Below are 56,113 nucleotides of genomic sequence, written 5' to 3'. Positions count from 1 at the left end.
CCTGGCTGGCGCTCAAGGTGCTGCCGCTCGTGATTCCGCTCTCGGGTCTGTTGAAGAACCGGATGTACACGTACCGCTGGGTCAGCCTGATGATCTGGCTTTATTTCACCGAAGGCGTGGTGCGCGCCTGGAGCGACACGAATCACGTCAGCCAGATGCTGGCGCTGTTGCAGGTCGTGTTGTGCCTCGCGCTCTTCACTGCCTGCGCATGGCACGTCCGGCTGCGCCTGCGACATGCCGCAGTGGCCAGAGGCCTTGAAGGAGCGACGCAATGAGCGTCCTGATCGACAAACTCCGCGCCATCGTGGGCGCATCGAACGTCCTGACCGAAGGCGATCTCACCGCCTGGGAACAGGACTGGCGCAAGCGCTCGCGCGGCAAGGCGCTGGCGGTCGTCCGGCCAGCCGATGCACGGCAGGTCGCCGAAGTAGTCAAGGCCTGCGCCGCCGAAGGAACATCCATCGTGCCGCAGGGCGGCAACACGGGCCTTGCGGTCGGATCGATTCCGGACGACAGCGGCAAGCAGGTGCTGCTCAGCCTGCAGCGCATGAATGCGATTCGCAGCATCGATGCCGCGAATCTCACCATGACCGTCGAATCCGGCTGCGTGCTTCAGACCTTGCAGGAAGCGGCCCGAAACGCCGGTTTTCTATTTCCGCTGAGCCTTGCGGCGGAAGGCAGCTGCACCATCGGCGGCAATCTCGCGACCAACGCGGGCGGCACGCAGGTCGTGCGCTACGGCAACACCCGCGATCTGTGCCTCGGCCTCGAAGTCGTGACGCCCCAGGGCGAAATCTGGGAAGGCACCAGCGGGCTGCGCAAGGACAACACCGGCTACGACCTGCGCGACCTGATCATCGGCAGCGAAGGCACGCTCGGCATCATCACAGCCGCCACGATGAAGCTCTACCCGCTGCCGGCCGCGCAACTCACGGCTTGGGCGGCAGTGCCGTCGCTCGAGCACGCGGTGACGCTTCTGGGCCTCGCGCACAAGCGCCTCGGCCCCGGTCTGACGGGCTTCGAGGTCATGGGCAACTTCGCGCTGAGCCTCGTGGCCAAGCACTTCCCCGCGATGCGCGTGCCTTTCATCGACGATGCGGCCGTGCCCTATTGCGTGCTACTCGAAAACTCCGACAGCGAATCCGAAGATCACGCCCGCGCCCGCTTCGAGGCGTTGCTCGAAACGGCATTCGAGAGCGGCTGCGTGACGGATGCCGTCGTCGCCGAGAACCTCACGCAGGCGCACCAGCTGTGGCACGTGCGCGAAAGCATTCCGCTCGCGCAGGCCGAGGAAGGGCTCAACATCAAGCACGACATCTCGATCGCCGTGTCGCGCATTCCAGCCTTCGTTGCCGACACGGATGCGCTCCTGCAACGGGAGGTTCCCGGCGTGCGCCTCGTGAACTTCGGCCATCTCGGCGACGGCAACCTGCACTACAACGTGCAGGCGCCGGCGGGCGGAGACAACGGCGCCTTCTTGCGCGAGCACGAAGACCGGATCAACACGCTCGTCTACGACGCGGTGGAAAAGTTCGACGGCTCGTTTTCGGCCGAGCACGGCGTCGGCTCGCTCAAGGTCGACAAGCTCGAAAAACACAAATCGCCCGTGGCGCTTGGCATGATGCGTGCCATCAAGCGCGGGCTCGATCCGCAGAACATCCTGAATCCGGGTCGTGTGATCCGGACGGAGACCCTTCAATGAACCGCCCCATCCGCTCGCAATACGAAGACTTCATGCGCCACGTCGACACGACGGGCGTGCAGAAAGGCGACCGCACCGGCACCGGCACCAAGAGCGTGTTCGGCTACCAGATGCGCTTCGATCTCAATGAAGGCTTTCCGCTGGTCACCACGAAGAAGGTGCACCTGCGGTCCATCATCCAGGAACTGCTCTGGTTCCTGACCGGCTCGAGCAACAACAACTGGCTCAAGGAACGAGGCGTCACCATCTGGGACGAATGGGCGCGCGAAGACGGCGACCTGGGCCCCGTCTACGGCGTGCAATGGCGCAGTTGGCCCACGCCGGACGGTGGCCATATCGACCAGATCCAACAGGTGATCGACACGCTTCGCAGCAATCCCGATTCGCGCCGCATCATCGTCAGCGCGTGGAACGTCGCCGAGTTGTCGAAGATGGCGCTGATGCCTTGCCACGCGTTCTTCCAGTTCTATGTGGCGCCGCCGCAAGCGCCGGGCGAGCGCGGCAGGTTGAGCTGCCAGCTCTATCAGCGCAGCGCCGACATCTTCCTCGGGGTGCCGTTCAACATCGCTAGCTATGCGCTGCTCACGCACATGGTGGCGCAGCAGTGCGATCTGGACGTCGGCGATTTCATCTGGACCGGCGGCGACTGCCATATCTACAGCAATCATGCCGAGCAAGTTGCGCTGCAATTGAGCCGCGAGCCCCGGCCTTATCCAACCCTCGTCATCAAGCGCAAGCCACCGTCCATCTTCGACTACGAGTACGAGGATTTCGAGGTGGTCGGCTACGATCCTCACCCGGCCATCAAGGCGCCAGTCGCCGTCTGAATCGTGGGCACTCGCATCAATCTGATCCTCGCTCGCGCCGCCAATGGCGTGATTGGTCTGAACGGCCATATGCCCTGGCACCTGCCGGAGGATCTGGCGCACTTCAAGAAGCAGACGGCGGGAGCGCCCGTGATCATGGGGCGCAAGACCTGGGACTCGCTGCCCGTGCGCTTTCGGCCGCTGCCCGGGCGCCGCAACATCGTCATCACGCGCCAGGCGGACTGGCAAAGCGCGGGCGCTGAAAAGGTGTCGAGCCTGCCGCAGGCGTTGTCGCTCTGCGAGCAAGATCGAGCGCCCGAAGCGTGGGTGATCGGCGGCGCGCAGATTTACGCTGAAGCCGAACCGCTGGCACGTCGTGCAGTCATTACGGAGATCGCCCGCGACTTTGAAGGCGATGCCTGGGCGCCGACGTTCGGTGCCGGTTGGCACGAGACTGCGCGCGAATCGCACGTGGCGGCCAGCGGGCTTGCATTCAGCTTCGTCATGCTGGAACGATGCTGAGTGCCCCTGACAGCAAAAAAGCCGCTCACCGAATCAATCGCCCTCGTTCTCACCGACCATTTCTGCGGATGGTGCCCGCAGAGCGCGGAACGGAAACCGAAATCTTGCTGCAATCACTTGAGAGATCGAGTTCGAATGGCTGCCCGGGCGACTGGGCGAGGCCGCAGTCCGGGTTAGAGCGCACACAGCCGTGCATTGAGCGCAATTCCTGTTCTTCGGATGCAGACCGAAGCGAAGCAACTGCCGCCTACACGCTCATCGACGACGACGGCAACACGGAGCAGAGGTCACGTGCCTGTCGCATCGTTGCGCGATGACAAAGCCGGCGCAGGCGGCAGACTTCAGAGTCTTCGAAACCGCGGCCGCGCAGGAGTTGGCCGCGGAGTGAGCAAGGCGCCATGGCATCGGCCAGCGTGAGACAAAAATCCGGAGCGTCGAGCGCGAGCATGTCCTGGACGCACAGGATCTGCGCCTCGGAGAACTGTGCTGGCGAGATCCGCAGCAGCCAGGTGGCGTCGTCACGTTCCACCTCGAGGTCCTTCAGGGCCAGGATGAATCGGGCCTGCATCTCCAAGAAAGTCGCCGGAATGTCCGTGACCGGCCGGGCCTGCGTACCTTTTTGCCGCAAGGCGAGCAGGCACGACTTCAATGAACTCAGAATGCGAGCGGGAGCATCGGTGTACATAGGGGATGGTGCGTCCGTCAAGTTGATCTGGATAGGGACGGCGACTGCGTGAGTCGCCCTCTTTTTGAATACTTTCATCGTATTCCCGCATGTGAGGCGGGCCTATCAGAGTCGTCTCAAAGAGCACCGCTCCCTCGCGCTTTCCGGCACAAGGGATGGTGTCGGGCACAGCCCTGGCCATCAACGCGGTCGTCAGTCTGCTACGCGTGATATGGCCTGGCTGGCAGACCGGGCGGCGCCCATGACAGGGATGCCGTCCGGCAAGCTCGCCTTCCCGATCAGCTCATGCCCGCGTACTTCAACGTCCAACTGAAGGAGCGGTTGGTGCTCGGAGTCATGACAAAGGCATTTGTCGTGCAGGCGAACTTCGAATGCAGCTGGCCGATCGGCGTGGTCGACAGCGGATTCGTGACACCCGCTGCCAAATCGAAGTTCGACAAAGCGCAGGTGTCGAAGCCCGTCGTGCCGAAGCCGGTTGCATCGCTGTTCGCGTAAGTCACCGAAATACCGTCGGGGCCGGCCGCTGTGTTCTGGAAGTCGGCAAACGATGTGAAGTCGGTCTCGACCGACATGTTTCCGGCCAAGGTCGCTGAACTCAGCGTATCGGTGCGCGTGATGGTTCCCTGCGCGAAGGTCAGGACCGTGTGCGCTTGCAGATCGATGTCGGTCGTGTAGAGCGCGTTCTTGGCCGCTTGCCTGAACTTGGTCGTGTCGAACGAGACGACGACCTGTCCGTTCGTCTCCTGCACATTCAGGTTCTTGTAGTAAGTGACCGGGATGTACGTCTTGCCGCCATAAGTGACTTGAGGAACCAGCAGTGCATAGCCCAGGTCGGTCGTGCCGTAGATCAGCTTGTCCGCAAACGGGACAGGGTAGTAAGGCGTGAACGAGTTGTAGTCGGGCGCCTGGCTCAGGTTCAGGTTGATCACGCGCTTGCCGTCACGCACACTGATCAGCGCCGCGCTGTATGGATGCGCGGTGTCGGACGGCTGGTTGTACCAGGTGAGCGTGTAGTGCGGCTGGGTTGTGTCGAGCCACGCCTGGAAAGCTGAATCATCGAGCGATGGCTTGCCGCCGTAGCCCAGCTTGTTCCACCAGTTGTTTACGTACATGAACTGGTGCAGCAGGCTGAAGTTCTCGCCCATGACGCGCGGCTTCCCGCGATATGCGTCTGTCCCGCGGCCCTTGACCCACATGTTCACCGACGGCGTGGGCAAGGTCGGGTCATACCAGAAGGTCTCGTAGCGGTAGGCCGCCTTGTAGATGAACGAATAGGCAATCTTCATTTCCTGCTCGGTCAGAACGCCCGCGTTGGCGGCCGCTGTCAGGATTTCCATGAAAGCCGTATCGCCGTATGGGCCGATCGACCGTCCATAGTTGAAGCCTTCGCCGCTGGTGTTGAGTTGTGGAAGGATCAGGTCGACGGATTTGCGCAGGTAGCCCTTGAGTTCGTCCGTCAGGTTGGCCTCGTTCCCCATCTCGAAGGTGCGCTCGGTCACTTCGGCGATCAGCAAAGTGCTGTAGCGATCGAAGCGCGCCTGATCGTAGTAGGTGGCGTGGGTGTTCGAGGCTTCGTCGGAGAACCCGCCCGATGAGTCGTTGCGGATGTGAGTCGTGAGCGTATGCAGCAGCGCATCGCGCGCACCCAGTGTGGCGACGGTCGGATCAGTTGGTGACGCAAAGCTGGGGTTGCCCCAGCCGAGCTTCTGCCGCAATCCCGCAATGCCGTAGGAGACTGCGTAGTAGTTCTGCGCGGTGTTGAGCGTCGTGACGTCGATCGGCGTTCCGGCAGTTGGGCAAGTGTCGGCCTTGCCGCTTGAGTCCGGACCGAACATATCGCAGAAGGTGAGGCGCTTTTCCAGTGTCGCGAGCACCGCATCGCTGAACACCTCGTTGAGCATGCCGCGCGCCTTCAGGTTGGTGAGCGCCACAAGATAGTAGTACTCGCCCCACGAGGTGTTGGCATAGAGATAGTTGGCGCCACTCATCTGCGTGATCATTGCCGTCGTGACGCGCTGATAGGTCGCCAGGTAGTCCGCGTACTGCGGATCGTTCTTGGCCTTCATGTCGATCAGGATGTACGACAGGCCGAGCGCTAGCTTGCCGGGCAGGAATTTGTCGCCCGTGTTCGTGTCGAGCACGTGGACGGGGGTGCCGTCGCCCAGGTCCATCACCACCTGCGTGAAATCCGGTGCCTTCTTGATGAGGTCGAAGAGCGCACGCATCTGGCCCATCATCGTGATCGGGATGCCGGCGCCTTCGGGAACGCCGGTGTCCGCTGACCCGTAGACGATCGCTTGCAGCGATTTCGCATTGGTGGACTGCGATGGTGGAGGGGTAGTGGTTCCGCCCCCGCCCCCGCCGACGCCGCCGCCGCCGCCGCTCGCCGGTGGAATCCACCCCCCGGAGTTGCCGCCGCCACCGCAGGCAGCGAGAAAAAGGGTGAGCGTGCCGAGCGCGATGGCAATGGGCTGTTTGCGTGGCGAAAACATTGATGTCTCCTTGGCCTTTGTGATAAATCGGAGCCGACGCACACTTACGTTATCAGTCATCGTATGAGTGGGGCGGCCTGCGATTATGTTGAGGCGCTGCAGAACGGGTCAACGGAGGGAAGCTCCCTAAATAGAAAGCATGCGTCGACCTCTGGTGTAGGAGTTGTCGTACATCATGCGTGCAATGCGTGCTTCTGCCCCGCCTTCCGACCGCCGGGCGAAGCTAGACTTCACTGCAAAGCTTTGGAGAAAACCTTGCGCATAGCCACCTGGAACGTCAATTCCCTCACCGCGCGCCTTCAGCACGTCCTTGACTGGCTCATCGCCAATCCGGTCGACGTGCTTTGCCTGCAAGAGCTCAAGATGAGCGACGACAAGTTTCCTTTGGACGTCCTGAAATCGGCCGGCTACCACGCTGCGGTGTTCGGACAAAAAACCTATAACGGCGTCGCCGTGCTGAGCCTCGCGCCGGTTCGGGACGTGGTGAAGAACATCGATGGCTTCACGGACGAACACTCGCGGGTGATCAGCACGACCATCGATACGCCATCGGGCGAACTGCGCATCGTCAACGGCTACTTCGTCAACGGGCAAGCGCCTGGGACCGACAAGTTCGCCTACAAGATGAAGTGGCTGGAAGCTTTGCGCGACTGGCTGCGCGCTGAACTTGTCGCGCATCCGAATCTCGTGCTGCTGGGCGACTTCAACATCGCGCCGGAAGATCGCGACAGCTTCGACCCGGTCGGGCTCGCCGAAACGATCCATCACACGACGGACGAACGCAATCACTTCAATGACTTGCTGAAGCTTGGCATGACCGACAGCTTTCGCCTCTTTGAACAACCCGAGAAGAGCTATACGTGGTGGGACTACCGCATGCTGGGCTACCAGAAGAACCGCGGGCTCCGGATCGATCACATCCTGGTCAGCAATGCGCTGGTTCCGCGCGTCAAGGGTTGCGTGATCGACCGGGCGCCGCGCAAATGGGAAAAGCCCAGTGACCACGCGCCGGTGACTCTCGAACTCGACGCATGAGACTCGCCCTTGCCCTGACTGCGTGTGCCGGCGTGATCGGCCTCGCCGGCTGTTCGGCGTTGAACGCCGACAAGAAGAGCGAAGGGACGACGACGCCGGCTCAAGCTACTCAGGCAGGGCCGTCGGACCAAGTGGCCAATGTGCGCTTGATCACCGCGCAAACGCCAGCGGTGCGGGCCTACCGCAGGATCGGTGCATCCCACATCTACAAGGCCTATCCGAAGCGCATCTACAAGGGCAAGATTCCGCCGTTGGTCTATGCGGTGGTCGTGACGGAAACGGACATCGACGCGACGGGCCGCGTCACTGGGGTGTACTTCAGCCGAACGCCCAGCCATGCGCCAGAGGTCGCGCCGATGATCGCCGAGCTGATCAAGGGAGCGTCGCCTCTGCCGAGCCCCGGAAAGCTCGGCGCTCACACCTACGTCGAGACTTGGCTCTGGGACCGGAGCGGGCAATTCCAGCTCGACACGCTGACGCTGGGCCAGCGCAGCCGCTGAACGCGCCCTTCCCTGTCTGTCCGGCGAATTACTCCAGGCCCAGTTCCTGGATCTTGCGCGTGATGGTGTTGCGGCCGATGCCGAGCTTTTGCGCGGCTTCGATACGGCGCCCCCTGGTGCTGGCGAGCGCAGTCAGGATCAGGCGGGATTCGAAGCGACGTGTCAGCGCATCCCACACATCCGTGCGACCGGCAGCCAACATGCTCTGCGCTTCCGCTTCCAGCCCGCTTTCCCATGAAGCAGCGGCCGCACTCGCATAAGGCGCGGGCGCTGCTGCCGTCGGCACTCCCGGCGAAATCGTTGGCATCTCGTGCTCGGCAGTCGAGAGCGGCAGCGATGCATGCGCAGGCAGCGACAGAGCGGGCGCTGCAACACCGCCAGGCGCTTCATTGCCAGTAACGGCCATCACTTCAGGCGGCAAATCCTTGGCCTCGATCAATTGCGCCGGCGCCATCACCGTCAACCAATGGCAGATGTTTTCGAGTTGCCGAACATTGCCCGGAAAATTGAAAGCCGCCAAACGGGCAAGCGCCGCATCGGAAATGCGCTTGGGCTCCACGCCCAGTTGCTTCGCGCTCTGTTGCAGGAAGTGACGCGTGAGCGCCGGCACGTCCTCGCCGCGTTCGCGCAATGCGGGCAGCCGCAGACGGATCACGTTGAGTCGATGAAACAAGTCTTCGCGGAAGCCGCCCTGCTTCACGCGCTGCTCAAGGTCCTGGTGCGTCGCCGCGATCACGCGCACGTTGGCTTTGACCGAGTTGTGCCCACCGACGCGATAGAAGTGCCCATCGCTCAACACGCGCAGCAAGCGCGTCTGCAGATCGAAGGGCATGTCGCCGATCTCGTCGAGGAACAGCGTTCCGCCTTCGGCCTGTTCGAAGCGGCCGCGCCGCATCGTCTGCGCGCCGGTGAAGGCGCCGCGCTCGTGGCCGAAGAGCTCGCTCTCCAGAAGGTCCTTCGGGATCGCCGCCGTGTTGATCGCAACGAACGGCCCGTTGGCACGCGGCGAATGCTTGTGCAGGGCCCGCGCGACGAGTTCCTTGCCGGAGCCCGACTCGCCGGTGATCAGCACTGTCACGTTGCTCTGGGACAGCCTTCCGATCGCACGGAAGACGTCCTGCATGGCAGGCGCCTGCCCGAGCATTTCCGGCGCGGCCGCCATGCGCTCTTCGGCCACTTCCTCGCGCTGGCTTTCGTCCACGGCGCGGCGAATCAATTCGACGGCGCGCGGAAGGTCGAAAGGCTTCGGCAAGTATTCGAACGCGCCGCCCTGAAAGGCCGACACCGCACTGTCGAGATCGGAGAACGCGGTCATGATGATGACCGGAAGGCCGGGGTGCTTGGCCTTGATCTTGTCGAGAAGATCGAGTCCCGAGCCTCCGGGCATGCGGATGTCGCTCACCAGGACCTGCGGGCCCTGCATCTCGTCGTCGGCTGCCGCTTCGAGTGCGGCGATGACCTCGCGCGTGTTGGTGAAGCTACGGGTCGGCAGGTCTTCGCGCAGCAGCGCTTTTTCCAGCACGAAGCGGATTGATTGGTCGTCATCCACTATCCAGATCGGCTTCATGCAGCTCCTTGTTGCGTGGCTGCTAGGGCAGCGGTATCAGTATCTTGAAATCGGTCCGGCCCGGAACACTGTCGCACTCGATCACGCCGTGATGCTGCTGCACAAAGGTCTGTGCAAGCGTCAATCCCAAGCCCGTCCCGCCTTCCCTGCCCGACACCAGCGGATAGAAGATGCGGTCCTTGATCGCGTCCGGCACGCCCGGTCCATTGTCAATGACATGCAATTCCAGTGCCAGTCGATACCACTGCTTGTTGAAGATGACCTGACGCGCGATGCGGGTCTTGAAAGTGATCTGCGCATCACCGGCCGCGCGTCGTTCAGCCAAGGCCTGCGCAGCGTTATGAACGATGTTGAGCGTGGCCTGGATCAACTGCTCGCGATCGCCGCGAAATTCAGGGATCGACACGTCGAAGTCACGTTCGATGTGCAGGTCACGTGGAAACTCCGCAAGAATCACTGACCGGACGCGCTCACACACCTCGTGGATGTTGACGTCGCCCACCACGTGCGGCCGTCGATGAGGCGCCAGCAGGCGGTCGACCAGCGTCTGCAGTCGGTCGGCTTCATGGATGATGACCTGCGTGTATTCGATCAGGTCGCGCGATTCGACCTCCATCTGCAGCAATTGCGCCGCGCCCCGGATGCCGCCGAGCGGGTTCTTGATCTCGTGCGCGAGGTTGCGGATCAGTTCCTTGTTGGCCTGAGCCTGATCGAGCAGACGCTCTTCGCGATCCTGGCGCACCTGCTGTTCGAGGGGCGACATCTCGATGATCAATTCGCCCGCCTTGTCGCTCTGCGCAAGAGTGACCTGCACCGGCATCAATTCATGGTTGACCCGACGCAAGAGGGCCTCATAGCGCAACGTGGCGAAGTCATTGCTGCGCGCGCCATCGATGGCCGTTCGCAGGACCTGCGGCTCATGAAAGCAGGCGCCAAACTGCGACCCTTCGAGCGTCCGCCGCGAAGTGCCCAGCGCATCTTCGAGCCCCGAATTGGCAAAAAGCACCGACCCGTCGATGCGAACCACCGCGATCAGCGTGGAAAGAAGATCAAATGCCTGAAAGCGCTTAGCAGCCCCCGCCGATTTACCAAATGCCACGAAAATTGTCCCTTCAAGAGACGCCACGGAACCGGCTCAGCCGGGCCGTCAGCGTTGCCCCCTGCAGGGGGTTGGCGCAGCGACACGAAGTGCGCGCAGCCTGGGGGTTTACTTGATCCGATCGATCTCGCGCTGGATCCCGGCGATGTCGCTCTCGTTGCGCGCGAGCTCGGCCTTCATTTCAGCGACGCGGTCCAGGTACTTCTGGTAATTGCGCGATTCGCTGCCCTGCTTTTCGGGTTCGCCGTTGTTGTATTCCTTGAGGAGTTGCACCTGCCGCGCCTGCGCCTTCTTGAGCTCGGATTCAAGCACCGAGCGCGCCTCCCCGTCGCGCGCGCGCTGGTCGGCACCCTCGACGCGCGGACTGCCCGCAGGCGACCGTGCAGCGGCGCTGGAAGGCGTGGCCGAAGCGATCGGCCGCGTGCCCTGCACGATGGTGACGTTGCCGCCTTCCATCACCTTGCAGCCGCGCTGCTGGGCAACAGTGGCGTTGTTGGTGTATTCGTTTCCGCAGCGCCAGACGCGCTCCTGAGCCTGGGCTTGCATGTTCAGGCCCGCCAGCGCGAATGCAGCCAGCAGGAGTGCGGAGGGAGTCTTCATGGTCATGGATGTAGTGCGCATCGAACGGGCATTTTCGTGCAATTCGACAGTTGCGCCGTGCTGGTGTTCCTACCCAGGCCAAAAGAAAAAGGACGGCAGAAGCCGTCCTTTTTAACGCTGACCCGGTCGAGGATCAGAGCGAATAGTACATGTCGAACTCGACAGGGTGGGTCGCCATGCGGAAGCGCGTGACTTCCTGCATCTTGAGGTCGATGTAGGCATCGATGTAGGTGTCGGTGAACACGCCGCCCTTGGTCAGGAAGGCGCGATCCTTGTCCAGATAGTCGAGCGCCTGGTCGAGGCTGTGGCACACGGTCGGGATCAGCGCGTCTTCTTCCGGCGGCAGATGGTAGAGATCCTTGCTGGCGGCTTCGCCCGGATGGATCTTGTTTTCCACGCCGTCCAGACCGGCCATCAGCAGAGCGGCGAAGCCGAGGTACGGGTTCATGAGCGGATCCGGGAAGCGCGCTTCGACGCGACGGCCCTTCGGGTTCGCCACGAACGGGATGCGGATCGACGCCGAGCGGTTCTTGGCCGAGTAGGCCAGCTTCACCGGGGCTTCGAAGCCGGGAACCAAGCGCTTGTAGCTGTTGGTGCCTGGGTTCGTGATGGCGTTCAGCGCGCGAGCGTGCTTGATGATGCCGCCGATGTAGTGCAGCGCGAAGTCGCTGAGGCCGGCGTAGCCGTCGCCTGCGAACAGGTTCTTGCCATCCTTCCAGACCGACTGGTGCACATGCATGCCCGAGCCGTTGTCGCCGACGATCGGCTTGGGCATGAAGGTCGCGGTCTTGCCGTAGGCATGCGCGACGTTGTGGATGACGTACTTCTGCAGCTGGACCCAGTCTGCGCGCTGAATCAAGGTGCTGAACTTGGTGCCGAGTTCCATCTGGCCGGCGTTGGCGACTTCATGGTGATGCACTTCGACCGGGATGCCGAGCGACTCGAGCACCAGGCACATTTCAGAGCGCATGTCCTGGAAGCTGTCGACCGGAGGAACCGGGAAATAGCCGCCCTTGACGGACGGACGATGGCCGGTGTTGCCGTGCTCGAATTCCTTGCCGGTGTTCCAGGCGGCTTCTTCGGATTCGATCTTCACCGAGCAGCCCGACATGTCGTTCTGCCAGCGGACGCCATCGAAGACGAAGAATTCAGGTTCCGGTCCGAAGTAGGCGGTGTCGCCAAAGCCCGATGCCTTCATGTAAGCCTCGGCGCGCTTGGCGAGCGAACGCGGATCGCGCTCGTAAGGCTTGCCGTCCGCCGGGTCGACCACGTCGCAGGTCAGGATCAGCGTGGTTTCCTCGAAGAACGGATCGATGTTGGCCGTGTTGGGGTCGGGCATGAGCTGCATGTCCGACGCTTCGATGCCCTTCCAACCAGCAATCGACGAACCATCGAACGCGTGTCCCGATGTGAACTTGTCCTCGTCGAACGCGGAAACAGGCACGGTAACGTGTTGCTCCTTGCCGCGGGTGTCGGTGAATCGAAAGTCGACGAACTTGACCTCGTTTTCCTTGACGAGTTTGAGTACATCGGCGACGGTCTTTGCCATCAGGTTCTCCTGGTTTGGATAGTGGTTGGAAGTGCGGGAAAGCGGAATGCAGTTTTTGTGCCATTGTCACTGGCACCCAGGGCGCTTCGGCTCCAGGCCGAGCGCCCAAAATCAGGCAAGTTGTAACCAATTTGGTGCGCTCACATTCATCGCACCAATTCGGGGCCCAGCCGTGCACCAAGGGCGCTCAGGCCTGCCAGCAAGCGAGCATAGGCGGGTTCGATGTCGCCTGAATCGCCTTTGACACCGAGTTCGATGTGCCGACCGTGCACTGCGTGGTCCACGCTCGGGAGACTGAACACCTTGATGCCCGGATGCTCAAGCTCGATCGTCTGCATCAAGGGCGTCAGCGTTGCTTCCATGGAGCCGTAGACGATCACGGATTTCTCGACCGCACGCCCCCTGGCGAACATGTCCGCATAGCGCTGGTCGAGCACCGACTCGATCATCGGCCATGCCATCACGGGAAAGCCCGGCACGAAGTGCACGTCGCCCACACTGAAGCCAGGAATCTTGTTGTACGGATTGGGGATGATGTTCGAGCCCAGCGGGAACACACCCATGTTGAGGCGGTGCACGTTGTCGGCACGATCGGGCTCATACGCAACTCCCTGTTCTCGGGCCGTGTCCTGCATGCGTTCACGGATCAGAACCTCGGCCTCGGGATGCAGCGCCAACGGAACGCCGAGCGCAGCGGCGGCGCATTGGCGCGTGTGATCGTCTGGCGTGGCACCGATGCCGCCGGTCGAAAACACCACGTCGCCCGAGTCGAAGGCACGCGCCAAGGCGGCGGTGATGCGGACCGGAACGTCGCCCACGTACTCCGCCCAGGCCAGCGACAAGCCGCGGGCACCGAGCAGTTCGATGACTTTGGGCATGTGCTTGTCGAGGCGCTTGCCCGAGAGGATTTCATCGCCGATGACGATCAGACCGAATGAGCGGCTCATGGTGCACTCCATTGACTTGCGGCGGCTTTGTTGGCTTCCGCGATTTCGAGCGACGGCGGCGAACCAGCCGCCGCTTGTTGCGCGCGCAGTTGCGCGAGCGCATCGAGACAGTAGTGCGCGAACCACAGCGCCGAGAAAGCAAACACCAGCGTGTAGATCCAGATTGCCAGCGGCGCGAGCACGAAGAAGGCTGCGGCGAACAGCAGGCCGGATGCCCACACGATGCTGGGCGCGGCGCCGAGATATCCGCACAGCACGCCGATGCCGAGCAAGGGCATTCTGTGTGCCTTCAACAGTGCATTGCGCTCTGCCGGCGTCGCGTGCTCGGCCAGCGCGTCGAAGCTCATGACCCGGTAGGTCAGCCATCCCCAGATGAGCGGCGGCAAGATGAGCACCAGCGGCGGAATCAGCCAGAGCGGCATCGAGACGACGAGCGCAAGCAGCGCCAGGACGGTCAGCCCGATCGACCGCGCAGCGCTTCCAAGGAAGGATGCGCCCTTCTTCCTTTCGAGCGCCGGAAAGCGCCGCTCTGCCACCATCTGGGTCAACGCGGGCGCCATGAAAGCGGCAACGATAAGCAACGACACCACCACGATCAGCGGCGTGGCGGCAAGCACGACCACGAGCGGCGCCAATATGGCTGCCGGATTGCTGGAAAACCATTGCCCGATCCAGTTCCACAAGCCCGATACCAACGGCCAGGCGTCCAGCGCGCTGTGGGTCCAGGCGACGGCGGCGTCCCAGTAGAAATAGCCGAGCACCGCCGACAGCACGATCATGAGCCCCAGCGGCAGGAACGACAGCACGATCACCCGCGGGTGCATGCAATAGGCGACGGACCGCCAGAACGAATCGAGAAGGAGACGCATTGGTGCCGAGGATAACGCGGGCGCGTGAAGCCGCGGCTCGGTTGATGGCGGTCGGTCAGCTCCGGCCGGCCAGGCGCTTGAGCCCGAGCCACTGCTGGGCCCAGAACCCTCGACCGTAATCTCTGACGCGGCCCTCCGCGTCGGGCTCGACCTGATCGCGGATGCCGGTCGGGTCGTAGCGCTCCTCGAAATTCGCGGTGCCGAAAAGCAGATCCCACCAAGGCAGCAACACGCCGAAGTTGTGCCCGCCGAGCGTGCGCGCGCCATGTGATTCGTGTCCGATGCCGATGCTGTGATGCACGCGATGAAAGCGCGGACTGATCCAGAGCCGCTCGCCGAGCCTGCCGAAACTCAGGCGCAGATTGGCATGCTGAAGGCTTTCGCTCAACTGGGTGAACGCCACGATGGCAATGAACTGCCCAGGCGCGACCCCGATCAGCTGTGCGACGATGACGATGATCGCGTCATGGATCACGTCATCGAGCAAGTGGTTGCGGTTGTCGCTCCACATCGTCATCTGGCGCTGCGAATGGTGGAGCGAATGAAGAGCCCACCACCACTTGAACCGATGTTGTCCGCGGTGGATCAGGTATTCGACGAGATCGATCACGACCAGGTAGATCGCGAAGGCGACCCACGGGATGTCCGTCACGCCCGGCCACAGCTCGTCGAGATGCATCGTGCCCCAACCGGCTGCACGCGCAGCACCCAACACGTCGTCGAAAAGCGGCTGGACGGCGAAGAACATCGCGAGCCGGAACAAGCCCAATCGATGAATCAGCGTGTAGAGAACATCGGTGCGAATGGCACGCCGATCGACCACCGCTTCGACGGGCCTCCAGCGCTGCAAGGGACCGACCAGGGCGACCAGGACGGCGATCTGGATCAGCCCGACCAGAAGCCAGCCGGTTGCATCGAAGGCATCTTCGACCCAACCGCCAAGGCCCACGGCGTAGACCACCGGCTGCACGGCCGTCTCGAACAGCCATTGCTGCAAGTTTGCGAAGATGTCGGTGAGCCAGTCCATCGGCATGCGACCCGGAATTACGCCCGAAGGTTCAGGGGTGCGCCGCGATCCAGTCGCGGTACGCAGGATGCTGCCTCAGCGTCTCGAAGCAGAAGCCCTTCGCCTTCAGCCCGACGATGAGCGGTTCGAGGTCCGCAGGCGCCCAGGGGTCCTTGCGCGACCAGATTCCGAGGTGCGCTAGCAGGATGTCGCCTGGCTGGATGCGGTCGAGGGCCTGTTGCAGCAGTTTTTCGTTGCTGAAGGTCTCGCTGGGCAATTCGTCTCCCAGGAAACCCGCCGGCGCCCAGCCGACGTGCGCATAGCCACACGCCTTGGCGACCGCAATCAGCTTCGGAGAGGTCTTGCCACTGGGCGCGCGAAACAGCGGCAGCGGCTTCTTGCCGGTGATGTCTTGCAACCGCTCATTGGACTTGGCGATGTCGGCGCAATACTGCTTCGCGTCCCACGTGAATTCACGGCCCGCGAAGGCACCAGCCGTCGGCTTGATGCGAAAGTGTGGCTCGACGCCCTTGAGGTCGCCGCGCCAGACCGCATGGTCGTAGGTATGGGAGGCGAATTCGTGGCCCTCTGCCGCTCTCGCCTTCCACCACGGCGCCCAATGGTTGTCCAGGCTGTCGCCATCGGTCTGGGTCCGCTCCGCCGCAGCGAAGAAGGTGACGCGTACATCCTGCCGCTTGAGAACCTCGGCCACGAAGGGTGCAATGCCCATGTGCCCCGTATCGAAAGTCAGGTAGACCGGCTTGTTGCAGGTGCCCTGCGCCATCGCACTGGTGCAAAGAAGGGCCGCCGTCGCCAGCAGCGATGCGCCCACGTACTTGTTGGCTGTGTGCTTATTGCTTGGCATGGGCGAGCGTCCAGACGCCGTGCGGCGATCGGCCCACATTGACCTGCCGAGCCACTGAGCGGCTGGTGAGATCGACCACGCTGAGCTTCTTGGCCCAGCGCGATGTCACGAAGAGGGTTTTGCCGTCCGCCGAAACGTCCATGCAATCGGGACCGCCCGGCACCGGATAGGTGTCGGTGACCTTGAGCGTGGAGATATCGATCCGGCTGATCGTGTTGGCCACGCGATTGCTCACGAAAACGCTGCGTCCATCGCCGGCAGAACGGAAGGCATGCGCGCCCTTGCCGGTCGGCAGTTTGCCGACGAGTTTGGGCTGCGGTCCGGCTACATCGAAAACCTGCACACCATCGCCACCGGTCAGGCCGACCAGCAGCGTCTTGCCGTCGTGGATGCCGAAGATGTCCGCTGGCATGGGCCCCGTCGGCGTGCGCCAGCGGATGGTCTGGCTGGCAATGTCGATCGCAATCAGCTCGTCGCTGTCCTGCATCGTGACGTAGGCCGTCGTGCTCTTTGGGTCGATCCAGATATGGCTCGGCGTCTTGCCCGTTGGGATCCGCTTGACGAGCTTGGGCTCCTTGCCGTCCCAGCGATAGAGGTCGACATGATTCAGCCGATTGCCCGCGGTGACGAACCATTTCATGTCCGGCGAAAACCGCAGCTGGTACGGGTCGATGATCCCGTAGACCACACGCTGCACTTCGGCGGTCCGAGGATTCAGGAACGTGAGCGAATCGCCTGCCGAGTTCGCGACGATGAGCGAGGTCTCGTCCGGCGTGAGGTAGAGGTGATGCGGCTCCTTGCCCGTCGGAATGCGGACCCGTTCGGTCCAGGTGCCGGGATCAATCACGCTGACGGTTGCATCGAGCGAATTCAGCACGAAGATCGGAGGCGGCTCGGCGGCGTGCGACGGGAGCGCGGCGCAAACAAACAAAAAGGCCGCAAGGCGGCCTGTCAGGTAGGGGATGTAGCGCAAGGAGAGGATCCGAAAGAGGTTGTGCGATTTTAACGATCGACACCCTCTCCCGGCTGACCTCACTGCTTATTTCGCAACGCTTCGACTTGCGCCGCATCAAGCCACCGCCAGTGCCCGGGCGCGAGGTCATCCGGAAGCGCCACTGTGCCGATGCGCGAACGGTGCAAAGCCTCGACACGGTTCCCCACCGCGGCGAGCATGCGTTTGACCTGGTGGTACTTGCCTTCGGTCAGCGTCAGCCGCAAGTGCAACGGACCGGCCGCCTCGCAGGCGGCGGCTCGTACCGGCTTCGGATCGTCATCGAGGACGACCCCCGCGAGCAGCCGCGACACCTGCCCGTCGTCGACAGGGTGCTTGGTCGTGACTTCGTAGACCTTCGGCACGTGGTGCTTGGGTGAGCCCATCCGGTGGATGAACTGGCCGTCGTCCGTCAGGAGCAGCAGTCCGGTGGTGTCCTGGTCGAGCCGCCCGATCGCCTGCACCCCCTGAACCGCATTCTTGTTAGGCCGCAGCCGCACCGGGGACGGCAACAAGGTATAGATGCTGGGATAGGTCGACGGCTTCTGTGAGCACTCGGTGCCGGCCGGCTTGTTCAGCATCAGATAGGCCTTCTCGTGATACTGCCACTCGACGCCTTGCACGGTGAAGCGCAAATCCTCAGCGTCGAAATCCGCGCCGGGATCTGTCACGGTCGTGCCGGAGACGCTGACATAGCCCTGTTGAACCAGCCCGGCGCACACCCGCCGCGTCCCGAAACCCTGCGTGTAGAGAATTTCCTCTATCTGCATCAGTACCCGAGTGCCAGGCCGGTATTGCGGCGAGGGTCGTTGGCCCCGTAGAAGCGGTTCTTGCCGACGGGTTGGCCGCCCAGCGAAGGCGCGCCGACAATGATTGCAGCCACGTGATTCGCCGGCTGCGGAACGCCTAAGTTATGGCCCATGTCGATGAGGATCTTGCGCGTGTCTGGCGACAGCGCAAAAGTCTCGACATTGGTGACATCGGGGAGCCATTGCTGATGGAAGCGCGGAGCGTCAACGGCTTCCTGAACGTTCATTCCGTAGTCGACCACATTGAGGATCGTGTGCAGCACCACTGTGATGATTCGGCTTCCCCCTGGCGTGCCGACGACGAACACGGGCTTGCCATCCTTGGTCATGATGGTCGGGCTCATCGAGCTCAATGGACGCTTGCCCGGAGCAATGGAGTTGGCCTCGCCCTGCACCAATCCATACAGATTGGGCACGCCAACCTTGGAGGTGAAATCGTCCATTTCATCGTTGAGCAGCACGCCGGTGCCGGCGGCTGCGACCTTGGCCCCGAACCAGTCATTGAGGGTATAGGTCACCGAAACCGCATTGCCCCACTTGTCGACGATCGAGTAGTGCGTGGTGTTGCTGCCCTCGTGGGGAGCGACGCCGGGCTTGATGTCTTTCGAAACCCCCGCCTTCTTGGGATCGATCACGGTCCGGATCTTCTCGGCATAGCCCTTGTCGAGCAGCCGATCGAGCGGATTCTTCACGAAATCTGGATCGCCCAGATAGCTGTTGCGGTCGACGTAGGCGTGGCGCATCGCCTCGATCTGGTAGTGCACTGCCTGTGCGGAACGAAAGCCCAGATCCTTGAGCGGATAGCCCTCCAGAATGTTCAGCATCTCGCAGATCACCACCCCACCCGAACTGGGCGGCGGCGCAGAAACCACGTGGTAGCCGCGGTAGTCGCATTCGATCGGCGGCAGTTCTCGGGTCTTGTACTGGTCCAGATCGGCTTGCGTGATGAGCCCCTTGCCCGTCTGGCTCGACGCCACGATCGCGCTTCCGACCGAGCCCTTGTAGAAACCGTCAACGCCGTTGCGGCTTATGGCTCGGAGGGTTCTTGCCAGATCCTTCTGCACCAGCTTCTGGCCGACTGCGAATGGCTCGCCCTTGTTCAGGAAGATCGCTTCAGAGGCCGGATCCTTCTTGAAATCGGCCGTGGCTGTCGCCAGCATGTCGACGTCGCCTTGCTCGAGGACGAAGCCTCGCTCGGCCATGGCGATGGATGGCCTGATCAGCGCGGCGCGCTTCATGGTGCCGTACTTCTCGCGCGCGAACTCGAGACCGGAGACAGTGCCTGGCACACCCACGGCCAAGTGCCCGGTCGTGCTCAACCCCTTGATGACGTTGCCGTCCTTGTCCAGGTACATATCCGCCGTGGCGGCCAGCGGCGCTTTTTCGCGGAAATCGAGGAAAGTTTTGCGGCCGTCGGCGAGTTGCACCGTCATGAAGCCCCCGCCGCCAAGATTGCCCGCGGCCGGATAGACGACGGCGAGTGCGTAGCCCACCGCAACCGCCGAATCGATCGCATTGCCCCCGCGCTTGAGCACATCGACCCCGACCTGCGTCGCGAGGTGCTGCGCAGTCACGACCATCCCGTTTTCCGCCGGCACCGGCGCCTGTGAGGCCGCGTGAAGCTGGACGGCTCCAGCCAGCGCAAGCGCTGCGACGGTGACGCGAAGCGCCGAAGTCCATTGAAGTTGTCTCATGCGCTTACGTGGGATGTTGAGAAGAGGAGAGTTTCGCCGCTTCGGGGGCTTCCGCAACGATTGAGGCGCCATCTTTTGCATGGCGCCCCGGTCTTGTTTGGTGGAGCTGGGGGGATTTGAACCCCCGTCCGTAAGCCTTCTTCGCGCAGATCTACATGTTTAGCGATCTGATTTGAGTCTCGCCACCGGTGTCGCGCAGTCGCACGCTACACCGGCCGCCAGCACCCTATTTTCTCGCTCCGACCCAAGGTACCCGGATTGGAGCCAGCCGATGTAGATTATCTTTGCAGCCGGGAGGTACAGATTGCTCCGTACCCCCTTGCCCAGCCCATCGGCCTGCTGTTGCAAAGCTCACCGGCAATTAAGCGGCGAGTGCGAAACGTTCGTCGTTTGCAGTTAGTTTGTTTGAATCTGTTTTACGAGCGCATTCAGCTCGACATGCCCCGCTGCGATTCCGAACCCACGTCGAAACCAGTGCAGCCCCAAGGCGCTAATTTTAGGCCTGTTTGAGAAGTTGCAAGAGCTCCATGGGCGATGAAATTGCCGCGTCGGCGTCCCAGCGTGCGACCTCCGCCTGTTCACCCATGTAGCCGTAGGTGGCGGCGACGGTTCGCATGCCGGCCGCGCGGCCCGCGAGGATGTCGCGCTCGTCGTCTCCCACGTAGACGCATGATTGCGGCGCGACCCCAAGGCGGCGTGCAGCCTCGAACAACGGCTCGGGGTGGGGCTTGGCAAACGGGGTCGTATCGCCACTGATGATTGCGCGGGCTGATTCGAACAACGGTATTGCGCGGGTCAGCGGTTCAGTGAACCGAACAGATTTGTTGGTCACCACGCCCCATTTCAACCCTCGCGCACAAAGCGCGGCGACGAGTTCGTCGACGCCGGCAAACACCTGGGTGTTCTTCAACATCCGCGCTTCATAGTTCAGGAAGAACTCTTCGCGCAGTGGCGGGAATTCAGCCGCATCGGTCGTGATGCCGAAAGCCACGCTCAACATCCCCCTGGCGCCGGCGCCCGCCATCGGCCGGTAGCGCTCCAGCGGCAACGAAGCCATTCCCCGGTCCGTGCGCATCTGGTCGGCAGCGGCGCCGAGATCGGGAGCGCTGTCGATCAGCGTGCCATCAAGGTCGAACAAGACAGCTTCGATTTCCCGTCCCATCACTCCGCCCTGCCCGGCTTCTGTGTGGCGAACATGTAGTTCACGCTGGTGTCGTTGCTCAGCCAATAGCGTCGCGTGACCGGGTTGTGCTCCAGACCGGATGTTCGGCGCAGATCAAGATGGGCGGCCCGGCAGTAAGCGGCGAGCTCGCTCGGGCGAATCAGCTTCTGATACTCGTGCGTACCGCGCGGCAGCATGCCCAGGACGTACTCCGCGCCAACGATGGCGAGCAGGAACGACTTCAGGTTTCGATGGATGGTGGAAAAGAAGACCCAGCCTCCGGGCTTCACCAGATCGGCACATGCCTTCACGACCGAAGCGCGCTCCGGCACGTGCTCCAGCATTTCCATGCAAGTGACGACGTCGAAGCTCTCCGGCTGTTCGGCGGCAAGGGCCTCGACGCTGATCGAGCGGTACCTCACGCCACGGGTGGCGACCTCCAGTGCGTGCAGTTGCGCAACTTTGAGCGCCTTGTCGGCCAGATCGATGCCGAGGACTTCCGCACCCTTGCGTGCCATCGAATCGGCCAGAATCCCGCCGCCGCAACCGACGTCGAGCACGCGTCGCCCTGCAATCGGCACTATGCCGTCGATCCACTCGAGCCGTAACGGATTAATTTCGTGCAGAGGTCGGAATTCGCTTTCGACGTCCCACCAACGGTGCGCGAGTTCAGAAAATTTGGCGAGTTCAGCCGGATCGGCATTCACGTTTTCGGTCATGTTCGGATTATGAGTCGCCGCGAATTCGCCAAGGACCACATCCGGATTCGATCAATGGGAATCTCTATATGGCAATGACAGCATCGCGCGGCCATAAAAAAACCCCGCCGAAGCGGGGTTTCATTAGCGATTCAGTCGAATCACTTGTTGGGGCGGGTACCGACCACTTCGATTTCCACGCGACGGTTCTTGGCGCGGCCTTCGGCAGTGCGGTTGTCAGCGATCGGCTGGCTCTTGCCCTTGCCTTCGGTGTAAACGCGGTTCTTTTCGATGCCCTTGGAGACCAGGTAGGCCTTCACAGCTTCAGCGCGGCGAACCGACAGCTTCTGGTTGTAGGCAACAGTACCGATCCAGTCGGTGTGACCGACGGCGATGATCACTTCGAGGTTCACGTCCCTGATCTTCGAGACCAGATCGTCCAGCTTTGCGCGGCCTTCAGGCTTGAGGACGTACTTGTCGAAGTCGAAGAAGGCGTCAGCAGCGAAAGTAACCTTCGATGCAGCGACTGCCGGCGGAACCGGTGCCGGGGCAGGAGCCGGTGCTGCTGCAGCAGGAGCGGCAGGGACCAGAGCACCGTCGCAACCAGCGGCGGCCGTTGCGGGCGTCCAGTTGGCATCGCGCCAGCACAATTCATTGGTGCCGTTCTTCCAGACGAGTTCGCCAGTACCGTTTTGCCAGTTGTCGATGGCTGGGCCGCCGTCTGCTGCGGTGACACGGGTCTGCGCGCCGGCGGCAGTGGCGAGCGCAGCGACTGCAAACATCATCGCCACTTTATTCAGTTTCTTCATGGTTCTCCTCTTGGGGAAAAAGCCGCAGCCGCGCTGCGAATCAAGGACGCTTTAAGTGACCACCACCCAAAACGTTGAGGCGATTGTGCCATAGGGTCTTTCGCAAACAGGCCGCTGGACACCCCGGAAACGTAGGACGGAGGCGGAATACCGGCCTTGTGTTGCGGCGGTGCGACACCGTCCACAGCGTAAAATTTCGCCTCCTTGCCGTCAGCCCGCCGCCCATGACCTCGTTCGCCAAAGAAACACTCCCCATCAGCCTCGAAGAGGAAATGCGCCGCAGCTATCTTGATTACGCCATGAGCGTGATCGTGGGGCGCGCCCTCCCTGACGCCCGCGACGGCCTCAAACCAGTGCATCGGCGCGTGTTGTACGCAATGCACGAGCTCAACAACGACTGGAACCGGCCGTACAAGAAGTCGGCCCGTATCGTGGGTGACGTCATCGGTAAGTACCACCCGCACGGCGACCAGTCGGTCTACGACACGATCGTCCGCATGGCGCAGAACTTCTCGATGCGCCACATGCTGGTCGACGGCCAAGGCAATTTCGGCTCGGTGGATGGCGATATGGCAGCTGCCATGCGATATACCGAGATCCGGCTCGCCAAAATTGCGCACGAAATGTTGGCCGATATCGACAAGGAAACAGTCGATTTCGGGCCGAATTACGATGGCTCCGAAAAAGAGCCATTGGTATTGCCGAGCAAACTGCCCAATCTGCTCGTAAATGGCGCCGGCGGTATCGCTGTGGGTATGGCGACGAATATTCCGCCTCACAACCTGAACGAGGTTGTCGACGCATGTCTCCACCTTCTGCGCCATCCCGACGCCAGCATCGACGACCTCATGGAGATCGTCCCGGCGCCTGATTTCCCCACGGCCGGGATCATCTACGGTATTAACGGCATCAAGGACGGCTACCGGACCGGTCGCGGCAAGGTCGTGATGCGGGCGAAGTGCCACTTCGAAGACATCGATCGCGGCCAGCGCCAGGCCATCATCGTCGACGAGCTTCCCTACCAGGTCAACAAGAAGACGCTGCAGGAGCGCATGGCCGAGTTGGTGCACGAGAAGAAGATCGAAGGCATCAGCCACATCCAGGACGAGTCCGACAAGTCGGGCATGCGCCTCGTGATCGAGCTCAAGCGCGGCGAAGTACCCGAAGTTGTTCTGAACAATCTCTACAAGCAGACGCAACTGCAAGACACCTTTGGCATCAACATGGTGGCGCTGGTCGACGGCCAGCCGAAGCTGTGCAACCTCAAGGACCTGATCGAGGTCTTCCTGCAGCATCGGCGCGAAGTCGTGACGCGTCGAACGGTCTTCACGCTGCGTAAGGCGCGCGAACGCGGACACGTGCTCGAAGGTTTGGCAGTCGCCCTCGCCAACATCGACGAGTTCATCGCGATCATCCGAAATGCGCCGACGCCGCCGGTCGCCAAGGCCGAACTCATGAGCCGCGCCTGGGACAGCAAGCTGGTGCGCGAAATGCTCACTCGCACCCGCGCTGACGGCGGCGTGATCAATGCCGACGATTACCGCCCCGACGGGCTGGACCGCGAATTCGGCATGAGCTCCGAAGGCCTCTACAAGCTTTCAGACACCCAGGCACAGGAAATCCTGCAGATGCGCCTCCAGCGCCTGACGGGCCTCGAGCAAGACAAGATCGTTGCCGAGTACAAGGACGTCATGGCGGAAATCGACGATCTGCTCGACATCCTCGCCAAGCCCGAACGTGTGTCGGTCATCATTGGCGACGAACTGACGACGATCAAGCAGGAGTTCGGGCAAAGCAAGCTGGGCGTGCGCCGCAGCCAGGTCGAGCACAGTGCCTTCGATCTTTCGACGGAAGACCTGATCACGCCGACAGATATGGTCGTGACGCTTTCGCACAGCGGCTACATCAAGAGCCAACCTCTGGGCGAATACCGTGCACAGAAGCGCGGCGGACGCGGCAAGCAAGCCACGGCAACCAAAGAGGATGACTGGATCGACCAGCTCTTCATCGCGAACACGCACGACTACATCCTGTGCTTCTCGAATCGCGGACGGCTGTACTGGCTCAAGGTGTGGGAAGTGCCCGCCGGATCGCGTGGCTCACGCGGGCGGCCCATCGTCAACATGTTCCCGCTGCTGGAAGGCGAGAAAATCAACGTCGTCCTGGCGCTGACCGGCGAGAAGAGAACCTTTCCGGCCAATCAATACGTGTTCATGGCCACTTCGATGGGCACCGTCAAGAAGACGACGCTGGACGAATTCAGCAACCCGCGAAAGGCCGGCATCATCGCCGTGGATCTCGACCCGGGCGACTACCTGATCGGCGCCGCGCTGACCGATGGAGCGCACGACGTGATGCTCTTCTCCGACGGCGGCAAGGCGGTGCGCTTTGATGAGAACGACGTTCGTCCCATGGGCCGCAACGCACGAGGCGTGCGCGGTATGACCCTGGAAGACGGACAGGGCGTGATCGCCATGCTGGTGGCCGAAGATGAGGAGCAGAGCGTCCTTACGGCCACCGAAAACGGTTACGGAAAGCGCACAAGCATTACCGAGTACACGCGTCATGGCCGCGGAACCAAAGGCATGATCGCAATTCAACAAAGTGAACGTAACGGCAAGGTGGTGGCCGCGACTCTCGTGCACGCAGATGACGAGATCATGCTCATCACCGACAAGGGTGTGCTCGTGCGCACCCGCGTTTCCGAGATTCGCGAACTCGGTCGCGCGACGCAAGGCGTCACGCTGATCGGCCTCGATGAAGGTGCGAAGCTCAGCGGGCTTCAGCGCATCGTCGAGAATGACGCGATTGTCGAAAACGAACCCGGCGCCGACGACACTTCCCCATCATCTTCAACGGAGAATCCTCAGTGAAAAAAATCAAACTCGCGCTCCTGACGGTCGCGCTCGCCGGCAGTTCGCTGGCCATGGCCCAGGACAAGGCGGCGCTGGTCAAGCAGTTCATCGATCTGCAACGGCCTGGGATTGAGTCGCTCGCGCGCGGATTGGTCGAACAGTCGAGCGCTCCGATTGCACAGGCCGGCTCGCAATACCTGCAGACGCAGGTGCCTGCCGAAAAGCGGGAAGCGGCAGCCAAGGCAGCCGACGCCGAGCTCAAGAAGTACTTCGACGACGCCTATCCCCTCGTGCGCGACAAGGCGCTGCAACTCGCACCGGGCGCATTGGGCCCGTTGATGGAACAGAACTTCAGCGAAGATGAATTGCGCCAGTTGCTCGCCTGGATCAGCTCGCCGCTGAGCAAGAAATACCAGGAACTCAACCCCAAGCTTCAAACCGCGCTGACTGAAAAGCTGGTGGCTGAAACCCGCGCAAGCATCGAGCCAAAGATGGTTGCGCTCGACAGCAACGTCGCAAAGGCCCTGGGCGCACCGACGAGCGGCGGTGCCGCAGCAGCGCCCGCGGGCAAGGCGGCGCCAGCCAAGGCGCCCGCTAAGAAGTGACGCCGAGCGCAGGTCCGCGCCCATACAACTTCTCGGCCGGTCCGGCAGCGATGCCGGAGGCAGTGCTTGAACGCGCAGCCTCCGAAATGCTCGACTGGCAAGGCAGTGGCATGGGCGTGATGGAGATGAGCCATCGCGGCAAGGAGTTCGGCGCGATCAGTGCACAAACCGAAGCCGACCTGCGCTTTCTGCTTGCGGTACCAGAACATTTTCACGTTCTCTTCATGCAAGGCGGCGGTCTCGGCGAGAACGCCATCGTGCCGCTGAATCTCTCGCGCGGCACCAGCGCCGATTTCGTTATCACTGGCAGTTGGAGCACCAAATCCCAAAAGGAAGCGTTGCGCTACTGCAAGGCAAATGTTGCCGCGACGAGCGCCGCCGAGCAATTCACCCGAATTCCCGACCCAGCGACTTGGCAGCTCTCAAAAGATGCTTCGTACGTCCACGTCTGCAGCAACGAGACGATCAACGGCGTCGAGTTCCACGAGTTGCCGGATCTCGCGGCATTGGGTAGCAAGGCACCCCTCGTCATCGACTTCTCGTCGCACGTGGCCTCTCGACCGGTGGACTGGTCTCGTGTAGGACTGGCTTTCGGCGGCGCCCAGAAGAACCTCGGGCCGGCTGGCCTGACGATTGTGATCGTGCGGGACGATCTCCTCGGGCATGCGCTCGAAGTCTGCCCCAGCGCCTTCAACTACAAGACCGTCGCCGACAACCACTCGATGTACAACACGCCCCCAACCTGGGGCATCTATATCGCGGGTTTGACCTTCCAGTGGCTGCGACGGCAGACGGAGGGCCAACTCTCGGGCGTGGCCGCCATGGAAGCGCGCAACCTCGAAAAGGCGCACCTGCTCTACGATTTCATCGACGCCTCGTCGTTCTTCGACAACAAGGTCGATGCATCTTGCCGCTCGCGCATGAACGTGCCCTTCTTCCTTCAGGACGAAAGCCGCAACGAGGCATTCCTTGCCGGCGCACGCGAGGCGGGGTTGCTGCAACTCAAGGGCCACAAGTCTGTCGGCGGTATGCGAGCCAGCATTTACAACGCGATGCCGTTGTCTGGTGTGCAGGCTCTCGTAGGCTACATGCGAGAATTCGAGCGGTCGCATGCGTAGACGCATCCGCACCTGACCGATGACCGTACCTGCCCCCCCATCCTCGACACCCGACCCTTCCTCCAGCCTGTCCGATCTGCGCGTGCAGATCGACTCGCTCGACCAGCAGCTTCTGGATCTTTTGAACCGCCGCGCTCACGTCGCGGAACAGGTCGGTGAGGTCAAGAAACGCGAGGGCACGCCCTTTTTCCGCCCCGATCGCGTAGCACAAGTGATCGAGAAGATGCAGAAGAGCAACGGCGGCCCGCTCAAGTCCCTGCATGTTGCCGCCATCTGGCGCGAAATCATGTCGGCGTGCCTGGCGCTTGAATCGCCCCAGCGCGTGGCGGTGCTCGGACCCGAAGGCACATTTTGCGAACAGGCGGCCGTCGAGTACTTTGGCGGCGCGGCTGACCTGATCTATTGCGCGAGCTTCGACGAAGTCTTTCACGCCACGGCCGCGGGCAGCGCGCAGTACGGTGTCGTCGGTGTCGAGAATTCCACCGAAGGCGTCGTCACTCGCTCTCTCGATTTGTTTCTGCACTCCCCCACTCACGTGGTTGGCGAAGTCAGCCTGCTTGTTCGGCATCACCTTCTGAGGTCCAGCAATTCGCTCGATGGCATCGAAGCGGTGCTCGCTCATCCTCAGGCGCTCGCTCAATGCCAGACTTGGCTCGCCAAGCATTTGCCGAACGCCGAAAGGCGAGCAGTCTCCAGCAATGCCGAGGGCGCACGGCTCGCCGCGAGCAATCCGGCTTGGGCAGGGTTGGCGAGCGAACGCGCAGCGACGCGCTTCGGCCTGCACATCGTCGCGCACGCCATTCAGGACGACTCCTATAACCGCACGCGCTTCGCCGTCATCTGCCTGCCGCAAACGCTGGCGATGCCGCCTCAGTCGGGCCGCGACTGCACCAGCCTTATCGTTTCGGTGCCCAACCGACCCGGCGCGGTCCACGACCTGCTGGTGCCGCTCAAGGCCAACAACGTCTCGATGACGCGCTTCGAATCCCGCCCCGCACGAACGGGCCAGTGGGAGTATTACTTCTACATCGACCTGGATGGGCACCCGTCCCAGCCCAACGTGGCGGCGGCACTCACTGAACTGCGCAAGCTTTGCGCGTTCTATAAAGTCATCGGCGCCTATCCGGTCACCGCTTGAGGCCCTGACGATGTTCGAGCAATTGGGGTTGATTGGCTGCGGGTTGATGGGGGGATCTTTTGCGCTCGCCCTAAAGCGCGCGCGGCTCGTCAAACGCGTCGTGGGCTACAGCAAGTCGCCCTCCACCACGGAGCGGGCGCGACAGATGGGCGTGATCGACGTCGCAGCGCCGTCGGCGTTGCTGGCGGTGTCGGGCGCCGATCTGGTCTTGATCGCAGTGCCGGTCGGCGCCTCCGAGCAGACTTTCAAGGCGATCCGCCATGGCATCACTGATCAGATGCTGGTGATGGATGTGGGCTCGACCAAAGGTGACGTGATCGAGGCGGCGCGACGCGGCTTGCAAGATCAGCTTGGCGCCTTTGTTCCGGCACACCCGATCGCTGGCAAGGAGGTCGCCGGCGTGGAGCATGCCGATGCCGACCTCTACAAAGGACGCAAGGTGGTGCTCACGCCCATCAAGGCAACGCTGCGTTCGAATGTGCAGCGGGCGACCCAGGCATGGTCCGGCGTCGGCGCAAAAGTCGAGACGATGACGCCAGAGGCACACGATACGGCGTTTGCCGCAGTCAGCCATTTGCCGCACATGATCGCCTTCGCGTTCACGACGGCCCTGGCGGCACACCCCGACGGCAACCGCTTTCTTGAACTCGCCGGGCCCGGATTTCGCGACTTCACCCGCATTGCGGCCAGCGATCCGGCGGTCTGGCGCGATGTCTTTCTCGCGAATCGCGAACAGGTATTGCTTCAATCGCAGAATTTCCGAGAGGCCCTGAAGCAGTTCGAAGCGCTGGTGGCGTCGGGTGATTCGCAGGCGCTTGAGGACGCCATCACTTCGGCGAGCCGCATACGCGCGCAGTGGCAGCCGGGAGAATGAATTCCACCCCCGGACGCACTCCGTCAATGCGTCTCTCAAAGCGTTATCGCGCGCGGGAAGACTGACATGTTCTCGACCCCGTTTCTCGACATCCCGGCGCTCGCGACGGCGTCCGGCACCGTCGGCCTGCCGGGTTCCAAGAGCATTTCCAATCGTGTCCTGCTTTTGGCCGCGCTCGCCAGCGGCACGACAACCGTCCACGATCTGCTCGATTCCGACGACACCCGCGTGATGCTGGACGCCCTCGCGGCGCTCGGTTGCGGCATCGAACGGGCGCGCTCGACGCTGCGTATTACAGGTCTGGGCGGCATACTGCACACAGCCAAAGCCTCGCTGTTCCTTGGGAATGCAGGTACAGCCATGCGCCCGCTGACCGCCGCGCTGGCGCTTCTCGGCGGCGAATTCGAGTTGAAGGGCGTTCCGCGCATGCACGAGCGGCCGATCGGGGACCTGGTGGACGCTCTGACACAACTCGGCTGCCACATCGACTATCTCGGCAATCCCGGGTATCCGCCGCTTGCGATCCATCCAGTCGGGATCGATGCAATTCAGGTTGAAGCGCCGATTCGCGTTCGTGGGGATGTGTCCAGTCAGTTCCTCACCGCATTGCTGTTGGCCCTTCCCTTGGCGGCACGGCGCGACATCACGATCGAAGTCGTCGGCGAACTGATCTCGAAGCCTTACATAGAGATCACGCTCAACCTGCTTTCGCGTTTCGGGATTCAGGTGCAGCGCGAAGGTTGGCAGCGCTTCACGATCCCAGCCGGAAGTCAGTATCGATCGCCCGGCGACATTCACGTCGAGGCTGATGCTTCGTCGGCCAGTTACTTCATCGCGCTCGGCGCTATTGCAAAGGGCTCGGGCATCCGCATTGAAGGCGTCGGTGCGGACTCGATCCAGGGCGACATCCGCTTTGTCGACGCCGCACGCCAGATGGGCGCAGGCATCGAAAGCGGACCCAACTGGCTCGTGGTGACACGCAAGTCTTGGCCGCTAAAGGCCATCGACATCGACGCCAACCACATCCCGGACGCGGCGATGACATTGGCAGTGATGGCGTTATATGCGGACGGACCAAGCACGCTGCGCAACGTTGCGAGCTGGCGGGTAAAGGAAACCGATCGAATCGACGCCATGGCCGCTGAACTCCGAAAGCTCGGTGCCACTATCGAAGACGGGCCCGACTTCATTCGCGTTCATCCGCTGGCGGCGCCCGACTGGCGGGCAGCGAGTATCCGCACCTACGACGACCACCGCGTGGCGATGTGTTTCTCCCTGGCGGCGCTCAATCCCGCAGGCGTGTCCGTGCGCATTCTCGAACCGCATTGCGTCGCAAAAACCTTCCCGGATTACTTCGAAACGCTGTTTTCGGTCTCCGAAGCAGTGGAGGTTCCCGTGATCTGCATCGACGGTCCGACTGCCTCGGGAAAGGGCACGCTCACCATCGAAGTGGCACGCAGTCTTGGCTACCACTACCTAGATTCCGGTTCTCTGTATCGGGTCACGGGCCTCGCGATGCGTCGCAGCGGCCTCGAAGCGGACTCAGCGAACGAAGCACTGATCGCCGAACTCGCCGCATCCCTGCCGCTGGCCTTCAGCGAAGGCAAGGTCCTGCTCGGCGGAGAAGACGTCAGTGATGCCATTCGCACAGAAGCTGCAGGTATGGACGCTTCCCGCGTATCGGCTCTGCCAGCAGTGCGCGCAGCCCTTCTGGGGTTGCAAAGAAGCTTCAGGCGACTCCCCGGATTGGTCGCCGATGGCCGCGACATGGGCACCGTGATCTTTCCCGATGCGAAGCTCAAGGTGTACCTCACCGCAAGTGCCGCTCACCGGGCCGAGCGGCGGTATAAGCAATTGATTTCAAAGGGTATTTCGACTACACTCGACGCTCTTCGCGCCGACCTGGAAGCGCGTGATCTTCGGGACTCATCCCGCAAAGTCGCGCCTCTTAAACCGGCGCCTGACGCCCGCCTCCTGGATAACTCGCATCAGACCGTCGAGCAATCGATTAATCAGGTGCTGAACTGGTGGCAGGAAGCACAGCCGTTCGGGTCATCCTGAGCGGCATTTCCGTCCAGAAGGTCCCCGCCGCGCGACAGCGCACTGGCCTCCTGGTTGTTCAACCCTAACCGGGCTCTCAGCCCTCACAACCGCCGTCTCCAGACATGTCAGTCGCAAGCAATATCGCATGAGCGCCTGCAAACCCTGCGTGACGGAAGGAAAACACAATGTCTGAATCTTTTGCCGACCTATTCGAAGAATCCCTGAAGCGTTCCGAAATGCGCACCGGCGAGGTCATCACCGCCGAAGTCGTGCGCGTCGAGCACAACCACGTCGTGGTCAATGCGGGCCTCAAGTCCGAAGCCTACGTGCCGATCGAGGAGTTCAAGAACGACAAGGGCGAACTCGAAGTCCAGGCCGGCGATTTCGTTTCTGTTGCCATCGGCAGCGTTGAAAACGGCTACGGCGACACCATCCTCTCGCGCGACACCGCCAAGCGCTTGGCTTCGTGGCTCGCGCTCGAGAAGGCTCTCGAATCCGGCGATTTCGTCACCGGCACGACGAGCGGCAAGGTCAAGGGCGGCCTCACGGTCCTGGTCAACGGCATCCGCGCATTCCTGCCGGGTTCGCTGATCGATACGCGTCCGATCAAGGACCTGACCCCCTACGAGAACAAGACTCTCGAATTCAAGGTCATCAAGCTCGACCGCAAGCGCAACAACGTGGTGCTCTCGCGCCGCGCCGTGGTCGAAGCGAGCATGGGCGAAGAACGCGCCAAGCTGATGGAAACCTTGAAGGAAGGCGCAGTCGTGCGCGGTGTCGTCAAGAACATCACCGAATACGGTGCGTTCGTCGACCTCGGCGGCATCGACGGTCTGCTGCACATCACCGACATGGCATGGCGCCGCGTTCGCCATCCGAGCGAAGTGGTCCAGGCCGGCCAGGAAATCACCGCGAAGATCCTCAAGTTCGACACCGAAAAGAACCGTGTCTCGCTGGGTCTCAAGCAAATGGGCGACGATCCGTGGATGGGCGTTTCGCGCCGCTACCCGCAAAGCACGCGCCTGTTCGGCAAGGTCACGAACATCGCCGACTACGGCGCGTTCGTCGAACTCGAACCCGGCATCGAAGGCCTGGTGCACGTCTCCGAAATGGACTGGACCAACAAGAACATCGCTCCGAACAAGATCGTCTCGCTGGGCGACGAAGTCGAAGTCATGGTCCTTGAAATCGACGAAGACAAGCGCCGCATCAGCCTGGGCATGAAGCAATGCAAGGCCAACCCGTGGCAAGAGTTCGCGCAAAACACCAAGCGCGGCGACCGCGTCAAGGGCCCGATCAAGTCGATCACCGACTTCGGCGTGTTCGTGGGTCTGGCTGCCGGCATCGATGGCCTGGTTCACCTGTCCGACCTCTCGTGGAACGAAGCCGGCGAAACCGCCGTTCGCAACTACAAGAAGGGCCAGGAAGTCGAAGCGATCGTTCTGGCTGTCGACGTCGACCGCGAGCGCATCAGCCTTGGCATCAAGCAGCTCGACAGCGATCCGTTCACGACGTTCACGACCGTGAACGACAAGGGCCAGATCGTCACCGGCAAGGTCAAGACCGTGGACGCCCGCGGCGCTGAGATCGACCTCGGCGAAGACATCATCGGTTACCTGCGCGCCAGCGAAATCTCCCGCGACCGCGTGGAAGATGCACGCAACGTGCTCAAGGAAGGCGACGAAGTCACGGCCGTGGTGGTCAATGTGGATCGCAAGACCCGCAACATCCAGCTGTCGATCAAGCAGAAGGACATGGCCGACGAGCAAGGCGCGATGGCCAGCCTGAGCCAGCAGTCGTCCCGCGAAAACGCCGGCACGACCAGCCTGGGCGCTCTGCTGCGCGCCAAGCTGGACAACAGCGACAAGTAAGCCGCACCGGAAGACAGAGCGGGTCCCCCAAGGCCGCTCTGTCTTTTTTTTGTCTCCCACATTCTTGCCATGACCCGTTCTGACCTTGTCGAAGAACTTGCAGCGCGCTTTTCGCAGCTGACGCATCGAGATGCGGAATACGCAGTCAAGACAATTCTTGACGCGATGGGCGACGCGCTGGTGCGTGGACACCGCATCGAGATTCGCGGCTTTGGCAGCTTCACTGTGAACCGGCGGCCTCCGCGGATCGGACGCAATCCGCGTTCGGGCGAAAGCGTTCAGATTCCGGAAAAACGCGTGCCGCATTTCAAGCCCGGCAAGGCCTTGCGCGAGGCCGTCGATGCCCGAACAGCAGAACTCGATGCCGAGAAACACAAGCGCATCTGAGGCATAGAATTCCCCCGCCAACGGGGACGCGAATGAAATATCTCCTGTGGCTGCTCAAGGCAGCCATTTTTTTTACCCTTTTTGCCTTCGCGCTGAACAACCAGCACGACGCAACCGTCTATTTCTTCTTCGGTGCGTCGTGGCGCGCTCCGCTGGTGCTGGTGGTGCTTGCCGCCTTTGCAGGCGGGCTGGTGGTCGGCGCTCTCGGCATGCTGCCGGGCTGGTGGAAGCATCGAACTGCTGCTTCCCAAGTGCCTAACGTCGCGCCAACTTCCGCGCAGACATCTGCAACGGCCACACCCGCCGTTGCAGCCACCGACCTACCCGCCGTACGCCAACATGGACTTTGACTTCAGCTGGTTGCTGCTCGGCCTCCCCATTGCATTCGTTCTCGGCTGGCTCGCTTCGCGCTTCGACCTGAGGCAACTGAAGATCGAAAACCGCCAGGCGCCGAAGGCGTACTTTCGCGGACTGAACTTTCTGCTGAACGAGCAACAGGATCAGGCCATCGACGCGTTCATCGAAGCGGTCCAGAACGATCCCGACACGCAGGAACTGCATTTCGCACTCGGCAACCTCTTCCGCCGGCGCGGCGAATACCAGCGCGCAGTGCGCGTGCACGAGCACTTGCTCGGCCGCGGCGACCTGAGCCGCGCCGACCGTGACCGGGCGCAACATGCACTGGCTCAGGATTTCCTGCGAGCCGGACTGCTCGACAGGGCCGAGGCGGCACTTCAGAAGCTCGAAGGCACACGCTACGAAAACGAGTCTCGGCTTTCGCTGCTCGCCATTTATGAGCGTTCGCGCGAATGGGCGCAGGCCGCGGCCGTTGCGCAAAAACTCGATGAGTCAGATCAAGCGAGCTACAGCACGCGGCGCGCTCATCACCTTTGCGAACAAGCGGGCGAGCGCGTCACGGCCGGCGATCTCGATGGTGCGGCTCAATTTTTGCGCCAGGCCGTTGCGCTGGCCCCGCAAGCGCCGCGCCCCGCCATCGACACGGCGATTCTGCAATTGCGCAACGGCGATTCGGCCGCGGCCTTCGACACGCTCAAAGCCCTCAGCGAGAGCGCTCCGCTGGCACTGCCCCTGTATGCCGCGATGCTTCAGCAGGCGGCAGTCGCATCCCAGCGTTCCGGTGAGGCACTGGCGCTGCTCCAGCGCCGCTACGTCGCCTCGCCCTCGATCGACGTGCTCGAAGCCATCATCGCGCTCGGCGGCACTCCCGCCTTGCCTGACGATGCCAGATCCACCGAGGCCACCCCGCCGGAGCCGCGCGACGGCTACATCGCGCACCTGGCGCACCACCCTTCCCTGGTGGCTGCCTCGCGCTGGCTTGCCGGCGAACGCTTCGAGCACGAGCAGTTCCACCCCCAGGTGCAGCGCTCGCTGGACCAGGCCACGCGCCCGCTCATGCGTTATCGATGCGCTGCATGCGGCTTCGAGGCGCATCAATACTTCTGGCATTGCCCGGGCTGCCAGGCGTGGGACAGCTATCCCCCGCGCCGCGTCGAAGAACTCTGAAGATCAGTTTCGAACTCCCGCTATCATCGCGGCGCCGCACGCATTCGGCATGCGGCGGAGCGCCAAAGGCGTTTCACAAAAAAAGCAATGTCAGGGAGTTTTAAATGTTGAAGAAAATCTTGGCCGCTACGGCCATGCTGTTCGCGGTCGCCTCTTGGGCGGCAGTCGATGCCAACAAGGCAACGGAAGCGGACCTCGATGGATTGAAGGGCGTCGGCCCCGCACTTTCCAAGCGCATCCTCGACGAGCGCAAGCAAGGCGAGTTCAAGGACTGGCCCGACTTCATGAGCCGCGTCAAAGGCGTGAAGGAAAAATCGGCAGCCAAGCTGTCGGCTGAAGGCCTCACGGTCAATGGCCAAGCCTACTCACATGCTGCAGAACCGGCAGTGAAACCCGACGCGAAGAAGGCCGAGCCGAAGAAGGCGGAAGCCGCAGCCGCTAAAGAACCGGCCAAGCAGTAAGAAGAACGCAAGGCGTCGCTGACGCCACAGCGCGGGCCGCCTCAAGCGGCCCTTTTTTCATTTGCCATCGCGGTAATACCGAACGATGCGCCAGTCTTTGAACTTATGCTTCGCGACACCTTTCAACGCCATCCACACCTTAGTCGCCATGCACCCCATCCACTTGGTCGCCATCTGCATCGGTGCCTCTGTCGGCGCGCTCAGTCGATGGGGGCTCAACCTGTGGCTCAACTCAGGGGCTTCGCTGCCGTGGGGAACATTGGCGGCCAACTTGATCGGGGGCTACCTGATCGGAATCGCAGTCGCCATGTTCGACGGCATGCCGCAGCTCGATCCCGTCTGGCGGCTCGCGCTTATCACCGGGTTTCTTGGCGGCCTCACAACTTTCTCGAGCTTCTCCGCGGAAGTGGTCGGGATGCTCTTGACCGATCGCTTCGGCCTGGCAATGGGGACGGCAGCGCTGCACCTTGCCGGATCGCTTGTTCTTACCTGGCTCGGTATCCGAACGGTGCAGCACATGGTCGCTTGAGAGCGAATGGTCGCGCCGGGGTCGATCGATAGAATTGATCGCAATGCCCCTTGTCTTTCTCGTTGCTCTTCCCTTCATCGCGAGCGTCATCGCGGCTCTGCTGCCATCTGACGCGCGCAACCGGGAATCGACGCTCGCAGGCCTCGTTGCGTTAGGCTGCGCCATACAGGCAGCCTGGTTCTTCCCGACAGTCGCAAGCGGCCAAGTGATCCGGCAAGAAATCGAGTGGATGCCGGCACTCGGGTTGAATCTCATCCTTCGCATGGACGGCTTCGCATGGCTATTCTCCATGCTGGTCCTGGGCATCGGCGCGCTGGTGGTGCTCTATGCGCGCTACTACATGTCGCCGTCCGATCCGGTGCCGCGCTTCTTCTCGTTCTTTCTCGCGTTCATGGGCGCAATGATGGGCGTGGTGCTTTCAGGCAACCTCATCCAGATGGTGTTGTTCTGGGAACTCACCAGTCTCTTCTCATTCTTGCTGATCGGCTACTGGCATCACCGTCGTGATGCGCGACGTGGTGCGAGCATGGCGCTGACGGTCACCGGCGCGGGCGGCCTTTGTCTGCTGGCGGGCGTGCTGGTGCTGGGGCGCATCGTCGGCAGCTACGAACTCGACGCGGTTCTCGCCGCCGGCGACGAGATCCGCGCCAGTCGCCTCTATCCCGCCGCACTGGTGCTGGTGCTGCTGGGTGCCTTCACCAAGAGCGCGCAATTCCCCTTTCACTTCTGGCTGCCACGCGCCATGGCGGCACCGACACCCGTCTCGGCCTATCTGCATTCGGCGACGATGGTGAAGCTCGGCGTATTTCTGATGGCACGCCTCTGGCCTGTACTTTCCGGCACCGAGCAATGGTTCTGGCTCGTGGGCGGCGCAGGAGCGATCACCCTGCTGCTGGGAGGATACGTAGCGATGTTCCAGCGTGACCTCAAGGCGCTGCTCGCGTATTCGACCATCTCTCATCTCGGGCTGATCACGCTGCTGTTGGGGCTCAACAGCGATCTTGCGGCCGTCGCGGCGGTGTTCCACATCATGAATCACGCGACCTTCAAGGCGTCGCTCTTCATGGCGGCCGGCATCATCGACCACGAAAGCGGCACGCGAGACATTCGAAAGCTCAGTGGCCTGCTCAAGCTGATGCCGATCACGGGCACGCTGGCGATCATCTCGAGCGCAGCGATGGCTGGTGTGCCGCTGCTCAACGGCTTCCTGTCCAAGGAAATGTTCTTTGCCGAGACTGCGCTGGTCGAAGCAACGCCATGGGTCAGCAAGAGCTTGCCCGTCCTCGCGACTGTCGCCGGCATGTTCAGCGTCGCGTATTCGCTGCGTTTCGTGTTCGACGTGTTCTTCGGTCCGCCATGCGGGCCACCCGAAGTGCCGAAAAAGCCGCACGAGCCGCCGCATTGGATGCGCGTACCGGTCGAGTTGCTGGTGTTGATCTGCCTGGTGGTGGGCATAGCGCCGGCATGGTCGGTGGGTGCCTTCCTGATCGCAGCCGCAACGCCAGTCGTGGGTGGCCAGTTGCCGGAGTACAGCCTGGCCGTGTGGCACGGTTTCAATCAACCGCTGGCGATGAGCCTGACCGCTTCACTCGGAGGCGTGGTGATCTACCTGCTGCAACGCCGAGGGCGCGCACGCGGCGCCTTGGAGACGACGCCTCTCCTAAGCCGCTTCGATGGACAACGCATCTTCGAGAATCTGCTCGCGCGCCTGAGTGAAGCAGGCCGGCGTGGCCGGCGTCTCCTGGGCACCCGACGGCTGCAGACGCAATTGCTTCTTCTCGTCAGCGTAGCGGTTGCCGGTGCAGGCGCGGCGCTCTATTTCACGCCGGCCGAAAGCGGATCGCGCTCAATGCTTCCGTTCTCGCCCATGTTTGCGATGACTTGGCTCATTGGATGCACCTGCGCAGTAGCCGCTGCGTGGCAAGCCAAGTTTCACCGACTCGCATCGCTGATGCTCGCTTCGGGCGCCGGGCTGGTGTGCTGCATCACCTACATCTGGTTCTCGGCACCGGATCTCGCGCTCACTCAGTTGGTGGTCGAAGTGGTGACGACGGTGCTGATCCTCCTCGGTCTGCGATGGCTTCCGATGCGCTCGGCCACACGGCAGGCGGCAGTCGGGCGATTGCGCCCCCGGGCACGGCGTGCACGCGACATAGCGGTGGCAATCGCAGCGGGCGCCGGACTCGGCTCGATCGCGTGGATGATGATGACGCGACCTTTCCCGCAAAGCATCTCGTCCTTCTTCCTGGAGCGCGCCCTCACCCGCGGCGGCGGCACGAACGTCGTGAACGTGATGCTCGTCGACTTTCGCGGCTTCGATACGTTCGGAGAAATTACGGTCCTCGGCGTGGTTGCGCTGACGGTCTATGCGCTGCTCCGCCGCTTCCGACCGGCTCCGGAATCCATGGCGCTGCCGCTGCAACAGCGGCTGCTGGCCGACGACACGAACACCGATCTGCTCAATCCACGCCGCGCCAAGGACACCGCCGTCGGCTACCTGATGGTCCCTGCCGTGCTGGTGCGCCTGCTGCTCCCGCTGTCGGTGCTCGTTTCGGTCTATTTCTTCATGCGCGGCCACAACCAGCCCGGCGGCGGCTTCGTGGCCGGGCTCGTGATGTCGGTCGCGCTGCTGCTCCAGTTCATCGTCTCGGGCACCGAATGGGTCGAAGAGCATCTGCGCATCTATCCCAGGCGGTGGATTGCCGTTGGCCTCCTGCTTGCACTGGCCACAGGTGGCGGCGCCATCGTGCTCGGCTATCCGTTCCTCACCACGCACACGGCGCACCTTCGCTTGCCGATCCTCGGAGAGGTGCATGTGCCCAGCGCGCTGTTCTTCGACATGGGCGTGTTCGCGCTCGTGCTCGGTGCCACGATGCTGATCCTCACGGCACTCGCCCACCAATCGATTCGCAGCCATCGCTGGTCCGACGAACAGGCTGAAAAAGACGCGGCTCGTACCGCCCTCGCTGCGAAGGAGGCGGTCGCCTGATGGAAATCGTTCTCGCCATTGCCATTGCCATCGTCTCCGGATCGGGCGTGTACCTGTTGCTGCGGCCGCGGACCTTCCAGGTGATCATGGGTCTCACGTTGATCTCCTATGCGGTCAATCTCTTCATCTTCAGCATGGGTCGGCTGAAGCTCGACAGCGAACCGGTGCTCGAGCCCGGCATTGCCGCCACCCTTGCCAACACTGCCGACCCGATGCCACAGGCGCTGGTGCTCACGGCGATCGTCATCGGCTTTGCGATGACAGCGCTGTTTCTCGTGGTGCTGCTGGCCTCGCGTGGGCTGACGGGCACCGACCACGTGGATGGCGAAGAACGCCGGGAGCCGCAGGAATGACCGGCTTCTTGAACCTGATCGACAGGCTGCTCGAATTCAGCATGCCGCACCTGATCGCCGTGCCGATCCTGGTGCCGATGCTTACCGCAGGTCTCATGCTGCTCCTGGGTGAACAGCGACGGCGGGCAAAGTCCGCCTTGAGCGTCGCATCCGGCCTGATCGGACTTCTCGCAGCGCTTGCCTTGCTGCGCTGGGTCAATGCGCCTGCGACCGGGGGCGGCCCAGGCTCGATCGGCGTCTATCTGCCGGGCAACTGGCATGCGCCCTTCGGCATCGTGCTCGTTGCGGATCGTCTCTCGACGATGATGGTGGCGCTCACCGGGGTGGTCGCGTTCGCCGCCTCCATCTATTCGACTTCGCGGTGGGATCGAGCCGGCGTTCATTTCCACCCGATGCTGCAATTGCAGCTCATGGGCCTCAATGGCGCCTTCCTGACGGGGGACCTGTTCAATCTCTTCGTCTTCTTCGAGGTGATGCTCGCAGCCTCTTATGGGTTGCTGCTGCACGGCTCGGGCCGGCTGCGCGTGCATGCGGGGCTTCACTACATTGCAATCAACCTGGCGGCTTCGTCGCTGTTCCTGATTGGCGCCGCATTGCTGTACGGCGTGACCGGTACGTTGAACATGGCGGACCTCGGCGTGCGCATCGCCCAGATCTCGCCGGCCGATCGCGGGCTGGTGCACGCGGCCGCGGCCATCCTTGCGACGGCCTTCTTCGCCAAGGCCGGTGCGTGGCCGCTGAACTTCTGGCTCGTGCCGGCGTACAGCTCCGCGGTTTCGCCCGTGGGTGCGGTGTTCGCTCTCCTTACCAAGCTTGGCATCTACACCTTGCTGCGCCTATGGACGGTCATGTTCGCGCCGGACACGGGTGCTTCCGCGGAGTTCGGGCAAGGAGCGCTGGTCACGACGGGGCTGGCGACCTTGTTCGTGGGCGCACTGGGGATCGTCGGCACGCAGCGGCTTTCCAATCTCGCTGGCTTCAGCGTGCTGGTTTCGGCAGGCACGCTGCTGGCGGCCATCGGGTTTGGCCAGCCGGCCATGTGGGCTGGCGCCCTCTACTACATGCTGAGCTCGACGCTCGCGGTGAGCGCCTTCTTCCTGCTGATCGACATGATCGAGCGCTGGCGCAATTCGGGAATGAGCATCGCGCCGCACGAGGCAGCCGGGGATGCGCCGTTTCTGTCCGAAGACTTGCGGAGGTCGGATGACGTGAATCTCGACGACCACGCGCAGGCGTTGTATGGGCGAGCCATTCCGGCGGGGGTCGCCTTCCTGGGCCTCAGTTTCGTCGGATGCACGATCTTGCTGGCTGGGCTGCCGCCGCTGTCCGGCTTCGTCGGCAAATTCGCCATGCTGTCTGGACTCTTCAGTGTCTCGAAGGTCGCTCCAGCGGCGTGGGCCTTCATGGCGCTGCTGCTCCTGTCGGGCTTCTTCACGCTGATCGCCTTGAGCCGCACCGGCATCCGGCATTTCTGGACCCAGGCTCATGCGACGCTGCCTGCGCTGCCGGCACTCGAAGTTCTGCCGGTGGCGGCGCTCCTCGCGGCGTGTTTTGCGCTCACGTTCTGGGCGGGACCGGTGATGCAACACGCCGTCGCCACGGCCGAAAGCCTCCGGACCCCGACTGCCTATCGGGCTGCCGTGCTCGGCGCGCGGGAGGTGCCAAGCCCGACCTCTGAAGCCGGAGCCGCCAAATGATCAAGCGCTGGATCCCATCGCCCCCGCTTTCGCTGGGCCTGTTTGTCGTCTGGCTGCTGCTCAACCAATCAATGGATGTCGCGACGCTGCTGCTTGCAGCGATCCTGGCATTCGCCGTGCCGTTGCTGACGCAGTCGCTCAGGCCTTCGACCGTCAGGATGCGACGCCCTGGCGTTGCGCTGCGGTTGAGTGGTCTGGTGCTCTACGACATGATCCGCTCCGCCTTGACGGTGGCGCGACTGCTGCTGACCCAGCGCAACGCCGACATGAACCCATGCTTCGTTCGAGTGCCGCTCGATGTCCGGGACCCGAACGCGCTGGCCGTGCTCGCGATGATCATCTGCCTCACCCCCGGCACCGCTTGGGGCGAGGTTTCATTCGATCGATCCAGCCTGCTGATCCACTTGTTCGACGAACCCGACGAGGTGGCCTTCGTTGCCATGGTCAAGTCCCGCTATGAACGCCCGCTGATGGAGATCTTCGAATCATGACGCCGATCCTGTTCTGGGCACTCAAGCTTGCGCTGCTGTTGCTCGCCGTCGCCATGACCTGCGCCGTCGCTCGCCTGCTCATCGGGCCCACTGCGCAGGACCGTGTGATGGCGCTCGATTGCCTCTATATCAACGGAATGCTCATGATGCTGGTGCTGGGCATCGTCTATACGAGCAACGTCTATTTCGAGGCTGCGATGCTGATTGCGCTTTTCGGCTTCGTGAGTTCGACGGCGCTCGCGAAATTCCTGCTGCGCGGCGAGGTGATCGAATGACGAACGGAGATTGCGCATGAACGAATTCATCCAAGCCCCACTGCCAATGTGGGCAGAGATCCTGACCGCGGTGTTCGCTCTGACAGGCGCCGCTTTTGCTGCCATTGGTTCTTTCGGGCTGGTGCGGCTGCCGACGTTTTTCCGTCGAATCCATGCGCCGACGCTCGGCGCGACCTTGGGCGTGTGGAGCATGACCCTCGCGACGATCGTCTATTTTTCGGTCCAGGGCTTCAATCTTTTCTTGCACGCTTCGTTGATCGCGTTGTTCGTTGCACTCACCGCGCCGGTTACGACCATTTTCCTGATGCGCGCGGCGCTCTTCCGCGAAAGGCTCAAGGACGGAAACGTTCCGAAGGCCGACCCGAAAGCGCCTTGAGACGCCTTCCGCACGGCAGTCGACGCATACTTGCAATGATCTCGTGGAGTTTGAAATGAAGATTCTTGCCTCGACGGCGGCAGCGGCCGCCGGCCTGCTGCTGACGCTGAGCGCCAGCGCGCAGGTTTTCGGAACCGACAACAGTGCGGCCGCACGCGCCGAACGGAACAAGCAAGGGGCCGAGGCCGCAAGGGGCCCCCAGATGAGTGAAGGTGATCCCATCCCTGCGGCCGAGCCCCGCTTCTCGCCCGAGCAACGTGCAGCCGCACGCGCTCAGCGCCGCAGCATCGGCGAGGAAGCAGCGAGAGGTCCGCAATTGGGCGAAGGCAATCCCGTTCCCAACRCACGCGCGCCCGTACAGAGCACCGATCGCTCTTCGGCCCGAAGGACGCGCGCCGGCGAAGCAACACGCGCGAACAAGGAAGGGGAGATCAAGTCGAAGGGCGAGACGAGCTACTGACACCATTCTTCCCGGCATCATTCGGGCATGCATCTGTCAGAACTGCTCCAGAACTACGGCTATCCCGTGGTGTTTTTCGCCGGGCTGTTCGAGGGCGAGACGATCCTGATGCTGGGCGCCTTTGCGGTGCATCAGGGCTATCTTTCGCTAGGTCCCTTGATTGCTTGCGGCGCAGCGTCGGCCTTCCTGACTGACCAGTTCTATTTCCACCTGAGCCGCCGCAAGGGGTTGGAACTGCTTGCAAACCGTCCCAAGCTGCGCGTTCACATTGAGCGGGTGAACGGGTTTGTCTCGCGCCATCCTGTGGCGACGATTTTCCTGATGCGTTTTGCATGGGGCTTGCGCATCGCGATGCCGGCGACGCTCGGTATGGGCCGGATGTCGGCCTTGCTTTACGCCGGCCTCTGCGCGGTGGCTGCAGTCGTCTGGTCCACGGTCGTGGTGCTGTTTGGCGTCAAGCTCATGGGCTGGGTGCATTCGTGGGTCGGGCACTTTCGACCCTACGAACACAAGCTGATTCTGGCGGCGCTCGTGATTACGCTGGCAGTAGCGCTCTTCAAGCAGTGGCGCGTCCGCCGTTGATCGGCTATTCGCGGATTTCGAGCGCCCGGTTAATGCGCAGGGCCACGAGAGTGCAGACGGCGCCTGAAAGCAGATAGACACTGACGTAACCGAGTCCGAAGTGCGACGAAAGGCCCAGCGCCACCAGCGGCGCGAAAGCGGCGCCGATCAGCCATGCCAGATCGGAAGTCAACGCAGCGCCCGTGTAGCGGTACTTCGCCTCGAAATTCGCGGTGACGGCACCCGCCGCCTGTCCGTACGACAAGCCCAGAATCACGAAGCCCACTAGGATGAACACGTCCTGGCCAAGGCGACCGCCATCCAGAAGCGTTGGCGCAAAACCGCTGAACACTGCAATGAGCACCGCAAGGCTGCCGAGCGTGTTACGCCGGCCCATCCGGTCGGCAATCAGGCCCGAAGCAACGATGCCGATGGCCCCGAGCACGGCGCCGACCATCTGCACCAAAAGGAACTCGGTGATCGACTGCGTCGAGTACAGCGTGATCCACGAGAGCGGGAAAACGGTGATCAGGTGGAACAGCGCATAGCTTGCCAGAGCCGCAAAGGCGCCAATGACGATGTTGTAGCCCTGCGAGCGCGTCATCTCGACCACGTCGGTCGGCTGAAGTTCACGCGCCTCGAGCAAGCGATCGTATTCGTTGGTCGAGACCAGCCTGAGGCGCGCGAACAACGCGACCACGTTGATCGCAAAAGCCACGTAAAAGGTGTAACGCCATCCCCAGTCGAGAAAGTCCTCGAGCGAGAGGCTCGAATAGAGAAACGCAAACAGCGCGCTCGCCAGGAAGAAACCAACAGGGGCGCCCAGTTGACCAAGCATCGCGTACCACCCGCGGCGATTCGCGGGGGCATTGAGCGCCAGCAGCGAAGGGAGCCCATCCCACGAACCACCCAGCGCCAGCCCCTGCCCGACACGCAGGAGCGACAGCAGGATGATCGACGTGAAACCGATGCTCGCGTAGCCCGGAAGAAAGGCCATGCCCGCCGTCGATATGCCCAGCAGGAACAGCGCGATTGTCAGTTTGGCCTCGCGCCCGAAGCGGCGCTGGACAGTCATCGATATGACGGTGCCAAAGGGACGGGCAATGAACGCGAACGAAAAGATCGTGAAGGCGAAGAGAATCCCTTCGAGGCGATTTTCGAAAGGAAAGAACACCGCCGGAAAGACCAGGACCGAGGCGATCCCATAGACGAAGAAGTCGAAATACTCCGACGCGCGCCCAATCACCACGCCAACGGCGATCTCCGAAGGTGTGACGTGTGAGTGGTCCGAGTCGCCCCCATGAAGGGTCGAGTTCAGTTCGTGTTCGGTGCTACTGATGCCTGACATCGTCATTTCTGCTCTGGTTCGTGTGTCGTCAAGTGGACTTCGCGAGCGTCTCACCGAATCGGGATTGCCGCCATAGGACAAAACGTCCAATATCCGGCGCAGGCCAAACCAAGTAGATTCTGGACTCTTTGCCCAGCAAACGCACCATTCTCCGGCATGCCTCCCCTCAAGAACTTTCGCGGACTACTCTTGCTCCCGCTCGCCATGTTGGCGGGGTGCAACACGGTGGTTCTGAATTCGTCCGGCGATATCGCCCGTCAGCAAGGTCAGCTCATCGTCATCTCAACGGTGTTGATGCTGCTCATCATCGTGCCGGTCATCGGCCTGACCATCTTCTTCGCCTGGAAATACCGACAGTCGAACAAGGAAGCCAAGTACTCGCCGGAATGGGACCATTCCACCGAACTCGAACTGGCCATCTGGGCAGCCCCGCTGCTCATCATCATCGCGCTGGGTGCCATCACCTGGATCAGCACTCACACACTGGATCCCTATCGCCCATTGAGGCGGATCGAAGCCGGGCGGCCGGTGCCTGACGACGTCAAGCCACTCACGGTCGAAGTGGTCGCACTCGACTGGAAGTGGCTCTTCATCTATCCCGAGCAAGGCATCGCGAGCGTCAACGAGATGGCGGCGCCGGTCGATCGGCCGATCGTCTTCAAGATCACGGCCTCTTCGGTCATGAATTCGTTCTACATCCCGGCGCTGGCTGGCCAGATCTACGCGATGCCTTCCATGGAGACCAAGCTCAACGCGGTCATCAACCAGCCGGGCGAGTTCGAGGGCTTCTCCGCCAACTACAGCGGCGCTGGGTTCTCGAACATGCGCTTCAAGTTCCATGGCGTGAGCGAAGCCGATTTCGAACAGTGGGTCCAGAAGGCCAAGTCCAGCAACAGTGCCCTGACCCGCGCGGTGTACCAGGAACTGGAGCGCCCGAGCGAGCGCGACCCGATTCGTCATTTCGGCACGGTCGAAAGCGATCTCTACCAAGCGATCCTGAATCGCTGCGTGGACCGGAACAAGATGTGCATTCATCAAATGATGGCCATCGATGCAGGCGGCGGCGTGGCCGGGCCTGCCGGCACCTTCAACGTCACCTCGCGCCCCTGGCAACCTGACGGGAAGAATTCGCCTCTTCGCACCTACGTCGCAGCCATGTGCACTCCCAATGACCCGGTCGGCCTGTCGGTCCCGAGTACCAACCTTCGCATCCAAGAGTAACGATGCCTGAACATCTAGATTTGACGAGGCTGATCTTCGGCCGCCTCACCTGGGACGCGATTCCCTTTCACGAGCCGATTCTTCTTGCGACGTTCATCGGTGTTGCGATTGGCGGCCTGGCCATTCTCGGCGCGCTGACCTACTTCCGTCTCTGGGGCCCGTTGTGGCGCGACTGGTTCACCAGCATCGACCACAAGCGAATCGGCATCATGTACATCATTCTCGGCCTGGTGATGCTGCTGCGCGGTTTTGCCGACGCGATCATGATGCGCGCCCAGCAGGCGGTCGCATTCGGCGACCAGGCCGGATTCCTGCCGCCGCACCACTACGACCAGATCTTCACGGCCCACGGCGTGATCATGATCTTCTTCGTCGCCATGCCGCTCGTCACCGGCATGATGAACTACATCGTGCCGCTGCAGATCGGCGCGCGCGACGTGGCCTTTCCGTTCCTGAACAACTTCAGTTTTTGGATGACCACCTTCGGCGCGGCGCTCGTCATGGCGTCGCTGTTCGTCGGGGAATTCGCGCGCACCGGCTGGTTGGCGTATCCGCCGCTGTCGGGGCTGCAGTTCAGTCCCGACGTGGGCGTCGACTACTACATATGGTCGTTGCAGATCGCGGGGGTCGGTACCTTGCTGTCAGGGGTCAACCTGATCGCCACCATCGTGAAGATGCGCGCTCCGGGCATGACGCTGATGAAGATGCCGATCTTCACCTGGACCGCCCTTTGCACCAACATCCTGATCGTCGCTGCCTTCCCTGTGCTGACCGCCGTGCTCGCGCTGCTGTCGCTCGACCGCTACGTCGGAACGAACTTCTTCACGAACGACTTCGGCGGCAACCCGATGATGTACGTGAACCTGATCTGGATCTGGGGCCACCCAGAGGTCTACATCCTGATCCTTCCAGCGTTCGGCATCTTCTCCGAGATCGTCGCCACGTTCTGCGGCAAGCGGCTCTTCGGTTATGCGTCGATGGTCTACGCGACGCTCGTGATCACGATTCTTTCGTACCTCGTCTGGCTGCACCACTTCTTCACGATGGGCTCCGGGGCGAGCGTCAACTCGTTCTTCGGCATCACGACGATGATCATCTCGATCCCCACCGGAGCGAAGATCTTCAATTGGCTGTTCACCATGTACAAGGGCCGCATTCGCTTCGAGCTGCCAATGATGTGGACGATCGCCTTCATGATCACCTTCGTCATCGGCGGCATGACGGGCGTGCTGCTTGCAGTGCCTCCGGCTGACTTCGTGCTGCACAACAGCCTCTTCCTGATCGCGCACTTCCACAACGTGATCATCGGTGGCGTGCTGTTCGGCATGCTGGCCGGTATCACCTACTGGTTCCCGAAGGCGTTCGGCTACAAGCTCGATCCCTTCTGGGGCAAGTGCTCGTTCTGGTTCTGGGTCGTCGGCTTCTATCTCGCCTTCATGCCGCTCTATGTCCTGGGTTTGATGGGCGTCACGCGCCGCTTGAACCATTTCGATGATCCTTCGCTGCAGATCTGGTTCCAGATCGCCGCGCTGGGCGCCGTGCTGATCGCAGTGGGCATTGCCTGCCTGATCATCCAGTTCGTGGTGAGCTACCTTCGCCGGGACCAGCTTCGCGACTTCACTGGTGATCCGTGGAATGGCCGTACGCTCGAATGGTCGACCTCGTCGCCCCCGCCCGCCTACAACTTCGCGTTCACGCCCCGCGTGCATGAAAACGACGCCTGGGACGACATGAAGAAGCACGGCTACACCCGGCCGCTCGAGGGATTCATTCCCATCCACATGCCGAAGAACACCGGCGCCGGTTTCATCATCGCCGCGCTCGCGGCGGTCTGCGGCTTCGCGCTCATCTGGCAAATGTGGCTGGTTGCGGGCATCGGCTTTTTCTCGATGCTTGCCGCAGTGATCATCCATACCTTCAACTACAAGCGCGACTATCACGTCCCGGCGGACGAAGTCGTCCGCACCGAAGGCGATCGCACTCGCCTCCTGGCCGCCCATGTCTGACGTTACTGCCCTCTCCCCTGCCGGCGCCCTGAGCGCCAACCCGAGTTCGCGCTTCTACCTGCGCGACGAACACCATCCCGAAAACGGGACGATGCTCGGCTTCTGGCTCTACCTGATGAGCGACTGCCTGGTGTTCGCGTGCCTGTTCGCGATCTACGGCGTCCTTGGCCGCAGCTTTGCGGCAGGCCCGTCGGGCGCCGACTTGTTCGATCTGCCGCTGGTGGCGCTGAACACCTCCTTGCTGCTGCTGTCGTCGATCACCTACGGGTTCGCGATGATCGAGATGCAGCGCAGCCGCGTGAAAGCCACAATGATCTGGCTGCTGGTGACCGGCCTGCTCGGCGCCGGCTTTATCGGCATCGAGCTCTACGAATTCGCGCACCTGATCCACGAAGGCAACGGTCCGCAGCGCAGCGCGTTCCTTTCGTCGTTCTTCGCGCTGGTGGCGACGCACGGTCTGCACGTGACCTTCGGCATCGTCTGGCTCATCACGCTCATGGTGCAGGTGGGCAAGCACGGCTTCATCGCCGCGAACCGTCGCCGGCTGATGTGCCTGTCGATGTTCTGGCACTTTCTGGACGTCGTCTGGATCGGCGTCTTCACCTTCGTGTACCTGATGGGAGTGCTGCCATGAGCGCGCATGACGAAATCTCCGCCCATGACGACCATCACGGCGATCACCACGGCCATGACGATGGCGCGCCCCATTCGACGTTCAAGGGCTACATGACGGGTTTCGTGCTGTCGGTGATCCTGACGGCAATTCCGTTCTGGCTTGTGATGGGCAACGTCTTCGAGAAGTCCAGTGTCACGGCCTTGGTGATTCTCGGTTTTGCCGCGGTGCAGATCGTGGTGCACATGGTGTACTTCCTGCACATGAACGCGAAGTCCGAGAACGGTTGGACGATGCTGGCGTTGATCTTCACTGTGGTGCTGGTCGTGATTACGCTGAGCGGGTCGTTGTGGGTGATGTACCACCTCAACCACAACATGATGCCGGGCATGACCGACATGCACAAGATGCCTTGAACGAGCGCGGTCCCCGTTCCGCGCCGGTCCTGGTTGCGCTCGCGCTCTGCGCAGCGCTGATGTTCGCGGGCTTCGTCGCGCTCGGGGTCTGGCAACTCGAGCGACGGGCCTGGAAGCTCGACCTTATCGAGCGTGTCGATCAGCGAGTGCATGCACCCGCCGTTATTGCGCCCAGCCCGGACGAATGGCCGCAGGTGAATGCAGCCGCCGACGAATATCGGCGCGTCACGGCGACGGGCACATTTCTCCACGACCGGGAAACATTGGTTCAAGCGACCACAGCGCTCGGCGGCGGCTATTGGGTACTGACGCCGCTGCGCGCCGCCGATGGCAGCGTATTGCTGGTCAATCGCGGCTTTGTTCCGCCCGAAAGCCGCGATCGCGCCACTCGCAGTGCCAACGAGCCAACGGGCGAGACGACCGTCGTCGGCCTCCTGCGAATGTCCGAACCTGGCGGCAGCTTCATGCGCAAGAACGACCCCGCCGCAAACCGCTGGTATTCGCGTGACGTCCAGGCCATCGCAACCGCCCGCGGCCTGACGCTCGTGGCGCCCTACTTCGTGGATGCCGAACCCGCTCAACGTGCCGGTGCCGCATCGGCCGGCAATGGGAATCGGCCTGTGGGCGGACTGACGGTGATCGAATTCCCGAACAGCCATCTGACGTACGCAGTCACGTGGTTTGCCCTGGCCCTGATGATCGCCTGCGCCGCCTGGTACGTGGGACGTGATGAACTTCGCCTGCGGCGAAATCCGATGGCCCGAACGAACGAAGATGCCATCCATGACTGAAGGCAGGCGCACGGGGGACGCGACCGGGCTCAAGAACATGCAGCAGTTGATCCAGCTGCGCTGGATCGCGGTGGTCGGGCAGGTGGCCACCATCATGGTCGTGCATTTCGGGTTCGAAATCCACCTGCCGCTCGACCAGATGCTGGCGGTGTTGGCCTGCCTTGCAGCCTTCAATGCTGCCAGCCAACTGCGGTGGCGCATCCACAGGGACGTGACCAACACAGAGCTTTTCGTTGCGCTGCTGGTGGACGTCGCCATGTTGACGGCCCAGCTGTATCTCAGCGGCGGCGCGACGAATCCCTTCGTCTTCCTCTATTTGCTGCAGGTGATCCTGGGCGCGGTGTTGCTCGACGCGTGGTCGACCTGGACGATGGTCGGCATCACGACCGCCTGCTTCGCCGGTCTTGCACTCTTTTCGGAGCCGCTCGCACTTCCGCGCTCCTACAGCCAAGGCTTGTTCAGCCCCTTCGTCATCGGGATGTTGATCTGCTTTGCGCTCATAGCCGCGCTGCTGGTGATCTTCATCACCCGGATCAGCCGGATCTTGCGCGGACGCGACGCGCGGCTGGCAGACCTGCGCCAACGCGCCGCCGAGGAAGAGCACATCGTGCGCATGGGCCTCCTGGCGTCGGGTGCCGCGCACGAACTGGGCACGCCGCTTGCCACGCTGGCGGTGATCCTGGGCGATTGGCGACGACTGCCGCACTTCACTTCCGATCCCGAACTGCTCGATGAGGTCACTGAGATGCAGGCCCAGGTCCAGCGCTGTAAAACCATCCTGACGGGCATCCTGCTGTCGGCCGGCGAGGCGCGCGGGGAAAATTCGGAAGAGACGACCGTCAGCACCTTTCTCGACGACCTCGTCGAAGAATGGCGAACGACGCGCGCCGCCGCTTCCTTTGCTTATGAAAACCGGTTCGGCCACGACCTGCCCATGGTCTCGGATTCGGCACTCAAGCAGATGATCTACAACGTGCTGGACAATGCCCTGGAGGCTTCGCCGCACTGGCTCGGCCTCGTCGCCGCGCATGACGGCGACGCGTTGACACTGACGGTGATCGATGTCGGCCCCGGCTTCGCGCCCGAGATGCTCGCTCAATTCGGCAAGCCCTATCAGTCGAGCAAGGGTCGGCCCGGCGGCGGACTCGGTCTCTTCCTGGTGGTCAACGTGGCGCGCACGCTCGGCGGAAGCGTCACTGCACGCAACCGGCCCGAAGGCGGTGCGGTCGTGACGCTGACGCTGCCGCTCGCTTCAATCACTCTCGAAGAAGACGAAGAGAGCGACCAGAGCGAACAGAGCAAAGAGGACAACCCACATGGAAGCTGAAGCTGAACGCCTGCTCTTGATCGTGGAAGACGATGCCGCCTTTGCGCGCACGCTGGGCCGCTCGTTCGAACGCCGGGGCTATTCGGTCATGCTCGCGGCGAACCTCGAGCAGGTGACCGAGCTCCTGCGTGAGCACTCGCCCGGCTATGCCGTCGTCGATCTCAAGCTCAATGGCGACGCCTCGGGCCTTACCTGCGTGCAGACACTGAACACGCACGACCCTTCCATGCTGATCGTGGTCCTCACCGGTTTTGCCAGTATTGCGACCGCCGTCGAGGCGATCAAGCTCGGTGCCTGCCATTACCTGGCGAAGCCGTCGAATACCGACGACATCGAGGCGGCGTTCGGGCGGGCCGAGGGCAACGTTGAAGTCGAACTGACCAACCGCTCGACGTCCATCAAGACCCTGGAATGGGAGCGCATCCACGAGACGCTCGCCGAAACGGGTTTCAACATCTCGGAGACTGCGCGCAGGTTGGGGATGCACCGACGAACGCTGGCCCGCAAGCTCGGCAAGCAGCGCGTCAAATAGTTCGCTGCCGCGCTACTCGATACCTTCAGCCTGGGCCAACAGCCTTGCTGTGGCATTGGCAGCCATCTCCAGGCGCTTCACGTCGCGTTCGCCCAGATCCGAGCGGGGCTCGAAGCTGAATCCGCACAGCACGCCATACAGCGTTCCGTCGGAGAACAGCACCGGCACACCGATATGCGCGCCCATGCCATGGTAGTAGTCCGGCAAACCGTTCGCGACACGCGCGCTCGTCACGTCCGGTATCAGACATGGCATCTGCCCGTCGACGATTCGTTGGCAGATGCTTTCAATGCGCGGGTGCGAATCACCGGGCCGAATGATCGCGTCAATACTCTTGGAGGAGATTTGCCGGAATACGCGATTGCCGTCGACGAACTGGCCCACGAAGACGACCTCGAGATTGAGTTGCTCTCGAATCACGCGCAGAAGGCTCGCGATGCTCCGCTCGGTCAGGCTGCCATGGCCGCCGCCTTCCGCAGTGATCGCAGCTATCTCCCCGGCCCAGATGTCCAATTCGCCAGGCTCGCCTCCGGATGTTGTGCTCATCGAGTCTCCTTTTGAGGAGCGATCCTACGTCACGGGCTCCACCGGATTGCGCTCACCGCAAAAGCCCGCGGCCTACCGCACCAGATATCTGAAAGCCACGACCGCCGCGATGCCGACCGCCACGAAGAAAAACAGCCGGCCCCACCGCACCACAGGCTCGCCATTGCCGGACATTTCGCTGCGATGCAAACCTGAAAACGACGTGGTATCGGGCTTGTCTCGGTGCCAGTCATGAAAGTTATCGCGGTCGGTGTTCATGTAATACATTTTAACTACCGTTACCTACAAACTTACAAGCCCCAGAGTGCCGTCGGGTGCAATGTTCGCGATCGGCAGATGTGGACCTTGCTCAACCTCTCTGATAAGGTTTGTGGATGCTGTACACAAACGCCGCGAAACCCCACCCCATGGACAACCGCAAACGCTGGCTCGCACTGATGGTGCTCTGCCTCGGCGTTCTCATGATCGTGCTGGACACCACGATCGTGAACGTCGCCCTGCCCTCGATCCGCGAGGACTTGGGCTTTTCTGAAACCGCCCTCGTCTGGGTCGTGAACGCCTACATGCTCACCTTCGGCGGATTCCTTCTGCTGGGCGGCCGCCTCGGCGATCTCTTCGGCCATCGGCGGCTGTTCCTGGCCGGAATCACGCTGTTCACCATTGCTTCATTGGCGTGCGGCCTCTCGAATTCCCAGTCCTTGCTCGTGGCGTCACGGGCCGTACAAGGGCTTGGCGGCGCAGTGGTTTCCGCCGTGGCGCTTTCGCTGATCATGAATCTCTTTACCGAGCCCTCGGAGCGTGCCAAGGCGATGGGCGTGTACGGATTCGTGTGCGCCGGCGGCGGCAGCATCGGCGTACTGCTGGGCGGCTTGCTGACGGGCGCTTTGAGCTGGCACTGGATCTTCCTGGTCAACCTGCCGATCGGGGTGGCCGTGTACGCGCTGTGCCTGATGCTCCTGCCAGACTCGCCCGGGCAGGCCGCCGGCGAACGGCTGGACGTCGGCGGTGCGGTCGCGATCACGGCGTCGTTGATGCTGGCCGTCTATGCGATCGTGAATGGCAACGAGGCCGGCTGGACTTCGGCGCAGACCCTTGTTCTGCTGGGCATCGCGGCGGCGCTGCTTGCGATCTTTCTCGTCATCGAGTCCCGGGTGCAGCACCCGCTGATGCCTCTGCGCCTTTTTCGCCTTCGCAATGTGTCGACCGCCAACGTGATCGGGGTGCTTTGGGCCGCCGCGATGTTCGCGTGGTTCTTCATTTCGGCGCTGTACTTGCAACTCGTGCTGGGTTGCAGCCCGATGCAGGTGGGTCTCGCCTTCCTTCCGGCCAACCTGATCATGGCGGCCTTCTCTCTGGGGCTTTCGGCCAAGCTGGTGATGCGGTTCGGCAATCGTGCCCCACTGGCCTTCGGACTGCTGCTCGCCTCGGCCGGACTGGCCTTGTTCGCTCGCGCGCCAGTCGATGGGAGCTTCGTCGCTGACGTCCTGCCCGGAATGATCCTGCTGGGGCTCGGCGCCGGCATGGCGCTGAATCCGCTGCTGCTCGTGGCCATGGGCGACGTGTCACCAAGCGAATCGGGTCTCGCTTCAGGCGTCGTCAACACGGCGTTCATGATGGGCGGTGCGTTGGGCCTGGCGGTGCTCGCAAGCGTCGCCGCCGCAAGAACCGAAAGACTGGTTGCGCTCGGACTCGACATGCCTTCGGCACTCACGGGCGGCTATCACGCAGCCTTTCTGGCTGGCGCCTTCTTCGCGGCGATCGCCGCGGTGCTGGGTGCGGTGCTACTTCGTGGTCCGCAGCCGCAGGCCAGCGCGTTCGCGGCTGAAAGGTAGGCTTTGGCCTACAGAAAATCCGCCCGCGCACGCCCAGCATTGAGTCATGAAGAATCCCATCAAACTCGTTATCGACGAGCCTGCGCCTGGGTCTTATATCTGGACGCTGCTCGAAACCGACGCCACCGGCGCGCCGCACAAAGTCTTGCGAGCTGCCGAGTACGGGGCGGACACCTACGAAGCCGCGCTGGCCGCTGGCACGCGAATCATGGACGCCGAAATCCGAAAGAACGTCGCGGCACATTCAGAGTCCGGGAACGCTTCAGGCTAAGCCAGGAGCGTCTTCAACGGCACTGCAGGATCACTTGCAACAGCCGGGTCCGGACTGCGCCCCGCCTCCAGCAACTTCCTGCTCATCAAATGGTCGACCGGCGCGTTCACCGACTCGACACACCGCAGTTGCGCATCGACGTAGTGCAGCAACGAAAACGAAGCAGTGTTGGCGCCGGGGCGGCGGTATGTGGCGGCGCCCGGCTGCCTTTCCGGCGGCACCAGCCCGGCCATTTGGAGCCGGAGGCTGCCCTGGTCGGACCAGAACCACGGCACGGCGTCGTGCGGGCGCGCGGCACCCGTGAGGGTGGCCACCGCCGTGCGGGCTTGATCGTTCGCGTTCTGCACGGACTCGAGCCGCAGTGCGGCACCGGTGCGCCGGTCGGGAAAGCGCGTGCAGTCGCCCACCGCCAGAACGGCTTCATCGCTGGTCTGCATATAGGCGTCGACAACGATGCCGTCGGCACATTCGAGGCCCGCAGCTTGCGCCAGCCCCATTTCGGGCACTGCGCCAATGCCGAGAAGCAAAAGATCGATCGGCGCTTGATTTCCGTCGACTTCGATGGCCGTCAGGCGTTTGTCGGCGATGAAGGGTTGGCCGGACTGCACGCCCACGCGGATGTCCATGCCGGCCGAGCGATGAGTCGCCATGACGTGCGCAGAAAGCTCGGGCGACACTGCTCGGCTCAGGAGGCGCGCGGCGCTTTCCAGCACCACCACCTGCTTGCCCAGCGCGAGCGCGGTGGCTGCGACTTCGAGGCCGATGAAGCCACCGCCGAGCACGGTCACGTGCTGCGCAGCCGACAATTTGGCACGCAGTTGAACGGCATCGTCGGCGGCTCGCAAAAGCAATACGTTGTCCAGCCCGTCCAACGCAGCCAATCGCCGCGCTCGCGTACCCGTGGCGAGCACCAGGCGCCCCCAGTCAAGCACGGCGCCCGAGCGCATGGTGACGGTGCGTGCTGCGCGATCGATGGCCAATGCCGCATCGCCGAGATGCAGCGTGATGCCCGATTCGCCGTACCATGCCTGGGCGCGATGCAACTGGGGGGCCTCTTCGGGGCTTTTCAGGAAGGTCTTCGAAAGCGGCGGCCGGTGATAGGGGATCGCCGCCTCCTCGCAGACCAGATGCACTCGCGCTCCTTGCCCCGCCTCCACCAGACCGGCACAAAGTTGCGCAGCCGCGTGACCGCCGCCGATGATGACGATGTTCGAATTCATGGATGATTTCCGTGCTGTCAACGATCCGAGAAAGACGGATCCGACCCGACACTTTAGCCTCGCCATCAAACCAACCTGATGACCCACGAAGACATCGCTCACGCCGGAAAGTAGCCCAGTGAGCCGACGCCCCGAGTCAACTTCCTCCGTCCCCGGCGTGGATGCGCTTTGGCCTCTCTGCGTCGAAGTGGCGGCACGCCGCCGCGATGGGACAAAACCGGCTGACTCGGACGTCCCATTTGCCTGGGATGCATCGCGAGGCTTCAGGTTGCGTGGCCTGTGGCATGAGGACGCGATCGAATTGTTCGAGCTGTTCAAGCCGATGCTCGACCGCCCCCATGGAGGCGTCCCCTGGGTGATCGGGCAGTTGGGCCAGAGTCTTGACGGGTATGTCGCCACGCACAACGGTGATTCCAACTACGTGAATGGCCCGGAAGTCCTGAAGCACCTGCATCGGCTGCGCGCGCTGTGCGACGCCGTCATCGTCGGCGCAGGCACGGCCGCCACCGACAACCCGCAGCTCACGACACGCCTCGTAGCCGGCCAGCACCCCGTGCGTGTGCTGCTCGACCCGACTCTGCGTCTTCCGCCCACGCTGCGAGCGCTGACCGACGCACAGGCGCCGACCCTGCTCGCATGCGATGCCCGGCGCGTTGCCGAAGCCGTGGAACGCGTCGGTGCCGATCAGGTACTCGCCTTGGAAAATCTGGTCGACAGCTCAGGAGGCGTGAACCTGAAGGCCCTGCTGAACGGGCTTGCCGAGCGAGGGCTCAGGGTCTTGTTTGTCGAAGGCGGCGGCGTCACGGTTTCGCGCTTTGTTGCGCAGGGCTGCATGGACCGGCTCCACCTGAGCGTTGCTCCCGTGCTCATCGGCACGGGGCGACCCGGTCTAAGGCTTCCGCCCAGCACGGCGATGCGCGATTGTCCAAGGCCGCCCAGTCGCGTGTTTCGCATGGGTGACGATGTGCTTTGGGAT

General features: G+C 62.5%; 56 protein-coding genes and 1 other RNA gene (2 of these 57 only partly in view). 36 read left to right on the top strand and 21 right to left on the bottom strand.

Going from position 1 to position 56,113, the window contains the following annotated elements; genetic code table 11:
• The 4 genes in view from AC1DEK_RS13845 to AC1DEK_RS13830 are tightly spaced (each overlapping or abutting the next) and all read left to right on the top strand, a layout consistent with a single transcriptional unit that may run on beyond the window.
• A protein-coding gene (locus AC1DEK_RS13845) for a DUF2069 domain-containing protein (RefSeq protein WP_478125793.1) crosses the window boundary here: on the top strand, positions 1-275 show its 3' portion. 223 nt of this gene lie to the left of the window's left edge; 275 of the gene's 498 nt are visible here — the last part of the coding sequence; its start codon lies beyond the left edge, outside the window; it ends in the stop codon at positions 273-275.
• Positions 272-1,702 (top strand): FAD-binding oxidoreductase, encoded by a 1,431-nt coding sequence (locus tag AC1DEK_RS13840; RefSeq protein WP_478125792.1) that lies wholly within the window; start codon positions 272-274, stop codon positions 1,700-1,702. Before AC1DEK_RS13845 ends, AC1DEK_RS13840 begins: the two co-directional genes overlap by 4 nt.
• Entirely contained in the window at positions 1,699-2,529 is an 831-nt protein-coding gene (locus AC1DEK_RS13835; protein ID WP_478125791.1) for a thymidylate synthase, read from the top strand. Before AC1DEK_RS13840 ends, AC1DEK_RS13835 begins: the two co-directional genes overlap by 4 nt.
• On the top strand, positions 2,530-3,030 hold the full coding sequence (locus tag AC1DEK_RS13830; protein ID WP_478125856.1) for a dihydrofolate reductase: 501 nt from the start codon (positions 2,530-2,532) through the stop codon (positions 3,028-3,030).
• A gap of 247 nt (positions 3,031-3,277) precedes the next feature.
• Here the strand turns inward: AC1DEK_RS13830 and AC1DEK_RS13825 are convergent, their stop codons facing one another.
• Positions 3,278-3,715 (bottom strand): hypothetical protein, encoded by a 438-nt coding sequence (locus AC1DEK_RS13825; protein WP_478125790.1) that lies wholly within the window; start codon positions 3,713-3,715, stop codon positions 3,278-3,280.
• A gap of 278 nt (positions 3,716-3,993) precedes the next feature.
• On the bottom strand, positions 3,994-6,207 hold the full coding sequence (locus AC1DEK_RS13820) for a hypothetical protein (RefSeq protein ID WP_478125789.1): 2,214 nt from the start codon (positions 6,205-6,207) through the stop codon (positions 3,994-3,996).
• A 255-nt stretch (positions 6,208-6,462) separates the two neighbouring features.
• On the opposite strand from AC1DEK_RS13820, the gene xth reads away from it, so the two are divergent.
• Complete coding sequence (gene xth, locus AC1DEK_RS13815) at positions 6,463-7,242, top strand: exodeoxyribonuclease III (RefSeq protein WP_478125788.1); 780 nt, start codon at positions 6,463-6,465, stop codon at positions 7,240-7,242.
• On the top strand, positions 7,239-7,742 hold the full coding sequence (locus AC1DEK_RS13810; protein ID WP_478125787.1) for a hypothetical protein: 504 nt from the start codon (positions 7,239-7,241) through the stop codon (positions 7,740-7,742). Before xth ends, AC1DEK_RS13810 begins: the two co-directional genes overlap by 4 nt.
• Before the next feature lie 28 nt (positions 7,743-7,770).
• Here the strand turns inward: AC1DEK_RS13810 and ntrC are convergent, their stop codons facing one another.
• The 15 genes from ntrC to ompA all read right to left on the bottom strand — a co-directional run bounded on the left by ntrC (position 7,771) and on the right by ompA (position 22,407).
• Positions 7,771-9,309, bottom strand: coding sequence for a nitrogen regulation protein NR(I) (gene ntrC, locus AC1DEK_RS13805; protein ID WP_478125786.1), 1,539 nt, complete (start codon positions 9,307-9,309; stop codon positions 7,771-7,773).
• A 22-nt stretch (positions 9,310-9,331) separates the two neighbouring features.
• Complete coding sequence (gene glnL / locus AC1DEK_RS13800) at positions 9,332-10,408, bottom strand: nitrogen regulation protein NR(II) (RefSeq protein WP_478125785.1); 1,077 nt, start codon at positions 10,406-10,408, stop codon at positions 9,332-9,334.
• Positions 10,409-10,516: 108 nt separating this feature from the next.
• A complete protein-coding gene (locus tag AC1DEK_RS13795; RefSeq protein WP_478125784.1) occupies positions 10,517-11,008 on the bottom strand; it encodes a hypothetical protein in 492 nt (163 codons plus the stop codon).
• A 133-nt stretch (positions 11,009-11,141) separates the two neighbouring features.
• Positions 11,142-12,557, bottom strand: coding sequence for a type I glutamate--ammonia ligase (glnA, locus tag AC1DEK_RS13790; protein ID WP_478125783.1), 1,416 nt, complete (start codon positions 12,555-12,557; stop codon positions 11,142-11,144).
• A 146-nt stretch (positions 12,558-12,703) separates the two neighbouring features.
• Positions 12,704-13,504 carry a competence/damage-inducible protein A gene (locus AC1DEK_RS13785; protein WP_478125782.1) on the bottom strand — a complete coding sequence of 267 codons (801 nt, stop codon included), beginning with the start codon at positions 13,502-13,504 and terminating at the stop codon, positions 12,704-12,706.
• A complete protein-coding gene (locus AC1DEK_RS13780) occupies positions 13,501-14,373 on the bottom strand; it encodes an EI24 domain-containing protein (protein WP_478125781.1) in 873 nt (290 codons plus the stop codon). Before AC1DEK_RS13780 ends, AC1DEK_RS13785 begins: the two co-directional genes overlap by 4 nt.
• A 55-nt stretch (positions 14,374-14,428) precedes the next feature.
• Complete coding sequence (locus AC1DEK_RS13775; RefSeq protein WP_478125780.1) at positions 14,429-15,400, bottom strand: sterol desaturase family protein; 972 nt, start codon at positions 15,398-15,400, stop codon at positions 14,429-14,431.
• 31 nt (positions 15,401-15,431) lie between these two features.
• Positions 15,432-16,244: a polysaccharide deacetylase family protein gene (locus tag AC1DEK_RS13770; RefSeq protein ID WP_478125779.1), complete on the bottom strand. Its 813-nt coding sequence runs from the start codon at positions 16,242-16,244 to the stop codon at positions 15,432-15,434.
• Positions 16,231-17,199 carry a YVTN family beta-propeller repeat protein gene (locus AC1DEK_RS13765; RefSeq protein ID WP_478125855.1) on the bottom strand — a complete coding sequence of 323 codons (969 nt, stop codon included), beginning with the start codon at positions 17,197-17,199 and terminating at the stop codon, positions 16,231-16,233. The genes AC1DEK_RS13770 and AC1DEK_RS13765 overlap by 14 nt, the downstream gene beginning before the upstream one ends.
• A 77-nt stretch (positions 17,200-17,276) precedes the next feature.
• Positions 17,277-18,005: a pseudouridine synthase gene (locus AC1DEK_RS13760; RefSeq protein WP_478125778.1), complete on the bottom strand. Its 729-nt coding sequence runs from the start codon at positions 18,003-18,005 to the stop codon at positions 17,277-17,279.
• Positions 18,005-19,738, bottom strand: coding sequence for a gamma-glutamyltransferase (ggt, locus tag AC1DEK_RS13755; protein WP_478125777.1), 1,734 nt, complete (start codon positions 19,736-19,738; stop codon positions 18,005-18,007). Before ggt ends, AC1DEK_RS13760 begins: the two co-directional genes overlap by 1 nt.
• Positions 19,739-19,836: 98 nt before the next feature.
• Positions 19,837-20,222: a transfer-messenger RNA gene (ssrA, locus tag AC1DEK_RS13750) on the bottom strand.
• A gap of 12 nt (positions 20,223-20,234) precedes the next feature.
• Complete coding sequence (gene gph / locus AC1DEK_RS13745) at positions 20,235-20,900, bottom strand: phosphoglycolate phosphatase (RefSeq protein WP_478125776.1); 666 nt, start codon at positions 20,898-20,900, stop codon at positions 20,235-20,237.
• Entirely contained in the window at positions 20,900-21,619 is a 720-nt protein-coding gene (gene ubiG, locus AC1DEK_RS13740) for a bifunctional 2-polyprenyl-6-hydroxyphenol methylase/3-demethylubiquinol 3-O-methyltransferase UbiG (protein WP_478125775.1), read from the bottom strand. Before ubiG ends, gph begins: the two co-directional genes overlap by 1 nt.
• A 140-nt stretch (positions 21,620-21,759) precedes the next feature.
• Positions 21,760-22,407 carry an outer membrane protein OmpA gene (gene ompA / locus AC1DEK_RS13735; protein ID WP_478125774.1) on the bottom strand — a complete coding sequence of 216 codons (648 nt, stop codon included), beginning with the start codon at positions 22,405-22,407 and terminating at the stop codon, positions 21,760-21,762.
• 224 nt (positions 22,408-22,631) lie between these two features.
• Between ompA and gyrA the strand changes: the two genes are divergently transcribed.
• The 20 genes from gyrA (at position 22,632) to AC1DEK_RS13635 (ending at position 43,035) form a co-directional block, all read left to right on the top strand.
• Positions 22,632-25,280: a DNA gyrase subunit A gene (gyrA, locus tag AC1DEK_RS13730; protein WP_478125773.1), complete on the top strand. Its 2,649-nt coding sequence runs from the start codon at positions 22,632-22,634 to the stop codon at positions 25,278-25,280.
• Positions 25,277-25,867 carry a DUF2059 domain-containing protein gene (locus tag AC1DEK_RS13725; protein ID WP_478125772.1) on the top strand — a complete coding sequence of 197 codons (591 nt, stop codon included), beginning with the start codon at positions 25,277-25,279 and terminating at the stop codon, positions 25,865-25,867. The genes gyrA and AC1DEK_RS13725 overlap by 4 nt, the downstream gene beginning before the upstream one ends.
• Positions 25,864-26,985, top strand: coding sequence for a 3-phosphoserine/phosphohydroxythreonine transaminase (serC, locus tag AC1DEK_RS13720; RefSeq protein ID WP_478125771.1), 1,122 nt, complete (start codon positions 25,864-25,866; stop codon positions 26,983-26,985). The genes AC1DEK_RS13725 and serC overlap by 4 nt, the downstream gene beginning before the upstream one ends.
• A 19-nt stretch (positions 26,986-27,004) precedes the next feature.
• Complete coding sequence (pheA, locus tag AC1DEK_RS13715; protein ID WP_478125770.1) at positions 27,005-28,123, top strand: prephenate dehydratase; 1,119 nt, start codon at positions 27,005-27,007, stop codon at positions 28,121-28,123.
• A gap of 10 nt (positions 28,124-28,133) precedes the next feature.
• A complete protein-coding gene (locus AC1DEK_RS13710) occupies positions 28,134-28,997 on the top strand; it encodes a prephenate dehydrogenase (protein WP_478125769.1) in 864 nt (287 codons plus the stop codon).
• A gap of 66 nt (positions 28,998-29,063) precedes the next feature.
• Positions 29,064-31,058, top strand: a complete 1,995-nt coding sequence (locus AC1DEK_RS13705) for a bifunctional 3-phosphoshikimate 1-carboxyvinyltransferase/cytidylate kinase (protein ID WP_478125768.1) — start codon at positions 29,064-29,066, stop codon at positions 31,056-31,058.
• Positions 31,059-31,225: 167 nt separating this feature from the next.
• Entirely contained in the window at positions 31,226-32,911 is a 1,686-nt protein-coding gene (gene rpsA, locus AC1DEK_RS13700; protein WP_478125767.1) for a 30S ribosomal protein S1, read from the top strand.
• 69 nt (positions 32,912-32,980) lie between these two features.
• Complete coding sequence (locus AC1DEK_RS13695; RefSeq protein ID WP_478125766.1) at positions 32,981-33,298, top strand: integration host factor subunit beta; 318 nt, start codon at positions 32,981-32,983, stop codon at positions 33,296-33,298.
• A 32-nt stretch (positions 33,299-33,330) separates the two neighbouring features.
• Positions 33,331-33,648: a LapA family protein gene (locus AC1DEK_RS13690; protein ID WP_478125765.1), complete on the top strand. Its 318-nt coding sequence runs from the start codon at positions 33,331-33,333 to the stop codon at positions 33,646-33,648.
• A complete protein-coding gene (lapB, locus tag AC1DEK_RS13685) occupies positions 33,638-34,822 on the top strand; it encodes a lipopolysaccharide assembly protein LapB (protein ID WP_478125764.1) in 1,185 nt (394 codons plus the stop codon). The genes AC1DEK_RS13690 and lapB overlap by 11 nt, the downstream gene beginning before the upstream one ends.
• Positions 34,823-34,926: 104 nt before the next feature.
• On the top strand, positions 34,927-35,283 hold the full coding sequence (locus AC1DEK_RS13680) for a ComEA family DNA-binding protein (RefSeq protein WP_478125763.1): 357 nt from the start codon (positions 34,927-34,929) through the stop codon (positions 35,281-35,283).
• A 148-nt stretch (positions 35,284-35,431) separates the two neighbouring features.
• The gene (gene crcB, locus AC1DEK_RS13675; RefSeq protein WP_478125762.1) at positions 35,432-35,812 is read left to right on the top strand and encodes a fluoride efflux transporter CrcB; all 381 of its coding nucleotides are present in this window, start codon (positions 35,432-35,434) and stop codon (positions 35,810-35,812) included.
• 43 nt (positions 35,813-35,855) lie between these two features.
• Positions 35,856-38,801 (top strand): monovalent cation/H+ antiporter subunit A, encoded by a 2,946-nt coding sequence (locus AC1DEK_RS13670; protein WP_478125761.1) that lies wholly within the window; start codon positions 35,856-35,858, stop codon positions 38,799-38,801.
• A complete protein-coding gene (locus AC1DEK_RS13665; RefSeq protein ID WP_478125760.1) occupies positions 38,801-39,154 on the top strand; it encodes a Na+/H+ antiporter subunit C in 354 nt (117 codons plus the stop codon). Before AC1DEK_RS13670 ends, AC1DEK_RS13665 begins: the two co-directional genes overlap by 1 nt.
• The gene (locus AC1DEK_RS13660; protein ID WP_478125759.1) at positions 39,151-40,851 is read left to right on the top strand and encodes a monovalent cation/H+ antiporter subunit D; all 1,701 of its coding nucleotides are present in this window, start codon (positions 39,151-39,153) and stop codon (positions 40,849-40,851) included. The genes AC1DEK_RS13665 and AC1DEK_RS13660 overlap by 4 nt, the downstream gene beginning before the upstream one ends.
• Complete coding sequence (locus AC1DEK_RS13655) at positions 40,851-41,342, top strand: Na+/H+ antiporter subunit E (protein ID WP_478125854.1); 492 nt, start codon at positions 40,851-40,853, stop codon at positions 41,340-41,342. The genes AC1DEK_RS13660 and AC1DEK_RS13655 overlap by 1 nt, the downstream gene beginning before the upstream one ends.
• Positions 41,339-41,617 carry a K+/H+ antiporter subunit F gene (locus AC1DEK_RS13650; RefSeq protein WP_478125758.1) on the top strand — a complete coding sequence of 93 codons (279 nt, stop codon included), beginning with the start codon at positions 41,339-41,341 and terminating at the stop codon, positions 41,615-41,617. The genes AC1DEK_RS13655 and AC1DEK_RS13650 overlap by 4 nt, the downstream gene beginning before the upstream one ends.
• Before the next feature lie 16 nt (positions 41,618-41,633).
• Complete coding sequence (gene mnhG / locus AC1DEK_RS13645) at positions 41,634-41,993, top strand: monovalent cation/H(+) antiporter subunit G (protein WP_478125757.1); 360 nt, start codon at positions 41,634-41,636, stop codon at positions 41,991-41,993.
• Between the two features lie 55 nt (positions 41,994-42,048).
• Positions 42,049-42,453 carry a hypothetical protein gene (locus tag AC1DEK_RS13640; protein WP_478125756.1) on the top strand — a complete coding sequence of 135 codons (405 nt, stop codon included), beginning with the start codon at positions 42,049-42,051 and terminating at the stop codon, positions 42,451-42,453.
• 27 nt (positions 42,454-42,480) lie between these two features.
• Positions 42,481-43,035 carry a DedA family protein gene (locus AC1DEK_RS13635; protein ID WP_478125755.1) on the top strand — a complete coding sequence of 185 codons (555 nt, stop codon included), beginning with the start codon at positions 42,481-42,483 and terminating at the stop codon, positions 43,033-43,035.
• A 4-nt stretch (positions 43,036-43,039) separates the two neighbouring features.
• Here AC1DEK_RS13635 and AC1DEK_RS13630 read toward each other — a convergent pair whose 3' ends face one another.
• Positions 43,040-44,368, bottom strand: a complete 1,329-nt coding sequence (locus AC1DEK_RS13630) for an MFS transporter (protein WP_478125754.1) — start codon at positions 44,366-44,368, stop codon at positions 43,040-43,042.
• Positions 44,369-44,518: 150 nt separating this feature from the next.
• Here AC1DEK_RS13630 and cyoA point away from each other — a divergent pair, with 150 nt between their 5' ends.
• From cyoA to AC1DEK_RS13595, 7 genes are read left to right on the top strand one after another with little or no spacing between them, the layout of a single operon-like run.
• Positions 44,519-45,583, top strand: a complete 1,065-nt coding sequence (gene cyoA, locus AC1DEK_RS13625) for a ubiquinol oxidase subunit II (RefSeq protein ID WP_478125753.1) — start codon at positions 44,519-44,521, stop codon at positions 45,581-45,583.
• 2 nt (positions 45,584-45,585) lie between these two features.
• Positions 45,586-47,589: a cytochrome o ubiquinol oxidase subunit I gene (gene cyoB / locus AC1DEK_RS13620; RefSeq protein ID WP_478125752.1), complete on the top strand. Its 2,004-nt coding sequence runs from the start codon at positions 45,586-45,588 to the stop codon at positions 47,587-47,589.
• Positions 47,582-48,223 (top strand): cytochrome o ubiquinol oxidase subunit III, encoded by a 642-nt coding sequence (cyoC, locus tag AC1DEK_RS13615; protein ID WP_478125751.1) that lies wholly within the window; start codon positions 47,582-47,584, stop codon positions 48,221-48,223. The genes cyoB and cyoC overlap by 8 nt, the downstream gene beginning before the upstream one ends.
• Positions 48,220-48,618: a cytochrome o ubiquinol oxidase subunit IV gene (gene cyoD, locus AC1DEK_RS13610; RefSeq protein ID WP_478125750.1), complete on the top strand. Its 399-nt coding sequence runs from the start codon at positions 48,220-48,222 to the stop codon at positions 48,616-48,618. The genes cyoC and cyoD overlap by 4 nt, the downstream gene beginning before the upstream one ends.
• Positions 48,615-49,409 carry an SURF1 family protein gene (locus AC1DEK_RS13605; protein WP_478125749.1) on the top strand — a complete coding sequence of 265 codons (795 nt, stop codon included), beginning with the start codon at positions 48,615-48,617 and terminating at the stop codon, positions 49,407-49,409. Before cyoD ends, AC1DEK_RS13605 begins: the two co-directional genes overlap by 4 nt.
• On the top strand, positions 49,402-50,736 hold the full coding sequence (locus AC1DEK_RS13600; RefSeq protein WP_478125748.1) for an ATP-binding protein: 1,335 nt from the start codon (positions 49,402-49,404) through the stop codon (positions 50,734-50,736). Before AC1DEK_RS13605 ends, AC1DEK_RS13600 begins: the two co-directional genes overlap by 8 nt.
• Positions 50,726-51,268 (top strand): response regulator transcription factor, encoded by a 543-nt coding sequence (locus AC1DEK_RS13595; protein WP_478125747.1) that lies wholly within the window; start codon positions 50,726-50,728, stop codon positions 51,266-51,268. The genes AC1DEK_RS13600 and AC1DEK_RS13595 overlap by 11 nt, the downstream gene beginning before the upstream one ends.
• 12 nt (positions 51,269-51,280) lie before the next feature.
• Here AC1DEK_RS13595 and AC1DEK_RS13590 read toward each other — a convergent pair whose 3' ends face one another.
• Together AC1DEK_RS13590 and AC1DEK_RS13585 are read right to left on the bottom strand one after the other, a co-directional pair.
• Complete coding sequence (locus AC1DEK_RS13590) at positions 51,281-51,814, bottom strand: GAF domain-containing protein (protein WP_478125746.1); 534 nt, start codon at positions 51,812-51,814, stop codon at positions 51,281-51,283.
• 72 nt (positions 51,815-51,886) lie between these two features.
• A complete protein-coding gene (locus AC1DEK_RS13585) occupies positions 51,887-52,072 on the bottom strand; it encodes a hypothetical protein (protein ID WP_478125745.1) in 186 nt (61 codons plus the stop codon).
• A gap of 149 nt (positions 52,073-52,221) precedes the next feature.
• Here AC1DEK_RS13585 and AC1DEK_RS13580 point away from each other — a divergent pair, with 149 nt between their 5' ends.
• Together AC1DEK_RS13580 and AC1DEK_RS13575 are read left to right on the top strand one after the other, a co-directional pair.
• Positions 52,222-53,646 (top strand): DHA2 family efflux MFS transporter permease subunit, encoded by a 1,425-nt coding sequence (locus tag AC1DEK_RS13580; protein ID WP_478125744.1) that lies wholly within the window; start codon positions 52,222-52,224, stop codon positions 53,644-53,646.
• A 46-nt stretch (positions 53,647-53,692) separates the two neighbouring features.
• Complete coding sequence (locus AC1DEK_RS13575; RefSeq protein WP_478125743.1) at positions 53,693-53,917, top strand: hypothetical protein; 225 nt, start codon at positions 53,693-53,695, stop codon at positions 53,915-53,917.
• Here AC1DEK_RS13575 and AC1DEK_RS13570 read toward each other — a convergent pair.
• A complete protein-coding gene (locus tag AC1DEK_RS13570) occupies positions 53,914-55,137 on the bottom strand; it encodes an NAD(P)/FAD-dependent oxidoreductase (RefSeq protein ID WP_478125742.1) in 1,224 nt (407 codons plus the stop codon). The two genes, AC1DEK_RS13575 and AC1DEK_RS13570, sit on opposite strands and share 4 nt — an antisense overlap.
• Positions 55,138-55,405: 268 nt before the next feature.
• Here AC1DEK_RS13570 and AC1DEK_RS13565 point away from each other — a divergent pair, with 268 nt between their 5' ends.
• Positions 55,406-56,113 carry the 5' portion of a RibD family protein gene (locus tag AC1DEK_RS13565; protein WP_478125741.1) on the top strand. It continues 27 nt past the right edge of the window, so only the first 708 of its 735 coding nucleotides appear in the window; its start codon is at positions 55,406-55,408; its stop codon lies off the right edge, out of view.

This window comes from Variovorax sp. 10N420 (genome assembly GCF_056394705.1).
The sequence above is the reverse complement of the archived record's forward strand: the minus strand, read 5'-3'. Positions and strand labels throughout refer to the sequence as shown.

Excerpts from the sequence above, each read along its gene's own strand:
- AC1DEK_RS13840 (WP_478125792.1), top strand. The coding sequence starts at position 272 with ATGAGCGTCCTGATCGACAAACTCCGCGCCATCGTGGGCGCATCGAAC.
- AC1DEK_RS13835 (WP_478125791.1), top strand. The coding sequence starts at position 1,699 with ATGAACCGCCCCATCCGCTCGCAATACGAAGACTTCATGCGCCACGTC.
- AC1DEK_RS13825 (WP_478125790.1), bottom strand. The coding sequence starts at position 3,715 with ATGTACACCGATGCTCCCGCTCGCATTCTGAGTTCATTGAAGTCGTGC.
- AC1DEK_RS13820 (WP_478125789.1), bottom strand. The coding sequence starts at position 6,207 with ATGTTTTCGCCACGCAAACAGCCCATTGCCATCGCGCTCGGCACGCTC.
- AC1DEK_RS13810 (WP_478125787.1), top strand. The coding sequence starts at position 7,239 with ATGAGACTCGCCCTTGCCCTGACTGCGTGTGCCGGCGTGATCGGCCTC.
- ntrC (WP_478125786.1), bottom strand. The coding sequence starts at position 9,309 with ATGAAGCCGATCTGGATAGTGGATGACGACCAATCAATCCGCTTCGTG.
- AC1DEK_RS13795 (WP_478125784.1), bottom strand. The coding sequence starts at position 11,008 with ATGAAGACTCCCTCCGCACTCCTGCTGGCTGCATTCGCGCTGGCGGGC.
- glnA (WP_478125783.1), bottom strand. The coding sequence starts at position 12,557 with ATGGCAAAGACCGTCGCCGATGTACTCAAACTCGTCAAGGAAAACGAG.
- AC1DEK_RS13785 (WP_478125782.1), bottom strand. The coding sequence starts at position 13,504 with ATGAGCCGCTCATTCGGTCTGATCGTCATCGGCGATGAAATCCTCTCG.
- AC1DEK_RS13780 (WP_478125781.1), bottom strand. The coding sequence starts at position 14,373 with ATGCGTCTCCTTCTCGATTCGTTCTGGCGGTCCGTCGCCTATTGCATG.
- AC1DEK_RS13775 (WP_478125780.1), bottom strand. The coding sequence starts at position 15,400 with ATGGACTGGCTCACCGACATCTTCGCAAACTTGCAGCAATGGCTGTTC.
- AC1DEK_RS13770 (WP_478125779.1), bottom strand. The coding sequence starts at position 16,244 with ATGCCAAGCAATAAGCACACAGCCAACAAGTACGTGGGCGCATCGCTG.
- AC1DEK_RS13760 (WP_478125778.1), bottom strand. The coding sequence starts at position 18,005 with ATGCAGATAGAGGAAATTCTCTACACGCAGGGTTTCGGGACGCGGCGG.
- ggt (WP_478125777.1), bottom strand. The coding sequence starts at position 19,738 with ATGAGACAACTTCAATGGACTTCGGCGCTTCGCGTCACCGTCGCAGCG.
- gph (WP_478125776.1), bottom strand. The coding sequence starts at position 20,900 with ATGGGACGGGAAATCGAAGCTGTCTTGTTCGACCTTGATGGCACGCTG.
- ubiG (WP_478125775.1), bottom strand. The coding sequence starts at position 21,619 with ATGACCGAAAACGTGAATGCCGATCCGGCTGAACTCGCCAAATTTTCT.
- ompA (WP_478125774.1), bottom strand. The coding sequence starts at position 22,407 with ATGAAGAAACTGAATAAAGTGGCGATGATGTTTGCAGTCGCTGCGCTC.
- gyrA (WP_478125773.1), top strand. The coding sequence starts at position 22,632 with ATGACCTCGTTCGCCAAAGAAACACTCCCCATCAGCCTCGAAGAGGAA.
- pheA (WP_478125770.1), top strand. The coding sequence starts at position 27,005 with ATGACCGTACCTGCCCCCCCATCCTCGACACCCGACCCTTCCTCCAGC.
- AC1DEK_RS13710 (WP_478125769.1), top strand. The coding sequence starts at position 28,134 with ATGTTCGAGCAATTGGGGTTGATTGGCTGCGGGTTGATGGGGGGATCT.
- AC1DEK_RS13705 (WP_478125768.1), top strand. The coding sequence starts at position 29,064 with ATGTTCTCGACCCCGTTTCTCGACATCCCGGCGCTCGCGACGGCGTCC.
- rpsA (WP_478125767.1), top strand. The coding sequence starts at position 31,226 with ATGTCTGAATCTTTTGCCGACCTATTCGAAGAATCCCTGAAGCGTTCC.
- AC1DEK_RS13695 (WP_478125766.1), top strand. The coding sequence starts at position 32,981 with ATGACCCGTTCTGACCTTGTCGAAGAACTTGCAGCGCGCTTTTCGCAG.
- AC1DEK_RS13690 (WP_478125765.1), top strand. The coding sequence starts at position 33,331 with ATGAAATATCTCCTGTGGCTGCTCAAGGCAGCCATTTTTTTTACCCTT.
- lapB (WP_478125764.1), top strand. The coding sequence starts at position 33,638 with ATGGACTTTGACTTCAGCTGGTTGCTGCTCGGCCTCCCCATTGCATTC.
- AC1DEK_RS13680 (WP_478125763.1), top strand. The coding sequence starts at position 34,927 with ATGTTGAAGAAAATCTTGGCCGCTACGGCCATGCTGTTCGCGGTCGCC.
- crcB (WP_478125762.1), top strand. The coding sequence starts at position 35,432 with ATGCACCCCATCCACTTGGTCGCCATCTGCATCGGTGCCTCTGTCGGC.
- AC1DEK_RS13670 (WP_478125761.1), top strand. The coding sequence starts at position 35,856 with ATGCCCCTTGTCTTTCTCGTTGCTCTTCCCTTCATCGCGAGCGTCATC.
- AC1DEK_RS13665 (WP_478125760.1), top strand. The coding sequence starts at position 38,801 with ATGGAAATCGTTCTCGCCATTGCCATTGCCATCGTCTCCGGATCGGGC.
- AC1DEK_RS13660 (WP_478125759.1), top strand. The coding sequence starts at position 39,151 with ATGACCGGCTTCTTGAACCTGATCGACAGGCTGCTCGAATTCAGCATG.
- AC1DEK_RS13650 (WP_478125758.1), top strand. The coding sequence starts at position 41,339 with ATGACGCCGATCCTGTTCTGGGCACTCAAGCTTGCGCTGCTGTTGCTC.
- mnhG (WP_478125757.1), top strand. The coding sequence starts at position 41,634 with ATGAACGAATTCATCCAAGCCCCACTGCCAATGTGGGCAGAGATCCTG.
- AC1DEK_RS13635 (WP_478125755.1), top strand. The coding sequence starts at position 42,481 with ATGCATCTGTCAGAACTGCTCCAGAACTACGGCTATCCCGTGGTGTTT.
- AC1DEK_RS13630 (WP_478125754.1), bottom strand. The coding sequence starts at position 44,368 with ATGACGATGTCAGGCATCAGTAGCACCGAACACGAACTGAACTCGACC.
- cyoA (WP_478125753.1), top strand. The coding sequence starts at position 44,519 with ATGCCTCCCCTCAAGAACTTTCGCGGACTACTCTTGCTCCCGCTCGCC.
- cyoB (WP_478125752.1), top strand. The coding sequence starts at position 45,586 with ATGCCTGAACATCTAGATTTGACGAGGCTGATCTTCGGCCGCCTCACC.
- cyoC (WP_478125751.1), top strand. The coding sequence starts at position 47,582 with ATGTCTGACGTTACTGCCCTCTCCCCTGCCGGCGCCCTGAGCGCCAAC.
- cyoD (WP_478125750.1), top strand. The coding sequence starts at position 48,220 with ATGAGCGCGCATGACGAAATCTCCGCCCATGACGACCATCACGGCGAT.
- AC1DEK_RS13600 (WP_478125748.1), top strand. The coding sequence starts at position 49,402 with ATGACTGAAGGCAGGCGCACGGGGGACGCGACCGGGCTCAAGAACATG.
- AC1DEK_RS13595 (WP_478125747.1), top strand. The coding sequence starts at position 50,726 with ATGGAAGCTGAAGCTGAACGCCTGCTCTTGATCGTGGAAGACGATGCC.
- AC1DEK_RS13590 (WP_478125746.1), bottom strand. The coding sequence starts at position 51,814 with ATGAGCACAACATCCGGAGGCGAGCCTGGCGAATTGGACATCTGGGCC.
- AC1DEK_RS13585 (WP_478125745.1), bottom strand. The coding sequence starts at position 52,072 with ATGAACACCGACCGCGATAACTTTCATGACTGGCACCGAGACAAGCCC.
- AC1DEK_RS13580 (WP_478125744.1), top strand. The coding sequence starts at position 52,222 with ATGGACAACCGCAAACGCTGGCTCGCACTGATGGTGCTCTGCCTCGGC.
- AC1DEK_RS13575 (WP_478125743.1), top strand. The coding sequence starts at position 53,693 with ATGAAGAATCCCATCAAACTCGTTATCGACGAGCCTGCGCCTGGGTCT.
- AC1DEK_RS13570 (WP_478125742.1), bottom strand. The coding sequence starts at position 55,137 with ATGAATTCGAACATCGTCATCATCGGCGGCGGTCACGCGGCTGCGCAA.